The following is a 45,163-nucleotide window of genomic DNA, read 5'->3' as shown; positions in this document are numbered from 1 at the left end:
AAATCAATAAATTAAAAAGGGATTTGTGATCAAATCCCTAGAAAATGGAGTAAAAATGTGGTCGGGATGAGAGGATTCGAACCTCCGATCTCGCGCCCCCCAGACGCGCACTTTAACCGGACTAAGCTACATCCCGAAAATAAATGCAGAGTATATCGATTATCAAATCAAATAAACGCCGAATTGTTTTAACTTTGCAAAAATAAAATTCCATTCATTTCCTACAATGAAAAAAACCTTTTTATCACTTATCCTTTGCCTAGCGGTCTTTCATTTATCAGCTCAAGAGAAATATACCCTCAGCGGTTACGTCAAAGACAATGAAACCGGTGAGTATTTAATTGGTGCTACAGTTTATGTTAAAGAAAACCTAAAAGGCATTTCAACCAATCAGTACGGATTCTATTCGCTTACCATAGAAGAAGGCGAATATACTGTTGACTATGCTTTTCTAGGATTGAAAACACAGCAAAAAAAAATCAATCTAAATACAGACATTCGAATAAATGTGGCATTAGAAGCTAATGCCATCATCACTCAAGAAGTAGTTATTGAATCCGAAGGAGCCGATAAAAACGTAGAATCCTCGAGTATGAGTCAGGTAAAAATTGATGTCAAAAACATCAAAAAGCTACCTGCATTTATGGGTGAAGTAGATGTCCTCAAAACCATTCAACTTCTACCAGGTGTACAATCTTCTGGAGAAGGAAGTTCAGGTTTTTACGTGCGTGGTGGCGGACCAGACCAAAACCTTATTCTACTAGATGAAGCAACTGTATATAATGCCTCTCACCTATTTGGTTTTTTCTCCGTATTCAATGCCGATGCCATTAAAGACATTAATCTCATTAAAGGGGGTATGCCTGCCCAATACGGTGGTCGTTTGGCTTCAGTACTTGATATTTCAATGAAAGAAGGTAACAGTAAAAAGTTTGAAGTAGATGGTGGGTTAGGGCTTATATCCTCAAAACTTACCTTGCAAGGACCTATCAAAAAAGATACCAGTTCGTTTATTCTATCTGGTCGAAGAACATATATTGATATTCTCGTAAATCCTCTAATTAATGATACCTCAGCATTTAAAGGTACAGGCTACTACTTCTTTGACCTTACCTCAAAGGTAAACTATAGGATTTCTGATAAAGACAGAATCTTTTTAAGTGGGTATTTTGGTAGAGATGTGTTCAGCTTTAGAAATAAAGATAGAGGATTTAAATTTGATATTCCTTGGGGGAATGCAACAGCTTCCATGCGCTGGAATCACCTCTTTAACGATAAACTTTTCGTAAATACATCCGTCATCTTTAGCGATTATCAATTTTCGTTTGGTGCCGAACAAAACGATTTCGAATTCAAACTAAATTCAAGCATTACCGATTGGAATACCAAAGTCGATTTCTCATACCTTCCAAACTACAAACACAATATAAAATTTGGTGCACACTTTACCTACCACACCTTTGTTCCTGGTAGCGTAACGGGGCGTTCTGGAGAAGTAGTCTTTGAGCCGGAATCCATATTCAAACAATACTCAAATGAAGGAGCTTTATACGTCTCAGATGACATTGAGGTGAATGAAGAGTTAAAAATCCACGCTGGACTTAGATACAGTAGTTTTCAGTTTGGTGGACCAATTACTATTAGAGATTATTTTAAAAACGAGTTTACTGGTGACACTACAAAGCACCACAGACACATCGAGCCTAGATTGTCATTGAGGTATAAAATTGATAAAAACAGTTCATTCAAAGCATCGTATACTCAAAACTACCAGTACATCCATTTGGCATCACTATCTAGTGTATCGCTACCAACAGATTTATGGGTGCCAAGTACAGATATTGTAAAACCTCAGTACGGTCGTCAATTTGCAGTTGGTCTATTCAAGAATTTTTTCGATAACAAATGGGAAACTTCCATTGAAGCCTATCACAAAAAGATGAATAACCTCATTGAATACAGAGAAGGAGCTTTACCAGAAGACAACACCAATACGTCCTCTGACAATTCCTTCACATTTGGAGATGGAGAATCCAGAGGTTTAGAGTTTTTCATTAAAAGACGCTTAGGTAAAACTACGGGATGGCTAGGGTATACCATTTCCAAAACCACTCGTCAATTTGATGAACTTAACAATGGCGTTGAATTTTCTGCTAAATACGACAGAACACACGACATCTCACTGACTGCTACGCATGATTTAAACGATAAATGGGTGCTATCTGCCGTCTTTGTATATGCAACTGGAAATACCCTCACTCCTGTTTTAGACAGGTATGTACTAGACGGGCGAATTTATAGTGAATACGGCGACAGAAACAGTTACAGAATGCCTGCTTACCATAGAATGGATATATCTGCTACATACACCAAAAACAAGCCTAACAAGAGGTTCAACTCATCGTGGAATTTCTCAATATATAATCTATACAATCGAGCCAATCCATACTTCATTTATTTCGACGTAGAGGGTGAAGGAAATTTAGCAGATGGAGACTTACAGTCCAAAGCCTTGCAAGTCTCTCTATTTCCAATAATACCTTCAATAACCTGGAACTTTAATTTTTAAATCATGAGAACATTAATCCCATTAATACTGATTACGTTAGGCTTAGTGTCTTGCGAAAAGTTTTTCGAATTCGAACAAGAGGTAGATTTTAGTCAAGGCAATACCACTAAAAAAATTGTGGTTCAGGCAGTGATGCAGCCAGGCTATCCAGCCTATGCCCTCTTAACACAAAGTGAACCGTTTTTTGATCCTGTAACAGCTGAAACCATTAACTCCGTATTTGTAGAAGATGCTACAATAACAGTAAGAAATGAAGACGGTAACGAAGTGCCATTAGTGAACATTCTTGATTTAAATATTGCTGATTTTTCACAAGATGAAGATTTAATCAATTTGTTTGACTCTCTGCAAAATGCATTACCAGGTTTGTACATACAACCTACTCCTCCCTTTACATTTAGTGAGGCAAATAAATCGTATTCCCTAGAAATTATACGAAATGAAGACACCCTTACTGCCTTTACTACAATTCCCAGCGAGCACCCAATGGATAGCGTATGGTTTGTTGTAGACGAAAATGCTCCACGACCTAATCTTGGTAACTTTTGGTTTCATTACTCAGACCCTGATACATTAGGAAATACTATAATGATTGAACACAAAAGACTCTTTCATACCAAAGAAACACAATGGGGAGAAAACCCACAAAATGGAATTGAACCTTTTAGTGTATCGGTGAATAACATAGAAGACCCATTTTTCGTGAAAGCATTGTGGGGTTTTGTTAGAAACGATTTTGAAGGCCTCAACGGTACTTCCTTCGATACTTACTTGCAAAGGGGAACATCCAACAATATATTATTTGACACCAGTGATCATGACTTTGAACAAGAAGAAAACGGATACTTTAAGTCTGGTCAAAGTATACTATCACATGACAAAGACGTTTTTCCAGACACCGTTTTGTTACGCTTTAGCCAGATAGATTACGAATCGTATCTGTTTTGGCGTTCCGTTGACTACCAAAACAACAGTGGTGGCAATCCTTTTGCCGAACCCATTAATTTGCAATCCAACGTAAATAACGGTTATGGAATCTTCTACGGACAATCCGCCATCTACTACAAAGTCATTGCTAAAGAAGATACCATTTATACTGAAAGATTTTACCCTTCATTATTCGAAATATTTTAACTTTGCCGGAGATTAAAAAACCGTATAAAAAACACGCATTATGTCAGAAGAACTAGAAAATATTGAAGTCTTAATTATTGGCTCTGGACCTGCCGGATACACTGCTGCTATTTATGCTGCACGAGCAGATTTAAAACCTGTTGTGATTCAAGGTATGCAACCTGGTGGACAGCTAACAACTACAACTGAAGTTGATAATTATCCTGGCTACCCTAATGGTGTTGACGGTACTAAAATGATGGAAGACTTCAAAGCCCAAGCCGAGCGTTTTGATACTGATACGCGTTGGGGAATGGTAACTAAAGTTGATTTTTCTGAGCGTCCATTCAAAGTAGAGATAGATGGTACAAAGAATGTTTTAGCTCAAACCGTTATCATTAGTACTGGAGCTTCTGCAAAATGGTTGGGTATTCCTGACGAAGAACGATTAAATGGTTTTGGTGTTTCTGCTTGTGCCGTTTGCGACGGATTTTTCTATAAAGGTCAAGAGGTCGTTGTAGTAGGCGCTGGAGATACTGCTGCCGAAGAAGCTACTTATTTAGCTAAATTATGCACTAAGGTGACTATGTTGGTTAGAAGGGATGAAATGAGAGCTTCAAAAGCAATGCAAAAGCGTGTATTCAAGACGGATAATATAACCGTTCTATTTAATCACGAAACAAAAAGCATCAATGGCGAGAAAGGAGTGGAAAGCGTAACCGCTTTTAATAACCTAACTCAAGAGGAAATAGTCATTCCTGCTACTGGATTTTTTGTAGCTATTGGACACAAACCAAATACGGATATTTTTAAAGGTCAATTGGACATGGACGATAACGGTTATCTGATAGTAGAGCCAGGTACTTCAAAGACTCAAATTCCTGGTGTATTTGCTGCTGGTGATGTTGCCGACCACGTGTACCGACAGGCAGTTACTTCTGCAGGTACTGGATGTATGGCAGCCTTAGATGCTGAACGCTTCCTTGCTTCTCAAGAATAAGTTAGTCCGTAATCATAAAATCCGAATTCCATAGCTTGAAGTCAGCGACTTCAGGCTTACTAAAAGGTATATCCCAATACCCTTTATAGTGAATGAAAGAAGGAATAAGCTGGTCTTCAGCATAATCCATTTCTACGTCAACAGTAACGTTCAAATCAATTAGCCAATAGTCGTATTGCATGACGTATTTTCTGTATACCACATTGAAGGTATTTCTATCAAAGTAAGACACCAATTCTCGAATAAGCACTTCCTCCTCTTCTTTCTCAGATAAATCCGTTTTCATTCGACATACAAACTCATAACATTCTAAAGTATCTTTATAAGTTTTCTGTGAGATAATGTAATCATAATACTTTTGCATGGATACATCAAAAACAGCTAACTTTTCTTTCTTACTACCAGATTTCTCGACCTCTACCGAACCTGGATTAAAGACAATAACCTTAGCATCTTTTTCATTTTTCTCATTAGTACTTTCAGATTCACCTCCATTATCAGAAGAACTGAATTTACTTACTTTGATAGTATCTTCTGGAAAAAAGATGTAATCAAAAAACTCTGGTGTATAATACCTATACTTTCCTTTTCTATTGTAAATTTTACCATCATTGTAAGCCGAATCAACCTTTACTACTAAGCGGTTATTTGTGACTTCATAATGACCGTCTCTAGCTAAAAAACCAATGGATTTATTCTTAGTATTAAAAATTTCCAATTCGCTTTTATAAGTATGGGGGTAATACCTTAGGTTTTTAAACCCCTGATAGAATGAAGTGTCTGTCTTCACATAGTGTATAAATTCTTCCACACTGAAGCCTGAGCTTACTGCAGATACCATCACAGAGTCCAACATCACCGACTTTACTATACTTTCTTGGGCAGAAAGGACAAAGCCATTCAACAAAAAAAGGAAATAAAAAATTCTCTTCATAAAACAAAAATAAAAAAAAAGCTGCCCACAAGGGGCAGCAGGTAGTAATTCATAAGCCGGATTCTGTTCTCTTACGAGCTTCATCATTTATCTACGCTATACATTACTGAATAGCTTGAGCTGCCCACCCCCCGAGATTGAACGAGCAATCCCTGTTCTCGGTATACATGACATTGCACCGCATAGAGTTTACCTGGTTTCACTACAGCCGAACTGTACTTGCTTTCTGTTGCACTGGTCCTCACCTTACGATGGACGGATGTTATCCGCTATGCTGCTCTATGGTGTCCGGACTTTCCTCTTCCTTGCGAAAGCGATGAAGTCTATCACTACTTTGACAAAAGTAAAAAATACTATCTTAGTACAATGAAAAAAGTAATTTATACTTCTGACGCACCTGAAGCAATAGGTCCTTACAGCCAAGCGATATTATCCAATAATACCTTGTACACATCTGGACAGATTGCTATTGACCCTAAATCAGGAGAGTTAATTACTGATAATATATCCGATGAAACCCATCAGGTTATGAAAAATCTTGAGGCAGTTCTCTCTGCTGCCGAAATGGATTTTTCTCATGTTCTTAAATGCACCATATTTTTAAATGACATGAACCAATACGCTGAAATAAATGCGGTTTATGCCCAGTATTTTGGTGAGAAACCACCAGCTAGAGAAGCCGTTCAGGTCAGTGTATTACCAAAACACGTCAATATTGAAATTTCACTAATAGCCTCAAAAGAATGAAAAGAAGACAAGCCTTAAAATCGTTCATTAGCGCCTCCTTATTACCATTTATTCCTTTCAAAAATTTATTGGCTAAAGACGAATGCGTTACAACCGATGACATTTTAGGACCATACTTTATTGAAGGTGCTCCGAACATTAGCGTAATTGCTCCAGAAATTCCAGATGTTAACCGCCTATTCATTACAGGTACTGTATATGCAAAAGATTGTGTAACGCCAGTTCCTAATGCTCTAATAGATGTTTGGCAAGCCAATAATGAGGGTGCTTATGAAGATGTAGACTATAGAGGAAAAATATATACCGACGAGGTAGGAAATTATGCTTTTGAAAGTATTCAGCCAGGAAAATATTTAAACGGTAGCTACTACCGTCCTAGCCATATCCATTTCAAGATACAATACCTCAATAACCCTGAACTAGTTACTCAATTGTATTTTGAAGGCGATACTACTCTTGATATTGACCCTTGGGCATCTGATCCTTCTGCAGTAGATAGGATTATTCCGCTTACTACGGACGATAACAACAATGCAAATGGTGTTTTTGATATTTACCTAAATGTTGATGTAGATACTGTTAACTTAAATCAGTACGACAGAAACGATATTCCAAGCAAAATAGAATCTATATCTCCAAACCCTGTCAGTGAGCAATTTGAAATTCGATTTTACAACAACAAAAATGCTCTTGTCACATTAGATATATGCGATGTAATGGGTAGAGAAACTAAGGTATTGTTTGAACAAAACTGCACCAAAAAATTACACCACATTACACTCAACAAACCAGAGCTGAGAGCTGGTGTTTATGTGTTACGATTATCTGTAAATGATAGAAAGGTAGATGCTAAACGACTGTTGTTGAAATAATTTAGTATTCCACCCTGAGGTGATGAATACTCTGTAATTTCTTCTTGAACAATTTCTTAATTTTGGTAATAGATTTCAAGGTAATATCTGCATTAACGAATTGGTTTTGATCTATCTGATGATTTATAACATTCTCTACAAGTTTATCAATATTCTCTAAAGTAGGAGATTTTAAGCTTCTGGCGGCAGCCTCTACAGAATCGGACATCATCAATACAGCTGTTTCTTTAGAAAATGGCTTAGGACCAGGATATCTAAACTTATCTTCAGATTCCAATTCATCGGGAAAACTGCTGATATGGTGTTTGTAAAAATAACCCACCATAGTTGTCCCATGATGTGTGCGAATAAAGTCTATCAGCTCATCAGGTAAATTATATTCTTTGGCTATTTCTATTCCATTTTTCACATGTTCAATGATGATTCTTGCACTTTCCTCAAAGCTCATATCATCGTGAGGATTAATCCCTGATATCTGATTTTCAATAAAAAATTGAGGATTTTTCATCTTACCAATATCATGGTACAAAGCACCAGCCCTCACTAGCAGTGCATTTCCTCCAATTTCTAAAATTCCTTCTTCGGCAAGGTTAGCAACCTGAATTGAATGTTGAAATGTGCCAGGTGCATTCTGAGCCAGTGTTCTTAGTAATGGATTGTTGGTATCTGATAATTCTAAAAGTGAAACATCTGATACTAGTGAAAATGTTTTTTCAAAAGCAAAAATTAATGGATAGGCAAATAGTGTTAATGCTCCATTACCAGCAAACCACACAAAATTCATCCAGTCAATATTATCAATACTACCCTCTTGGGTTAAAGCCATTGCAAAATAAGTAAGGAAATAAACACCTATTATTTTAGCAGCAGACACGAAAAGCTGAGCACGCTTATACATCTGTAATACCGATAAAATTGAGACTATCCCTGCCATGAGCTGTAAGTAGATAAACTCGAAACTATTTGGCACTATAAAACCAATAATTATGATAGCAATGAGATGTGTAAACAAAGCTAATCGAGTATCAAAAAATGCCTTAATAATAATGGGCAATAAACAGAAAGGCATAAGGAATATGAGATTATTATTTGGTATTAAGGACAAGCTTGCCATTAAAACCATGATGATGATTAAGGTGAGAATAAAAGTCACCTTTTTGTTATCCATAAATACCTCAGGTCTAAACTGCTTGAGAAATAAATAAAGTATTAGAAATGCAATTAAAACCAGTAAAGACTGTCCCAAACTCAGTAAACGCTCTGAATTATCTTGCCAATTCTCACCCTCATAGCGCAGTCGGTACGACTCTAATTTCTGAAAATTACTTTCTGTTACTAATTCTCCTTGAGAGATAATAACCTCTCCCCTTTGCACCATACCCAAACCTTTAGATATTTCGTTCAACTCGCTATCAAGCATTTTGTTGGTGGCGTCCTCATCATAAAAGACGTTTTGCTTTAACGATTGTAGAATAAGAGGTGCTAAAAATTCTTTTTCATTCTCAGCTAAATTGGGGAGTTCATAGGCTTTTTTCGAAGCGGATTCTATGGTATAAAGTTTTCCCAAGCGTTTAACTTCACCCACATTGGAACGCATTACTATTATTTCAAAATCTTCCTCTTGATACTCAATGTCATCTATTAACTGTACAATCCCTTTTGAATAAAGGTTTTCAATTATGTTTAATCCATAAAAAGCCAATTTTTCCTTTTTGGTTTTTTGTTGCTTCTTTTTATTCAAATTAAAAAAGGTAAAGCGAGTATCTTTCTTTAAGTTTTTATCAATTGCCCATTTTTGCTCAAAATTGGAAATAAATTCTTCTGCTTTAATTTCATATACAGACTCATCTACTACAAAAGTAGGCTTCAGATTATTTCTAACCTGTAATTGTTCAATAGAAAGCTGTTCGTTGGATTTGTATACTGGAAAGTCATAAGGGGCAATTAAATTCTCATGCATCCAAGGTTTTCCTTTCTGAAATTCATACTTGAAAGATGCTCTGTTTGGAAACATCCATACAATCAGTACAGTAGCTAATAGAAACAAGGCAACTTTCTGAATTTTGTAGTAGTTGTTCCGAATATCAAAAGGGAAGTTAAATCGCATATCGCCGACTAAAATACCAATAAATAACAAGTTTGCAAAGCCACGATAATAGGTCTTTTTCATTAACTTCGCGTGCAGTATCCAATTATAAAAAAAGCAAAATGAAAGAAGTAGTAATCGTATCAGCTGTAAGAACCCCAATGGGAAGTTTTGGAGGAGCATTATCAAGTGTTTCTGCCACTCAACTTGGAAGCGTCGCTATTAAAGGAGCAGTTGAAAAAGCAGGAATTAATCCCGATGAAATAGATGAAGTTTATATGGGCAACGTCTTGCAAGCTAATTTAGGACAAGCCCCAGCCAAACAAGCTGCAATGGGTGCAGGACTAAATCAAGATGTTCCTTGCACAACCATCAATAAAGTATGTTCTTCTGGAATGAAGTCAATTATGTTAGCTGCACAAAGCATAATGTGTGGAGATAATGATGTAGTCGTTGCTGGAGGTATGGAAAATATGTCTGCTGTACCACATTATTTCACCAAAGGAAGAAACGGTCAGAAATTAGGCGATATGAAATTGGTCGATGGTTTGGTGAAAGACGGTCTTACTGACGTATACAACAAAGTACACATGGGAAACTGTGCCGAGCTATGTGCCAAAGAGATGAGATTCACTAGAGAACAACAAGACGCTTTTGCTATTGAATCGTACAACAGAAGTGCTAAAGCATGGTCAGAGGGAAAATTCAGCGATGAAGTAGTTCCTGTGTCCGTAGCGCAAAGGCGAGGCGACGATTTAATCATTTCAGAAGACGAAGAGTACAAAAATGTGAAGATGGAAAAAATACCTACTCTTCGCCCAGTATTTGACAAAGAAGGCACCGTAACAGCCGCCAACGCTTCTACTCTAAATGACGGTGCTGCTGCCTTAATTTTAATGAGTGCCGACAAAGCAAAGGAATTGAAATTACAACCTTTGGCTAAAATTAAAAGTTATGCAGATGCTGCTCACCAAGCAGAGTGGTTTACAACAGCACCTGCAAAGGCTTTGCCAATTGCATTAGAAAAAGCCAATATAAATACTGGCGATGTGGATTTCTTCGAACTAAACGAAGCCTTTTCAGTAGTTGGCTTAGCTAATATTGAAAAGTTAGGTCTAGATGCTTCAAAAGTAAATGTGCACGGTGGTGCGGTCTCTTTAGGTCATCCACTTGGATGTTCAGGTGCCCGAATTATTGTAACCCTATTACATGTTTTAAAGCACAACAATGGTAAGGTAGGTGCTGCCGGGATTTGCAACGGTGGTGGAGGTGCTTCAGCTATGGTAGTTGAATTATTTTAGTTGCCTTCGTTAATAAATTTAAAAGCTCACTTTAAAAGTGGGCTTTTTTTTTACTTTTGTTTACGATGAAATACGGAATTTCTGAATTAGCTATCGTTCCTATTCGAGCAGAGGCATCGGATAAAGCCGAAATGGTAAACCAAATACTCTTTGGTGAGCATTTCAAAGTTCTTGACCAACGCATTAAATGGAGTAAAATTCGTTTGGCTCACGACAAGTACGAGGGATGGGTGTGCAATAAACAGTGGACGGAAATTGATAAAAAAAGCTATGAAAATTTAGAACGTCAATCGCCTACTCTTACCACTGAACTATTGGATATTGTCACGAGTGAATCACATCAAACTATCGCTTTAGGAAGTTCCTTGCCACACTACGAAAATGGCTCATTTACAATCAAAGAAAACAGCTATACTCATGCTGGGGAAACCACTACTGGAAGCGAGGATAAAAGTATGCTTGTAAACAACGCTATGCTTTACCTAAATACACCATACCTCTGGGGCGGACGGACACCTTTCGGTATAGACTGCTCAGGCTTTTCGCAAATCGTTTACCGTTTACAAGGTAAAGAAATACCTAGAGACGCTTATCAACAAGCTGAAATTGGAAGTACACTTAGTTTCATTGAAGAGTCCGAACCAGGTGATTTAGCATTTTTCGATAATCATGAAGGTAAGATTATTCATGTGGGTATCATTTTAGAAAACAACTTCATCATACATGCTTCCGGCAAAGTACGTATCGACAGAGTCGACCAACAGGGTATATTTAATGCCGAAGAACGAAAACACACCCACAAACTTAGACTGATAAAAAGCATTCTCTAAATTCATGGGTGTGAAAAAAATGTAATTAGTACTGCTTCAGTACCTGAAATTCATCGTAATTCAATTTCCACTCTCCCTCTGTATTCACCCATTTCTCTTGGTATATTTTACCTTCTCCTATATTCATTGACCAGTTAGAAGATAATAGTATTGAATTAGGAGAAACATCACTTATTAATAAATTATGATACGTCAAATTTGTCGCTCCATCAGCAACTAACTTTTCCCAAAATGAAGTGATTTCATCTTTTGAATGTAAAGACGCAAATGGTACTGCATTCATAGATGCATTAGAAACATAACCTTCTCCACAAGATGCTGCATCACCAGAATTAAAAGAATTAGTCCAACCGATAGAGATTCATAAAACATTTTCTAATCTTTCATGACTAGCAATAGGATTAGTCTCATTTTTCATTGGTGATTCATACTGTAAAAGCACTTCAAAGTCATCATAAGATTAATGCCACTTGCCGTTATCTTTCACCCATTTTTCTTGGTAAATAATTCCTTCTCCGATGTTCATACTCCAATTGGCTGATAACATTACGGTTTGCTCATCAACCACTTCTACTGAAACATCAGTATACACTAAATTGTTAGCTCCTGATCCAATAAGTGACGTCCAAAATTCTAAAATTTCATCTTTTGATTTTTTAACACCAAAAGGCAAGGCTCTCATTACAGAACTTGATGTGTAAGCATTGGCACATTCTTTAGCATTGCCCTTATTGAAATTTTCAATCCACTGTTTGCTAGCGGAAAGAACTTCTAAAGCTACTTCCTGATGAGCCGTTGGGCTATGAGAAGTGTAATTTTGAGTTTCTTTAGAATGGCACTCCTCTTTCTTAAGAGAAGTGCAAGATATTACCAATAAAGGTAATAAAAGCATAATAATTTTTTTCATGATAGTATTTTAAGTTAAAAAGTGAAATACAAAATTAAAAAAACAAACAATAAGTAATGCTATCTTTGTGTTATAATAAAAAATCAAATAAGATGAAGAAATTAACCATTTTGGCTTATCTGGTTTTAGGAGGAATACTCTTCCAGATAGCAAAATCCTTAACAACCAAAGATGCTTTTGCTCATAAAACAGCCTTTGCAACTGCAACAAATGAAAATCATACGTCTAATGATTTCACCTACGCAGCTGAGAAATCTCTTGAAGCCGTAGTACATATCAAGTCCAAATTTATGGAGGATGAATACTACAGATACTACCATCCCTTTTTTGGTAATGGCTACTATAATCAACCCAAAGAAAAAGTAGCCAGTGGATCAGGCGTTATCATTTCTAAAGACGGCTATGTGGTGACTAACAAACATGTTATTAATGAGGCTGAAGAAATAGAAGTGGTGCTCAACAACAAACGTAGCTATACCGCCAAACTACTGGGGACTGACCCCAATACCGACTTAGCATTACTTAAAATTGAAGGTGAAGATTTAGAATACTTAGAGTTTAGTGATTCTGATGACATCAAAGTCGGTGAATGGGTTTTGGCGGTAGGTAATCCGTTTAATCTCAATTCCACTGTTACGGCAGGAATCGTTAGTGCCAAAGCTAGGAGTATTAATATTTTGAATAGGCGTAACGGCATAGAATCTTTTATACAAACTGATGCTGCGATTAACCCTGGTAATTCTGGTGGTGCATTAGTAACAACCAATGGCGATTTGGTAGGCATCAATACCGCTATTCAATCCAATACAGGTTCATATACCGGTTACGGATTTGCCATTCCTTCAAATATGGTTCAAAAGGTGGTTTCTGACCTTAAAAACTACGGTGAAGTACGTCGTGCATTTATTGGTATAAATATTGCCGACATCAATCAGAACATATCGGAAGAACTAAATCTTAAAGGAGTAGAAGGTGTACTTATAACCAATGTTTTAAATGATGGTGCTGCCAAAAAAGCAGGAATTAAACGCTACGATGTGTTAGTGAGTATTAACGGTACTAAAGTAAATTCTGTAAGCCAACTTCACGAGCAAATTATACAGTTTAACCCTGGTGAAAAAATTGTATGCCAAATCAAAAGAAATGGCAAAATACAAGACATCAATATTGAGTTGGAGAATTAAATTTACTTCCTAAACTCTTTCACACGCATATTAAAGAGTGTGAATGCCATCACATCTGCGGATTGCTCAATAAGTTTAGAAACAGGCGTTCCTGCACCATGTCCAGAGTTGGTTTCTATACGAATCAATACAGGCTTATCTCCTTGGTGTTTGTCTTGTAGCTCGGCAATGAATTTAAAAGAATGAGCCGGCACTACCCTATCGTCATGGTCGGCAGTAGTAACCAATGTAGCGGGGTAAGAAACGCCATCTTTTACATTATGAACGGGTGAATAGCCTTTCAAATACTCAAACATCTCTTTGGAATCATCGGAAGTACCATAGTCATAAGCCCATCCGGCACCTGCTGTAAAGGTATGGTAACGAAGCATATCCAATACGCCAACACCTGGCAAAGCCACTTTTACTAAATCAGGGCGTTGCGTCATAGTAGCACCAACCAATAGTCCACCGTTTGAGCGGCCATCAATGGCTAAAAAGTCTTTTGTCGTAATGTTTTCAGCCATTAGGTATTCTGCTGCTGCAATAAAATCGTCAAATACATTTTGTTTTTTCATCTGAGTACCGGCATCATGCCAAGCCTTTCCATACTCGCCACCACCTCTTAGGTTAGCTACGGCATACACACCGCCTTGCTCCATCCATACAGCTCTACTGATACTAAAAGAAGGCGTTAAACTCACATTAAAGCCACCGTATCCGTACAATATAGTGGGGTTATTACCATCATAATTTACTCCTTTTTTGTGCGTAATAATCATTGGCACTTGAGTTCCATCCTTAGAAGTATAGAACACTTGCTTGGATTCAAAATCCGAAGATTTGAAATCAATAGTCGGCTCCCAATACAATTCTGACTCTCGGCTATCGGTGTTGTATTTGTAAATAACCCCTGGAGTATGGTAATTGGTGAAACTGTAATACAACTCCTTCTCTTCTTTTTTGGAAGAAAAACCACCACTACTACCAATACCTGGTAATTGAATTTCGCCCAAACTGTTGCCATCAGCATCAAACTGATAGACTTTAGAAATAGCATCAATCATATAATTAGCGAAGAAATACCCACCTCCAAAACTAGGTCTTAACACATGTTCAGTTTCTGCAATAAAGTCTTGCCAAAATTCTTCTTGTGGCTGTTGAAAATTAGCCGTCACCACCTTTTTATTGGGAGCGTTTCTATTGGTCACGATGTAGAGTAAATCGCCCATATTATGAAGAATATAATTATCACTAGAGTAATCATCTACAATAGTTATAATCGGTGAATTTTCTTGAGTTATATCTTTAATGAATAGCTTGTTTCCACTAGTTGAAGTTGATGCAGAAATGATTAAAAAACGACCATCATCAGTTACTCCACCACCTACATAACGGTGTTTTTCTGAGGGCAAAGCTCCAAAAATTACCTTATCCTCTTGTTGCGGAGTCCCCAATTGGTGATAGTATAATTTGTGCTGATCCGTCATAGCCGATAATTCACTACCATCTGGTTTATCGTAGCTGGAATAGTAAAAGCCTTCGTTGCCTTTCCAACTCACACTACTAAACTTAATATCAACTAAAGTATCTTCTATGGCTTCTTTGCTGACAACATCAATTACAATAACTTTTCGCCAATCGCTTCCGCCCTCAGAAATAGAATAAGCTGCTAAACTACCATCATCTGAAAAACTGAGTGAAGTCAAAGAAACAGTACCGTCTTCTGAAAATGTATTGGGGTCTAAAAACAATTCCGTATTACCGCCTTTTTCTCTAAAGATGACATACTGATTTTGTAAACCGTCATTTTTATAAAAATAGGTATACTCTCCTCTTTTAAATGGCGCCGACAATTTTTCATAATTCCATACTTTTTCAAGCCTATTTTTTAGCTGTTCTCTCAAGGGAATTTGATTAAGAAAACCAAAAGTGACTTTATTTTGTTCCTCAACCCATTTAGCGGTTTCTTCACTCCTATCGTCTTCCAACCATCGGTAATTATCCACAACCTCAACATCAAAATAGGTGTCGATAACTTTCTTTTTTTCAGTAATAGGATATTCAATCGATGGCATTTTAGATTGGCATGAAATGATTAGTAGAAATAGGTGTAAAAAATAAGTCGTTTTCATATGTTGTAAGTATAATCCCAAAATTAATAATTATTGGTTGATGATTAGCCTCTCTTCTTCAAAAATTCAATGAGTTGCTTAACGGCTAGACCTCTATGACTGATTTCATTTTTTTGCTGAATAGACATCTGTGCAAAACTTTCTTCAAAACCATCGGCTAAAAAAATAGGATCGTAACCAAAGCCTTTCTCACCCCATTTTTCTGGGATTATTTGTCCATCAACCTGACCTTCAAATTGATATTCCTTACCATCAATAACCAGAGAAATAATCGTTCTGAAACAAGCATCTCTGTTCTCTATCCCACTCATTTCAGAAAGTACCTTTTGCATATTGTCTTCAGCAACACATTCCTCTCCAGCATAACGCGCCGAATAAACCCCAGGCCGTCCGTCTAAAGCCTCTATTTCAAGTCCAGTATCGTCTGCAAAGCAATTATAACCGTAGTTGTCATAAACAAAATAGGCCTTTTGAGCGGCATTATCCTCCAAAGTATCTGAAGTTTCTGGCAATTTCTCATGACAATTGATATCTTTTAAACTCAATATTTCAATACTAGAAGGTACAAGCATACGGATTTCTGCAAGTTTATTGGAGTTGTTGGTGGCAAATACAAGTTTCATTAGTCGTGGTGATAGGGTTCGTTATTTAAAATACTAAAAGCTCGGTAGAGTTGTTCGGCAAAAAATGGGCGTACCATCTGGTGAGAAAAGGTCATCTTGGACAAACTCATCTTTGAAGAAGCTTTAGAATACAAAGTCTCGCTAAAGCCATAAGGCCCACCAATTACAAAGACTAACCGTTTTATGCCTGAATTCATTTTTTGTTGTAAAAACAGAGAAAATTTTCTAGATGAATAGTCTTTTCCATTTTCGTCAAGCAATATCAGTTGATCAGTATTTTGAAGTTGTTTCAAAATAAGTTCGCCTTCTTGCTCTTTCTGCTGACTTTCAGAAAGGTTTTTTCTGTTTTTTAGGTCAGGAATGGTTGGGAAATCAACAGCTATGTAATGCTTCAATCGTTTGGAATACTTATCTATTCCCTCTTGAATCCAGCTCTCATCTGTCTTACCAATTGCTAATACTACAATTTTCACCGAAAAAGTTTTGTAATTTAACGCAATATTAGTCATTTTGCTTGATAGAAAATAGACCCATGCGAGAAGAATTAAATACATTCATCGAATTTGCCCTTAAAGAAGATATTAGAGACGGTGATCACACCTCTTTGGCTTGTATTCCTTCAACTGCTATTGGTAAAGCTCAGCTTCTAGTAAAAGAAAACGGTATTCTTGCTGGTATGGAAGTGGCAGAAGCTATTTTCAATAAAGTAAACCCTGAGATACAATTTTTCCCTCTTATGAAAGATGGTGAAGACATGTATATCGGAGATGTAGCTTTTATCGTTGAAGGCCCTTCAGCTTCATTACTTACTGCCGAACGCTTAGTGCTCAATTGTATGCAACGCATGAGTGGTATTGCCACCAAAACACGACATATTGTAAAACTATTAGAGGGTACAAAAGCTAAAGTATTAGACACTCGAAAAACGACGCCAGGCATTCGTCTATTAGAGAAGTGGGCTGTAAAAATTGGTGGTGGTGTCAATCACCGCTTTGGCTTGTACGATATGATGATGATAAAAGATAACCATATTGATTTTGCAGGAAGTATTGAAGCCGCTATTGAAAAAGCCAATAGCTATCAAATAAAAAAAGGACTGAATATACCTATCGAAGTAGAGGCTAGAAATTTAGATGAAGTGAAAAAAATCATGAGAGCAGGCAACATTCAACGCATCATGCTTGATAATTTCAGCTATGCTGATACTCGCATTGCTGTTGAGCATATCGGAGACCGTTTTGAAACTGAAGCTTCTGGCGGAATAACAGAAGAAACAATTAGAGAACATGCTCTTTGTGGGGTGGACTTTATTTCTGTAGGCGCTCTTACACATTCTGTTAATAGCCTAGACTTAAGTTTAAAAGCCATATAAAATGAGTTTAAAAGAAAAACTTTCTTTCCTGATTGACTGGAGTAAGCATATTGTCTTACCCGGTTTCAGAGGAATGAATTTGTTTGATGTAGCTAGTTTTTTCATCAAAGGTCTTGAGAAAGGTGCTATAACTACAAGAGCTTCCTCCATTGCTTTCAATTTTTTTTTAGCACTCTTCCCTGCTCTAATCTTCTTTTTTACACTTATTCCCTATATACCTATTGACAATTTTCAGGAAATACTTTTGCAACTTTTAGGCGAAGTACTGCCTCCTTCCACCAATGAAAGTGCTTTTAGTACGCTTAACGATATCATTAACCACCCTAGAGGAGGATTACTGTCTTTTGGTTTTGTTATGGCATTATATTTTTCGACTAATAGCATCAACTCTTTAATGGAGGCTTTTAACAGTTCGTACCATATTTCTGAAAGTAGAGGCATGTGGAAGCAACGGTTAATAGCTATTGGTCTAACACTGATGCTATCTATAATGTTAATTTTGGCTATAGCTATTATTGTTTTTACTCAAATATCTAGTGCTTATTTTGTAGACTTGGGCATTTTACAAGAAAGCTCCATATTACTTATTAAAATTGGAAAATGGGTCACCCTTTTAACCTTCTTATTCTTTGGGCTTTCCTTATTGTTTCAATTTGCACCCTCCAAAAAAACCTATTGGAGTTTCTTTTCTCCAGGGGCTATTTTGGCTACCCTTTTTATTGTGCTTACTTCAATAGGGTTTGGCTATTATATTGACCAGTTTGGGCAATACAATAAGCTCTATGGTTCTATTGGAACACTGATTGTTATTTTATTATGGATGTATTTTAACGCTATTGTTATGCTTATAGGTTTTGAACTCAATGCCAGTATCTTTAGTGCCAAAGAGCATAAACAATCATTGTCGTTTATCGATTTTTTCCAAAAAAAGCAATAGACCAATTAGAAGAGCTATTGCCACTACTCCCATCATTATTTTAGCGAATAGCATATTTAAAAGGTTACGGTTTTATCACAATCACGAATCAATTCGTACAAATCTTTCATGCTGGAAAGCGGACAAAGTTCAGTCCCTTCTTTATCTCTTAAATTAAGGCAAGTTCCACAAGCTAGAATCTGTCCACTACCATCTAAAAAGGATTGTGCTAAATCAAGGATAGGAAATTTTTCAGAATGCAAATCACCATACTCTACTCCACTCGCTAAAAGAAAAAGACGAACATCGTCTTTTTCTTTTAATGAGAAGTTAGCCAAACGGAAAGCGTTGAACACTACTTCCGCATCTGTGCTATAAATTATTATTCCTAATTTCATTAGTTAATTTTTAATCGTATTCCTGTATAAATCAGACGACCCATAACTGGTGCCCAAATGATGGATGCATCGAAATTACTACCAAAGGGGTCATTGCTTCCCAATATAGGGTTGTCTTGTTTATAATTCAACAAATTCTCTCCTCCAAGGTAAATATCAAAGGTGTTGAATTTCTTGGTTACCTGACTATTAATTACAAAAAATGGGTCAGATTGAGCACGACCATCGTCTATTAAAGGATGGTAAGGTATTCTACTGCTACCTATATGGTTCCAAGTAGCATCAAATAACCATTTGTTAATATGATCGGTTGAATAGGCTATATTAACCAACGCTCTATTTTCTGGTACTAATGGGGCTAATTTCGTCTCTCCATCAAAAGTAGAGTACACTTGGTTGATTTTATAGGCTAATTTAACATCAAATCTATTGAACAATTCATAATTGAAATCAAATTGAATGCTGTTTGAATAGGATTCGCCATCTAGGTTATAGAATCTCAATTTTGTGGGGTCTTCCACATCTACTACGACTTGATTTTCAAATTGTGTTCGGTAGGCATCCGCATTAAAAGTCGCTTCTCTATCAAAAAGTTTAAAGCAATGGGTGGCATTTATTCCATAATTCCAAGCTACTTCTATCCCCAAACTATCTTGAATCTCAAACTGTCTAGAGGAGGCAAAATAAGATACATTTTCAGCTATTGGATTAGCTATTCGCATAGCTTTGCCGGCAGAAAGTCTAAGTACAGTTTGTTCAGATGGGTTGTATTTAATGTTCAATCTTGGTAAAAATTCAAAACCATGAGTATTATGGTAATCTCCACGGACACCTGCTACTAATACAAAATCAGAAGCTGATGTGTAGCTATACTCTGCAAAAAGACCAGTAGTTAAATCTGTTCTGTTGAAGTTTAAACCTTGATAATTTTCAGTATATCTATCAGCGTAATAGCTCATTCCATACTTAAGAGTATTGTCGGTTGTAGAAATAAAGGTTTGGGCTATAAGGTTTAAGTAGGCACTTTCTTGTAAACTGTTATAGTCAGTTAATCCAAACTTAATATCTTGGTCATGCCTTCTAAAGGCTGTTTGAAGACCTACACTTTTACCTGGTTTATCGGGCATTTTCAAGCCTGTTTTCGTGCTAAATTCTAATAAGGTATTATCTAAAACAACCTTATATGGATTCGTAAAGGTGCGTATTTGCCCCCCTACACGTTCATCTGCTAAAACACGACCAACTAAATTTATTCTATATCTATCTGTATCTCTAAGCCAACGATTAAGAACATTTAATGATTTAATGTGTGGCATATCTAAGAAACCATTTTTATCGTGATCAACATCTTTAGAATGATAATTTATACTCGTAAATAAATTAGTAGTCCATTTGCCTGTTTTCTTAGCAAATTGGAGGTTGTTTTCAAACTTACTTTCCGTATTAGTATAGAAATTCCAATAGATTTTATCGGCATTTTCAGGCTTGAAATACTCTAGGTTTATTTGGCCAGCGAAAGACTCAAATCCATTAATGACCGATCCTGCTCCCTTAATTACCTGTATGGATTCAATCCAAGTTCCTGGCACATAAGTCAATCCATACGAAGAAGATAAACCTCGAATAAGAGGTGCATTTTCTTGTGTAATTTGGGTATAAATTCCATCTAATCCTAGCATTTGAATTTGCTTGGCTCCTGAAACGGCATCAGAAAAGGTAACATCTACAGTCGCATTGGTTTCGAAACTTTCTGATAAATTACAACAAGCCGCTTTTTGCAATTCCTTTGAGGAAATCTTTTGTACTTGTAGAGGGTTTACCATAGAAAGCTCGGTAGTTTTTACTTTTGCTTCTACCGTAACTTCTTTCAACTCAACAGATTCACTAAGAGCTACACTTAAAAAGGTTTCGTCTTTTACATTTACACTTTTAGGCTGAAAACCAATGTAAGTGATTTTTAATTTCACGGGAAGTTGAGTAGTTAAGTCCAGGTGAAATTTACCATCTAAACCTGTTGTTGTAACCTGTGTCGTATTTTCTACTACAACATTAGCACCAATTAAAGTGTTACCGCTTTCATCTACTACTTTTCCCATTATATGTGCCTGTGCAAAGGTCATTAACGCACTTAATTGCAAGGCAATTATTAATATATATTTCATTTTAATTTTGTTTAACTGTTTATATTTAGTCCTAACTTGTTAAGTGTTAAGGAAACAGCTAAATCAAATACGAAAGACTTGGAATAAAGAAAGTTGTTGAGAGTAGGGTTTAGGAGGCGGCAACTCAAGACTTTTAATTGAAAAAGATGAGTTACTTAATAGATTTGAGATGCTATTTAATTCTGTTGAGTAAGCTTCTACAAAAGATGGAGCTAAAACCGGCACACTTACTGGTATCTCAAAGGAAAAAGCGACTAGCTCTACTTCTAAAAAGCAACAGCAACATGAAGCCAACAAATTACAATCACAAGATTTAAGAGATTCTGTAGGTAAAGGCTTTTCTTCGGAACTGCAACACATTACAGCATCATCACAAAACACCTCTTGAGTTTCATCTATTTGTTCAGATAAAACTGTAGGGTTGTGGATATGATTAAGAACAACAGGAATACCAATACTACTGATAAGCACTAAAAAGCATATCGAAAAATAAAAGGTATTTGTTAAAATTTTCATTATGTAAATCTACAAAATTATTTTTCAAACGTTTTGAGGGTGTTTACAATAATATCAATACACTCTAGCAATTCTTCTTTCGTTATTACTAATGGGGGTGCAAAGCGAATAATATTTCCATGTGTTGGCTTTGCCAAAAGTCCATTATCTCTCAAAGCCATGCACATATCCCAAGCCGTTGAGCTTTCCTCAGAATCATTTATCACAATAGCATTTAGAAGGCCTTTGCCTCTAATTAAGGAAATGATATTCAAATGTCCTAAGCGTCTGTTTAATTCAGTTCTAAAGACTTCTCCTAACTCAGTTGCATTCTCAGAAAGATTTTCTTCTAATACGACTTCCAAAGCAGCTTGAGCAACCTTACATGCTAGAGGATTACCGCCAAAAGTAGAACCGTGTTCTCCTGGCTTTATACACAACATTACCTCATCATCAGCTAATACAGCAGACACTGGTAATACTCCACCAGAAAGGGCTTTTCCTAAAATTAAAATATCAGGACGTGCATCTTCAAAATCACAAGCAATCATTTTACCAGTTCGTGCAATTCCAGTTTGTACTTCATCGGCAATAAATAAAACGTTGTACTTGCTACATAAAGCTCTTACTCCTGCCAAAAAACCTTCATCAGGAACAACAACTCCAGCCTCACCTTGAATAGGCTCAACCATAAATGCACATACATTTGGATCCCTCAATTCAGTTTCTAAAGCTTCTAAATTGTTGTAAGGAATTAAATCATAGCCAGGCATATAAGGACCAAAACCCTCATAAGATGTAGGGTCATCTGAACTCGAAATAGCTGCTAATGTACGCCCCCAAAAATTACCTTTAGCAAAAATAATACGAGCTTTATTTTCGGCAATACCTTTTTTCATATAGCCCCACTTACGAGCTAATTTGTTAGCCGTTTCACCACCTTCAACACCAGTGTTCATTGGTAAAACCTTATCGTAACCGAACAGGTCTGTGATAAACTTCTCATACTGACCTAAAATGTTGTTATGAAAGGCCCTGGAGGTTAATGTCAAGGTGGAGGCTTGATCATTTAATGCCTTTATAATTTTGGGATGGCAGTGTCCTTGATTGACAGCAGAATACGCCGAAAGAAAATCAAAATACTTCTTCCCTTCTACATCCCACACATGAACGCCTTCTCCTTTTGAAAGGACAACAGGTAGCGGGTGGTAATTGTGAGCTCCGTATTTCTCTTCTATTTCTATCAGTTCTTGTGAAGTGTACATATCTTATATTTTGAGCTACAAATTTAGAAAAATGTATTTGCTTGCAGAATAAATCACTGTTTTAATATTCTATATTTGTGCCATGGGAAGAAAAAAGAAAAAGATACTCTTAGAAAATGTACTTATTGCAGATGCAGGAGCTAAAGGAAAATCCATAAGCCGACTTGAAAACGGACTTGTTTTGTTTGTTGAAGGTGCTGTACCTGGAGATGTTTGCGATGTACTTGTACATAAAAAGCGTAGGTCTTTTTTAGAAGGAAAACCTATAAAATTCCATACTTATTCAGAAAAAAGAAGAGAGCCTAAATGCGAGCACTTCGGGCTCTGTGGTGGGTGTAAGTGGCAATTTATGGATTACGAGCATCAAGTGGATTACAAACAAAAAGAAGTGGTTGATGCACTTAGTCGAATTGGTGGCATCGAATTGCCAGAAGTTTCTCCAATATTAAAGTGCGAAAACGAGTTTCGCTACCGCAACAAAATGGATTTTGCCTTTACTAACAGACGTTGGATAACTGAGGAAGAAAGTGCTGAAGGTAAAGAAATAACAGACCGTAATGGAGCAGGATTTAGAGTAGCAGGTTTTTGGGATAAAGTTATAAACCTAAACGAATGCCATTTACAAGCAGAACCGTCAAATACTATTCGTAAAGCCGCTAGAGATTATGCCATCGAACACGAATTAGACTTTTTTGATATTGCTGAAAAGGAAGGTTTTTTAAGAGCCTTAACTCTCAGAATGAGTAGTACTGGCGAAATTATGGCTCTCTTTCAGTTTTTCTATGAAGATAAAGAGAAAAGAGAAGGTCTTTTAGAGTACATACACAAGCTGTTTCCTGAAATTACATCCTTACTTTACACCATCAATGACAAAGGCAATGAGAGTATTTTCGACTTAAATATCATAACATACTCTGGAGAAGATTGCATTTATGAAGAAATGGAAGGTCTGAAATTCAAGATTGGCCCTAAATCCTTTTACCAAACCAATTCTAAACAAGCCTACGAACTCTACAAAGTAGCTAGAGATTTTGCAGACATTCAAAAAGACGATATCGTTTATGATTTGTACACAGGAACGGGTACAATAGCACAATTTGTTTCCAACAACGCTATGAAAGTTATTGGTGTGGAATCTGTCCCAGAAGCCATTGAGGCAGCCAAGGAAAATGCCAAAAATAATCAGATAAACAATTGTAAGTTTTACGTTGGAGATATGAAAGAGGTATTTACTGAAGATTTCATTCGTAAAAATGGTCGTCCAGATGTCGTAATTACCGACCCACCTAGAGACGGTATGCATAAAAAAGTAATTGGTCAACTCTTAGATGTTGGAGCAAAAAAAATCGTTTACGTCAGTTGTAATCCTGCCACCCAAGCTAGAGATTTGGCTCTTATGACCGAACACTATACTGTAACTAAAGTTCAGCCTGTTGATATGTTTCCTCAAACCTATCACGTTGAAAACGTTGTGCTTTTAGAAAAAAGATAAATGCTAGACAAAGAATTTTGGGATAACCGTTATAAATATGAACAGACTAGTTGGGACATCGGCTATCCGTCTACCCCACTAAAAGAATTTATTGATAGCTTAGAGAATAAAGGTTTGCATATTTTAATTCCTGGTTGCGGGAGAGCTTATGAAGCGGAATATTTATACAACAAAGGCTTTAAAAATATCAGTGTTATTGATTTATCTCCAACTGCCTTAGACCAGTTTTCAAAGCGTATGCCTTCTTTTCCAAAGGAAAGCCTTACTAATGCCAATTTTTTCAACCACAAGAGTAAGTATGATATTATTTTAGAACAAACATTCTTTTGTGCAATTGACAGAGGTTTAAGAGAAAATTATGTGAAGCATTCTTATGAGTTACTGAATGATGGCGGCAAAATTGTAGGTCTTCTTTTTAATGAAGAATTTGGCAATGAACACCCACCTTTTGGGGGAACTAAAGATGAATATCTGAATTTATTTTCTGGCTTATTTGATATAGAAATCATGAAAACAGCCACAAACTCTATTGAACAAAGGAAAGGAAGAGAATTATTTATATCATTTAAAAAGAAGAAGTTGTAAATTAGCAGAATGGGAACGAGAACACTTGTGCTTGATGCTCAACAAATGGAGCAAAAAATTTGCCGAATGGCATGGGAGATTTATGAGAAAAACCATCTCGAAAAAGAAATAGTAATTGCTGGAATTAGTCCTCAAGGGGCATTATTATCTCAACGCCTTGCCGAACACCTTAGTAAAATTTCAGAAATTCTAGTTGAAGTTATTGTTGTAGAATTGAACAAAGACAACCCCTTGTCAGATCCTGTTCAAGTAAGTGCACACAGTGAGCTAAAGAATAAAGCAGTCATTTTAGTGGATGATGTGCTTAAATCTGGTAAAACTCTAATGTATGGGTCTCAATACTTTCTGAATAAACCCATTAAAAAACTGATGACTGCTATTCTTATCGATAGAAACTACAAAAATTATCCTATCAAAGCCGATGTTGTTGGCTTGTCGCTTTCAACAACTTTGCAAGAGCATGTAACGGTTGAATTTGGAGAAGAAGAAGCTGTTCACCTAACCTAAACCCTCAACATCTCTGTATGTGGAATATCGTCTTCAAGATATTCTTTTCCTGTTGACTTAAACTCAAAGGCTTCATAAAAAGGAACTAGATGAGATTGAGCAGAAATACGAATTTGAGGTTTACCATATAAATTATTCGCTTGTCGAATACCTTCTTCCATTAAATCTTTACCTATACCTTTGCCTCTAACAGACAAATGTGTGGCAATTCTTCCAAAAGAAATCTCATCGTAACTAACTCCTTCTTTTACTAGTCTTAAGTAAGCTACTAACTGCTGGCTTTCATCAAAACCTAAAAGGTGATAAGAATCTTTGTCTTTCTCGTCAGCATCTTGGTAAGGACAGTCTTGCTCAACAATAAAAATAGCTTGTCGAAACTTCATTATTTCATGAAGTTGGAATTTACTTAAGTCGTGAAAATCGAAGAACTGCCAGTTAATTATCATTCGCTAAAAATATAAAATTACAGTTTATACGAAAACCCTAACAAAAAACGACGGCTCTGTAATGGACCATAAGCGTATGAGGTGTCAAAATTATCTCCGAAAGGGTTTTTCCAATCTACTAGAGGTGATGGCTGTGTATAGTTAAAGACATTCTTTACGCCCACATAAACGTTAAATGATTCACTAAATATTTTTTTGAGTTGTAGATGATTTTGAGAAAACCAAGGAGATTTTTCTGCACGATTAAACGGTTCAGGATAAGTAGGCAGCTCCATTGGACCTACAATTTTTGCTGTCTAGCTAAGGTCAAATTCATGTTGAAATTGATAGCTTAAAGATGTATTTCCAGAAAAAGAAGGCGCAAACAATTCTTTTTCTTTTATACCATTTGACTCAGAATACACATCCAAAAATGTACCACCAAGAGTTAAACTGAGGGGGAAATCAAAATTTTGCTGAATATTAAACGCAAAACCCCTTGACACTGAAAAACCGTCAAGATTAGCATAAACAATGAGATTAGGGTCAATATCATAATCGGGTACAATTTTATTGTTAAAATGAGTGTAAAAGACATCAATATCAATAGCACCCGTACTGCGTGGCAACAGTAACAAATGGTTGAAATTTAGGTTAACATTGTAGGATTCTTCAGGCTCCAACTCCTCAACAATTTGAACATCTCTTGAACCCGTTAAAAAGGCATGATCTTCAGTAAATAAGTTTACTAATCTAAAGCCTGTACCACTATTGAATCTAAAAGTGGATTGCTCTCCAACATTCCATTTTATATTTAGTCGTGGCGAATATACCAAACGGTGTTCCTTATGGTAATCGCTTCTTAACCCTAATAATACCGACCACTTTTTATTTAGTGTGATTTCATCTTGCAAAAAAATTGCTGGAATATATTGTTTGTCATCAATCATTGCTAAGGTGCTATCCTTATACATTTGATAGCGTTGTGAAGTACCTACTAATACATCATGAGTATAGCCTATTTTTTTATTCCACAAGAGGTTTGAAAAATAAATCTGCTGCCAAGCTTCATATTTAGTATCTCCATAAAAAGCATCTTGATGGTGGTGATTATAAGAAACATCTAGTCGTATATCTTCTTTAGTTGGGAACTGATAGCTTCCTACTAGCTCAAACCTATCCGTAAATATTGATTCACCATAAACAGAATCACTTCCTCTATAATCTCGATTCCATTCTTCAACCCCTCCACTCCTATCTTCGTTATAATATTTAGCTGAAAAAGATAATTTTTTATTGCTCTTTCTTTTCATGGACCATTTATTAAATAATGATATACGATTAGAAAAAGGCACATCAGAAAAGTTATCTTCATTATCATCCAAAAAATGATTCATAAAAAACACATTCCCGCTAAAAAGCATATCTACTTTTTTAAATTTTGGAGCAATAGAAAAATCAAGTTTTTTTTCAAAGTGTGAAGTCCCAAAAAGATCAATTTCTATAGTGGAAATATCTTTAGATTCCTTAGTAATAATATTTATTACACCTGCAACAGCTTCAGTGCCATAAAGTGTCGAAGAAGGACCTTTAATGATTTCAATTTGTTTAATAAGAGATGTTGAAATGCCATTTAACCCATAAACAGTGGATAGAGAACTCATGATGGGCATACCGTCAATTAACACCAAGGTATAAGGACCTTCCATACCATTGATATGTATATCGTTAGTGCCACAAACACCGCAGTTGATTTGTTTTTGAACACCATTTACATTTTCAATGACCTCCATTACATTGGCCGTAGCAATTTTTTTAAGAAATTTATGGCTAATAACATCCACTTTCACAGGAGAAGCACTGAGAAACGTCTCACGCATTGTCCCTGTTACAACTACTTGGTCTAAATCATATGCCAAAGAAGTTAATACTATTTGTAAAGGTTCAGAATTTATTAAACTTACATCAATAGTTTTTCGGTAGGTTTTATAGCCAACCGAAGAAACCTGCAAATCAACTTTCTTATTATTTACATCCAATGTAAATACCCCATTCTCATCTGCAGAAGTACCATCAGTAGTTCCTTTTATACTTACAGAAGCAAATGGTAAAACTTTATTGTTTGTTGTCTTAACAATTCCTGAAAATGTATAGTTCTGTGAATAAACTGCAAGCTGACAACAGCAAACTATTAGAAGTGTAAATATTTTCATAGCACAATGGTTTTTTAAGAATTTATGCGACAAATTTAAATCTTTATTTATAATTAGTCTAAATAAAATATAAATATTTTAAAAATTTAGGGAAAACTAAAATTAATTTCAATTAAATTTTATAATTTTGTAAAATGACCACTTTGGCAGAAGAAAATTATCTTAAGGCGATACTAAAATTATCCAATTATTCATTGGAAATGGTGTCTACTAATGCCATTGCAAAAGAGCTAAAAACTAAAGCATCATCGGTTACTGAAATGAATAAAAAATTAACTGAAAAAAAATTAGTTAAATATCAGAAATATAAAGGTGTATCATTAAGTACATCGGGTTATAAAATAGCTATTTATATTGTAAGAAAACATCGACTCTGGGAATGCTTTTTAGTAAGTAAATTACAATTTGATTGGGACGAAGTTCATCACGTAGCCGAACAGCTCGAACACATTAAATCATCTAAACTTATTGATTCTCTCGATATTTTTTTAGGCAAACCTAAAAAAGACCCTCATGGAGAGCCCATTCCTAATATAAATGGTGAATTTCCAAAGTCAAATGCATTAGCATTAAACAAATTTCCAAATGACGTTAAAGGAGAGGTAATTGGCTTAACTAATGATATGCCTTCTCTACTCAAATATTTGGACTCTCTTTCAATTACCATTGGCAGTAAAGTAGTTATCAAAAAACAGATAGATTTTGACAACTCTTTTGAAATAATAATAAATAACACAGAACGTCACATTAGCAATGAAGTGGCAAAAACACTTTTAATCAGAGAATTATGATAAACGATTTATATTCTTGGTTTGTAATACAAAATCCTGTTCTTCAAGCTCTACTGGCTGGACTTTTTACTTGGGGGCTAACTGCATCTGGTGCAGCATTAGTTGTATTCTTTAATAAAACCAACAGAAAATTATTAGATGCTTCACTAGGTTTTACTGGTGGCGTAATGATTGCGGCTAGTTTTTGGTCACTACTATCCCCTGCTATCAGTTATGTAGAAATGCAAAATGAGATGGGTACATCCAACCTACCATCTTGGTTTCCTCCTGCAGTAGGTTTTTTTATGGGCGCCTTATTTTTATATTGGCTAGATAAAATCATCCCACACTTGCATCTCTTCAAAAAAGTCGAAGAAGCAGAGGGCTACCCTACCAAATGGAAAAAGACCATTCTTTTAGTACTAGCAATCGCTCTGCACAACATCCCTGAAGGATTAGCTGTAGGGGTCGCCTTCGGCGCTATATCTCACGGTATTCCTGGATTCGAAATTGGAGCTGCCATAGCCTTAGCTATTGGAATAGGTATTCAGAATTTTCCTGAAGGCTTTGCCGTATCTATGCCCTTAAGACGACAAGGTGTTAGTAAATGGAAAAGTTGGAAATGGGGACAGTTATCAGCGATTGTAGAGCCTATTTTCGCTATGATAGGTGCTGCAGCAGTAATATATGCACTACCAATACTTCCATACGCCCTAGCCTTTGCTGCTGGTGCTATGATATTTATTGTAGTAGAGGAAGTTATTCCTGAGAGCCAAAGTGGCGGAAATACAGACCTTGCTACTATGGGGCTTATTGCCGGATTTATCATCATGATGATTCTTGATGTCTCACTAGGATAAAATCCGTAACTTCGCCACATCATGAAATCGGTGAATATCCAAAATAAAAAAGCACGTTTTGAGTATCAAATACTCGATAATTTCGTGGCTGGTATACAGCTTACAGGAACGGAGATAAAATCCATTCGTGAAAGCAAAGCTGCTATCACCGATTCATTTTGTACTTTCAAAAAAGACGAACTTTTTATAGTTGGTATGCATATCGAGGAATATGCTTTTGGAAATTATGCTAACCACTTACCAAAACGGGAAAGAAAACTTCTTCTTAATAGACAAGAGTTGAACAAAATTCAAAAGAAAATGAAAGATGTGGGACTAACTATTGTCCCTCTCCGATTATTCTTGAGTGAAAAAGGCTGGGCAAAAATAGAAATTGCAGTGGCTAAGGGTAAAAAGCTACACGACAAGCGAAATACTCTTAAAGACAGAGATGTTCAGCGAGATATAGACAGGGCTAGCAAATAGCTATTACATCATCAAAAACAAGAATAAGCCAGAGAAAATTAAAGCCGCAAGACCATACCAAGATGACCTTCTTAACTGATAATTTTTAGACACAAGGTATGCAATCCCAATCCCAACAAAATTTAACATAAAGCCTAACACAAAACCAATCCAACAAAAAGTTACATTTCTTTCATAGGTTGGGCTGGACATAAAAGCATCTTCTTCAATAGACAACTCTATTAAGTCATTGGTCTTTTGTACCGGAAATGAAGCAAGAGATAGAAGAGGTATTACACAAAGGGAAAGTAATATTACAAGTGTTTTTTTCATGTTTATTTAAGTTGGTTTTAAAATCGGCGCGAATTAAATAAAAATATTTAATCGAACAATTAGTTTACAACAAAAAATTCTAATCTTAATGAAGAAAATATTACACCTTCAAAATAAGTTTTTGACATAAAAAAAAAGCCCCTCTTTTCGAGGGGCTTTTCTACTAACTAAAAGAAGAAAATTATGCTACTTATCTTCCTTTACTTCTTCAAAATCTACATCGGTAACATCATCGGCTCCGCCTTCTGGGCTTGCTTGAGCATCACTATCAGCAGCTTGCTGATCTTGAGTAGCTTTGTACATTTCTTCGGAAGCCGCAGTCCAAGCTGTATTGATGGTTTCCATAGCTGTATCAATTGCAGCTAAGTCTTTGCTTTCGTGTGCTTTTTTCAATCCTTCTAAAGCGTCTTCAATAGGCTTTTTCTTATCATCAGATAATTTATCGCCATACTCTTTGAGTTGCTTTTCGGTTTGGAAAATCATTGCATCTGCAGCATTTACCTTTTCAACTTGTTCTTTTGCTTGTTTGTCGGCATCGGCATTAGCTTCAGCTTCTTTCTTCATTCTTTCGATTTCTTCTTCAGAAAGTCCAGAAGAGGCTTCAATCTTAATGTTTTGCTCTTTACCAGTGGCTTTATCCTTTGCCGATACATTCAATATTCCGTTTGCATCGATATCGAAAGTCACTTCAATTTGAGGCACTCCTCTAGGTGCTGGGGGAATGTCAGATAACTGAAAACGTCCGATAGTTTTGTTATCAGCAGACATTGGTCTTTCACCTTGTAAAACGTGAATATCTACAGCAGGCTGATTATCAGCAGCAGTAGAGAATACTTCCGATTTCTTAGTTGGGATAGTCGTGTTTGACTCTATAAGCTTAGTCATTACGCCACCCATAGTTTCAATACCTAATGATAGTGGTGTAACGTCTAATAAAAGAACGTCTTTTACATCTCCAGTAAGTACACCACCTTGAATAGCTGCTCCAATAGCCACAACTTCATCAGGGTTTACTCCTTTCGAAGGCTCTTTACCAAAGAATTCTTTTACTATGTTTTGAATAGCAGGTATACGCGTTGAACCTCCTACCAAAATAACTTCGTCAATGTCACTTGCAGACATTCCAGCATCTTTTAATGCTTGTTTGCAAGGCTCTATTGTTGCTTGAATAAGCTTATCGGCTAATTTCTCGAACTGAGCTTTAGTTAAGGTTCTTACCAAGTGCTTGGGCCCTGAAGCTGTTGCAGTAATATATGGTAAGTTAATTTCAGTCTGAGCGCTAGAAGATAATTCTACTTTAGCTTTTTCAGCAGCTTCTTTCAAACGCTGTAAAGCCATTGGGTCCTGTCTTAAATCAATGTTTTCTTCAGACTTAAACTCTTCAGCCATCCAGTCAATTAATACTTGGTCAAAGTCATCTCCACCAAGGTGAGTATCACCATTAGTTGATTTTACTTCGAATACTCCATCGCCTAGCTCTAGTACTGATATATCAAAAGTACCCCCACCTAAATCAAATACAGCAATAGTTCTGTCCTTATCAGATTTATCAAGTCCATAAGCTAATGCGGCAGCAGTTGGCTCGTTAATAATTCGACTCACTTTAAGTCCTGCAACTTCACCAGCCTCTTTTGTAGCCTGACGTTGTGCATCGTTAAAGTAAGCAGGAACAGTTACTACTGCTTCCTTGACTTCATGTCCTAAATAATCTTCAGCAGTTTTCTTCATTTTTTGAAGAATCATAGCCGAAATTTCTTGTGGCGTGTATTTTCTATCGTCAATTAATACTCTAGGGGTATCATTATCTCCTTTCACTACTTTGTAAGGAACACGTCCTGCTTCTTTCTGCACTTTAGAAAAAGATTCTCCCATAAATCGCTTAATAGAAGCAATTGTTTTTTCTGGATTAGTAATCGCCTGTCTTTTGGCAGGGTCTCCTACTTTTCTTTCGCCACCTTCTACGAAAGCAACGATTGAAGGTGTTGTTCTTTTACCTTCGCTATTAGGTATTACTACTGGCTCATTTCCTTCCATTACGGAAACGCATGAGTTGGTAGTTCCTAAATCAATTCCAATAATTTTGCTCATTGTATATAAATTTAATGTTTTAGCGTGTTTCGCTTTTACTTATATACAAAGTCTGTGCCAACATCTAGAGCGATGACATAAGTTCAGGAAATAAAGACAAATTGACAGATTTATGGCTCTATGAAATTTAACTGATCAGTAAGATCTCCATTGGATAGCTCAGTTAAAGAAGGTATGCTTAAGTACTTACCTGTTTGCTGAGCATTGAGCCTTGAAGAGAAAACTCCCCTCCCATTTTCAATATTAGTAAAAGCTGGTGGATCTTGAAATATTAGAGTTGGTAAATTATTAATCTCTACGTATTGAGCTATATCTACACCTCCAACTAGAAATAGAAAATCTACTCCTCCTACCCAGTAATCGTATTCTTCAAAACCATCTTCTAGTTGTTTTGCATTGATGCGTTGTATATTTATATTTTCCGAAATACTATTGGCAACGAAAAAATAAAAACTTTCACCTGTAATATAAAGCTCCATATCACTTCCTCCCGACGAATTACTTGAATACATTTGAGAGTATGACTTATCAATGAATTTACGCACAACCTCTCCGGAAGAAACATTTCTCTCATAGTAATAAAACCTCAAAAACGGTCTATATATTTTTCCATTTCTGGAAGACGACCATTGTAGCCTGTGATTTCGATATTCGTTATCCTTAAAAAACCTAATTTCATCAGTAAACCCTTGATTAATATCCAAAGGCTCTATTAAAGCTGTTGATGAACGAGCCTCATAACCACTTTCTAAGTTATGAACGTACAAGTGATAGACTAAAGATTCATCAAGACTTTCGGTTGTAATATATTCGACTGAGTATTCAGTAGAAAAAATAGTATCAAAACCAGTAGAAAATCTGTTATTTGAGAGATTATAATCTAAAGTTATGGCCTGTACTGTATCATCATTTGAATTCACGCCATATAAAAAGACTTCCAACTGATCTTCAGCATAATAAAAAGAATCTGGCTCTTGGGCCATAGTGTAAGCGCTTTCTTGACCTAAAAATGATTTGTAAATAATAACCTTTTGAGTATCTACAGTTTGGTCTAACAAACCATAAATAATTGCAGTTTCTTTCCAAGGTGCATTGACCTCAAAGTCAGTTTCACAGGCTGTTAAAATGGCAATTACTAAAAAAAATAGTAAATAACTTTTTTTCATAAGTGCAAATTTATACTTTTAATTCCAAATAACACTTAGTACATTTGTGCTCAAACATAATAATTTACCATGAAAAAATATATTAGCTTATTCTTAAGTTTGGTCGTGTCTATTGTGGGCTATTCCCAAACAACTTCTCTATCTTCTTTTGAAGATGAATTTTTCTCTGAAAGCTTTAATTCCGAAAGCGAATTTTTGCCTTCAATTGTCGAAAAAGAGAACTATATAGTCATTGACGATGGCGATTTATATTTAAATAGAAGTAATCCAGATACAGACTTCATCACTCTTTCTAAAAAGAATGATTTACCTGACACCTACAGACTTAAAGCTGCCATAAAGATTGGACCATCTATTAAAAGAACCTTCTTCTCAGGCATTATAATGAATATGTCTGAAGATAATTCGGAGTGCCTTGGCATTGAAGTAAATGGTAAAAGAGAGTATCGAATAAGGAAGATTATGTCTAACTCTTCAAAATATTTGAGTGGAACAGAATCTAATTTGGGATGGGTAAAAAATAAGTATGTTAAGGATAACTCTGAGTATAATTACATAGATATCATTTACACGAACTCAACGTATAACGTATTCATCAATAATAATTTTGCTGCCGCATATGAAGTGCCTGAGCTTAAAACTGGACAATTTGGCTTTATCATTGGACCAAACTCACAGGCAAGAGTCGACTTTGTTTCAATTCTAAAAAAGAGTAAAGATAAGTCAGTAGATAATTTCAAAAAGCTCGAAAGTAAAATTGATAAGTTAAATACCAATTCAGAAAAACTGGTTAAACTAGAAAAGGAATACAAACTTGAAAAGGAAAACAATTCCTCAATTATTGCTGAGAAAACAAAAAAGATATCCGATTTAGAGCAAAAGAACAAAGACCTCATTCAAAATAGAGATAGAGTAATTAATGAACAGTCGAAGAAAATTTATAGTTTAGAAACTGAGAATAAATTTTTAAAAGAAAATCAAAGTAAAGACATAGCTGAAAAGGCAAAAACCATCATAGACCTAAAGAAAAAGAATTTACTACTCACTCAAGAAAACAAGAAGATTAAAGAACTTGAAACACAAAATGCTACTCTAAGAAATAAACTGGACAATTATTCAGATTTACAAAAAGAAAACACCTCTCTGAACCAAAAATTAGTTCAGTTTAAAAGCCTAACTGAGCAAAACAATACCCTTAAAGAAAATTTAAAGAAAAAAACACAAAGTTCTTTAACATCAAAAACTGAAATAAGTAATTTAACAAAATCTCTTAACGATGTAAATAGTGAATTAGCAAGTACAAAGGCAGCCAAGGAGGAACTATTGAAAAGTAAAAATGCTGTGCAAACAGAATTGAATGAGGTTAAAAACAAAAACAACAAATTGAATCAGAAAATTAAGCAACTCGATTCTGCAAACAAAAACTTCAACGATAAGCAGACATTATCCGCTAATAAGATTAACGAATTGACACAAAAATTAAGTCAACTCAATTCAGATTTTTCCTCAACTAAAAATGAATTGACTGAGCAGAACAAAACTGTACTAAAACTACAAGCTGAAAATAAAAAATTAAGTAATTCTCTAGAAATAGCTAATAACAAAATCAATGAAAGTTCTCAAATGAAAAGTGACTTTAATGATTTTAAAAATGGGTTTATGGAAATGGAAATTGCCAATTCAAAATTGAGTGAAAAAATAAAGACTCTGAACTCTGATCTTGATAAATATAGAAACATTGAAAAGGAATTCGAACAAAATCAAATTTTACTAGAAAAAACAAATTCTGCTTTAGCTCAAAAAACAAGTGAACTAAAGTCGCTTAAAAAACAATCAGCATCTATACAAGAACTTAACAGGGAGATAGCAACACTAAATCAAAAAGTAAATCAACAAAACGCACAAATTGAGTCTAAAACTAAGTCGCTGGAAAACCTAACGAATAAATATCAAGCCCTTGAAAAGAAAAACGAAAACGATATTATCACTCTTACACAAAAAGTGCAGACTGCAGAAGTAGAAAAGAAAAAGGCATTGCTTGAAAGTGAAACTGTTAAATTACAAGTCGAACGCCAAAAGTTGATTGCCTCTCAGTTTGCAGAATCGTATCAAATTGAAAAAGAAAAAAACAAACAATTCCAAAATGAAATTTTAAACTTCAATTTGGGAGAAAATAAGTCGGAAAGTAATGGAGGTGTGGTTTATAGAGTACAATTAGGTATATTTGACGACGTAATTGATATTGAAGGATTAGAAGACTTAACCACCATTTACACTAAAAACCAACAGATTATTTACATCTCTGGCAAGTTCGATAGTTTTAATTCAGCAAGAACTTATCTAGTTAAAATGCGTGAAAAAGGATTCCAAGATTCCTTCATCGTAAAATTTTAACAATGTCCGTTCATAAGAAAGTTTATAAAAAAATAACGACACATTCTCTTCTTGAAATGAAACAAAACAAGGAGAAGATTTCTATGCTAACAGCTTACGATTATACACTTGCAAAAATTGTAGATTCTGGAGGGGTTGATGTAATTTTAGTAGGTGATTCTGCCTCTAACGTAATGGCTGGACACGAAACTACTCTGCCAATTACCCTTGACCAAATGATATACCATACAGCATCTGTAGTTAGAGCTGTTGACAGAGCATTAATTGTGGCTGATATGCCTTTTGGTTCTTACCAAGGAAACTCAAAAGAAGCTTTGAATTCTGCCATTAAAATAATGAAGGAATCTGGTGCTCATTCTGTAAAACTGGAAGGTGGAAAGGAAATTATTGAATCTATTGAACGTGTTTTAACTGCTGGAATACCAGTTATGGGGCACTTGGGTCTTACACCCCAATCCATTTATAAGTTTGGCACTTATACTGTAAGAGCAAAAGAAGAAGAGGAAGCAAGAAAACTTATTGAAGACGCATTACTTTTAGAACAAGCAGGTTGCTTTGCTCTAGTCCTTGAAAAAATACCTTCTAAACTAGCCTCGGAGGTTGCTAAAAAACTAACTATACCGGTTATTGGAATTGGTGCTGGAAGTCAAGTAGACGGACAAGTGTTAGTTCTTCATGACATGATTGGAATGACTCATGAATTTAGCCCTCGCTTTCTTAGACGTTATCTTAACTTATACCAAGATATTCAATCTGCTGTTGGACAGTACGTTTCTGATGTCAAATCAATAGATTTTCCTAACGAAAAAGAACAATATTGATGATTGAAGTCCTTTACGAGGATAATCACATTATTGCAGTCAATAAAAAACCTTCGGATATTGTTCAAGGTGATAAGACTGGAGACAGACCTCTTGCTGAGTTTGTAAAAGATTTTTTGAAGAAAAAATACAATAAGCCTGGAGATGTTTTTCTAGGTGTAGTCCACCGACTGGATAGACCAGTAAGCGGCGTGGTCTTATTCGCTAAAACCAGTAAATCACTAAGTAGATTGAATAAGATGTTTAGAGAAAAAGACATTCAAAAAACCTACTGGGCAATTGTAAAAAATAAACCTCAAAAATCATCTGATACACTTAAACACTACCTCAAAAAAAACCATATCAAAAATAAATCTACTGCCTTTAATCGTGAAGAAAATGGCAGTCTTCTTTCTGAGTTAAGCTATACGTTTTTGAAGTCTCTAGATAATTATCATTTGATTGAAGTATATCCAAAAACAGGAAGGCATCATCAAATTAGAGTTCAACTTTCTAAAATCGGATCACCTATAAAAGGGGATATCAAATACGGATTTAATAGAACAAATAAAGATGCTAGCATACACTTACATGCACGGAAAATTGAATTCATTCACCCTGTTAAAAACGAAGCCTTGAGCATTACAGCTCCAACTCCTAAAGATAGTATTTGGAAAGAGTGCGAAAAAAATTAGTTTGGATCAACATCAATTGTAAATCTAACTGATAAGTAATTCGGATGTTTATTCAATGTATTTACTAATTCTAAGAGGTGTTTTTTTGATTTTTTTAAAGATAAGTTATCTCCTATTTTTAGAATTATATTTTTTAAATATCGATTTTTTACTCTAGAAACTACAGGGTATTCAGGTCCTAATACACATTTATCAAAGGCAGCTCGTAAATGAATGGCCAATTCTCTTGCCGCAAAATTTGTTAACTCATAGTCTTTGTGAGAAACTGTTATTGAGATAAGCTTACAAAAAGGCGGATAGTTAAACAGTTCACGCTCACTAATTTCGGATGTATACATGGACAAGTAATCATTTCTCTTAACTGATTTTATAATATCGTGTTCTGCCGAGTAGGTTTGAATGATAACCATACCTTGCTTATTCTTTCGACCTGAACGCCCCGCAACTTGTGCCATTAGTTGATAAGAACGCTCGTAAGACCTAAAATCAGGATAATTTAACAGGCTATCGGCATTTATAATTCCAACTAAAGAGACGTTATTAAAATCAAGCCCCTTTGTAATCATTTGAGTACCAATTAGAATATCAATATTTCTGTTTTCAAAATCGTGAATAATACTATCATAGGCGTATTTTTTTTTGGTAGTATCTAAATCCAATCGTTTTATTACTGCGTCCTTAAAAAAGGGTTGTAACTCCTCTTCAAGTTTTTCAGTTCCATATCCTTTAATAATTAATTCAGAACTTCCACATACTTTACATCTTTTAACAAGTTGGTCAGAATAACCACAGTAGTGACATTTAAGTACTTCTTGGTGTTTATGATAGGTCAGACTCACATCACATGAAACACATTTGGCTGTCCAGCCACAAGATTTACATTCACTTACTGGTGCAAAACCCCTTCTATTTTGAAATAAAATAACCTGCTCATTTTTAGATAAGGCACTTTCAATAGCATCCAATAATTTTGGTGAAAAAGCACCCTTCATTTGTTTTCTGTGGGTCAAATACTTAATGTCTTCAATATCAATTTCAGGCATTTTTACACCCCCATATCGCTCATTCAATTCTACTAAAGCATATTTATCCAACAATGCATTATGATAGCTTTCTATTGAAGGTGTAGCCGAAGCTAAAAGCACTTTAGCATTTAATAATTGAGCATATTTAATTACAGTATCCCTAGCATTGTATCTTGGTGAAGGTTGTTGTTGTTTAAAGGTATTTTCATGCTCTTCATCCACAATGATAAGTCCCAAATTATTAAAAGGCAAAAAGATAGATGATCGTGTTCCTATAATAATAGGAAAGCGACCACTATTTTGTACTTCGTTCCAAATTTCAGCACGTTCATTATTATTGAATTTGGAGTGATAGACCCCTACTAAATCGCCAAAATGCTGTCTTAATCTATTAATTATTTGGGTAGTTAGGGCAATTTCTGGCAAAAGATATAAAACTTGATATCCTTTTTCAACTGCTTCTCTTATGAGTTTTATAAAAATCTCTGTTTTACCACTAGATGTAACACCGTGTAACAAGGCTACGTCTTTTTTTTCAAAAGCAGATTTGACTTGAGAAAAAGCATGATGTTGAGGTGGACTCAAATCAAAAGATATTAAATCTTCATTTTCAAAGCGTTCAAGTCTAGAAACTTCATCTTCAAAGGCGCTAAAAACCCCCTTTTCTATGAGTGCATTTAGACTTTGATGAGAGGCTGAAGCAGATTTTAACAGCTGACTTATAGCTATAGAATCCGTATTTAATTCATTCCTTAAATTAGTAAAGTGCTCAACAATCAATCTCTGTTTTTTGGCATTTTTAAGAACAGAATCGTCAATGAATTCGCTAACTAACTTTACCTTACGAATAGTTTTTGGTCTGTACTTTTCATTAATCTCTTCTAAAAGTGAAATGATATTCCGTTTCAATAATGAATTGATAACTGGAAAAATAGTTTTCTGATTTAAAATTGCTGAGACTTCCTTCAGTGATAGTTCTTTACTCTGTTCAAGTGCTTCAACTACCAAAAACTCCTTGTCTGTCAATTCAGATTTTTCAACCTCACCCGTGTCTAATACTAATTTTGTTCCACTACTTAGTTTTAGTGCTGATGGTAATGCAGAATTCATTATTTCGCCTAGACCACAACAATAGTATTCAGACATCCAATCCCACAGTTTAAACTGTGATTCAGAAACAACCGCTTTGGAGTCTAAAACTTCTTGAATATGTTTGGCTATATAATTTGAAGGCGGGGTTTTATGGACAGCGTATACAAGGGCTGTATAAAACTTTTTTTGCCCAAACTGAACTATCACCCTCATTCCTACTTTTAAGTCGAGGAAATCTTCAGGAACCTCATATGTAAACACATTTTTAAGAGGTAATGGTAGTATGACATCAGCAAAAATCACGCATTACAAAGATGTGAATTTTTACTTTAATACATTTACGGTTCCATTCTGAAATTTATACTTAGCATCCTTACCATAAATTTTAGCAACATAACTATAAGTTCCTGGTGGCACTACCCTATTTTTATATCTTCCATCCCAAAACTCTGAAAGGCTATTAGTATGAAACATCAACTCTCCCCATCGATTAAAGATTGAAAATTCAAAATCAATAATATTATTACCTCTATAAACCAATAATTCATTATCGTAATCCCAATTAGGAGTAAAGGAGTTTGGTATATATAAACTAACATCACATCCTATCTCAATAGCAATAGAGTCTGTTTCATTACAGTTCTGAGGAAAACTATAATACACCCAATTCACTCCTTTATAAGCATGTATTGGGTTAAAATAATTACTAAAATCTGTTCCCTTTCCATGCCAAACTCCATCCTCTGGAGTAGCTAACAACTCAACTAGTGAATCAACTGGACACAACACAGAGTCAACAGATGTAATAATTTGAGGGGATATTAATTCCTTGTATAAAACTGATGCAATACCAGAATTACTAATAGATTCACACCCTTTTGCATCAACAATTTTCTCAACAGAATACACATAATCGCCTTCGGAATAAATCGAAAAAGGAATTTTATCTATGGAAATATAGCTTTTTGTATTACTGCCGTCATTCAAAAAAACACTGTAAGGAAAAAAGTTTACATCTGAGTAAATGACAACTTCTGAAGTGTCTCCTTTACAAATTGGACCTCCACCTGATAAAACTGAATTGAAATCATTTCGTCGAATCAATGAAGATCCAATAACGCTTCCTACACAATTACTATCCTTTACTGATATCAGTGAATATTCTCCTGCTACTGTTCCTAAAATTTTATAGTTCGTAATTTCTGTAGAAACATGATAAACTTGAGTTCCATTAGTATAACTGATAGAAAATGGGGGGCGACCTTCTAAAGTAACTTCTATTTCAGGCAAGTCTCTTCCCTTGCAAATAATACCAGCTTCACTGCTTACAGTAGCAAGTGGTCTTTCTATTCTATGAACTTCAATACTGTCTATGCCTATACAATTATTTGCATCTGTAACTGTCAATATATAAATACCAACAGGCACATTTATTTCAGCACTAGTCTGCCCTGAACTCCATAGATAAGCATATGGTGCCTCTCCAGTCAGAAGTTTCACATCAAGGGTAATACTATCTCCAGAACATACTGATAGGTCCTCTCCGAGACTTACACCTAAAGATTTTTCCTCAACCGTTATCGTATCTGAAAGCAAATCACATCCATCATTCGAAGCTGTAAACCAATACGTGCCAGGGCCTACACTTATGGATTGAGTGGTTTCATTGGTACTCCACAAATACGTATAATCATCGGGTGAATTAACTTGTGCGGATAATATAACCTCTTCTCCACAATTTATTAATATGTGAAGACTATCTTGATCAAGGTTATTAGCAATATTTGTTTGTGTTGAAGAAAAACTTTTTTCCTCAAGGAAAACGAAAGATGACAAGCCTGTATCACTACCATCAGCAATCGCCAAACGAATATGATAGGTTTCTCCACACTGAACAACTAACTCTGCTCTCATAGAAACAGTAAAACCATCTATTTTGGCAACTGTAGAATCAGATTGGTTATTTACAAAGAACTGAGGGTTATATGATATTTGCGATGTGCTACAAATAGATGAAACTGTAATGGGTAAATCTACTCCTAATGAATTAGATTCTTGGCTTTCAAAAACAGCAACATTTATACTTCCATCTGGAAAACCTGTTGGACTACTATAAGGGCCTGATATTCCCGGCCCAGAAATAAAAAAGCCAAATACATCATTAAATGAAGTGTTTTCGTAGGCAAAATACTCTTCAGAACCAAATACATAGTTAAATGAGACCGTGTCACTATTTGGTACAAAATCAAATTCTAAAATCGCAACATCATTGATGGAACTTACTGTAAAACTCTGACCAATCAATCCAGGAACACTATTTGCAACACTAAGTAAATCAGGGTCAGTTATTGGAGGTGTTTGAGAAACAGCAGCAACAGTTCCTGAAAACGAAGGTTCTAAAATGGAAATATCTCCAGTCGATAGAACAATACCACCACTTAATCCTATATTTGAATCTGAGCCATCGAAATAACCCATTTGTTTTGGATGCCCTTGAAAGGAAAAATTCGAGGCTTGAACTCCCGATGAAAGCAACACATTGTTAACCAAATGACCAGGTGTATCAAATGGAGGATTAGTACTCACAGAAATTTGACAAAAAGCAAATAAATGAAAAACGATAGAAAATAGACAAAAGAAAACTTTTTTCATCAGGCGATAAGGATTAAAAATGATGACTATTTGTAAAAATACAATTTTCTATCTAAAAAGATTGATTGTTCCTGTTTTATTTAAAATTTGAGCATCTTTTCCATAAGCTGATATGCTGTATGAGTAAGTTCCTTTTTGAAGTAAACTACCTTTAAACTTTCCGTCCCAAAATTTATAAATATCGTTTGTGTTGAATACTACTTCTCCCCATCTGTTATAAATAGACATTTCAAAAGATAAAACATTATTACCCTTTATGACCAGTTCTTCATTTTCATCATCACCATTGGGTGTAAATGAATTCGGAATAAAAATGCTTAAATCGCAACCAACCTCAATAGCAATAGAGTCAGTTTCATTACAATTTTGAGGGAAGCTATAATAAACCCAATTAGTTCCCATAAAGGCATTGGCAGGGTTAAAATAATTACCAACGCCCATTCCTTTACCACTCCAAACTCCTCCTTGATTCATTGCTTCAATTTGAATTGGCTCATTAACTGGGCAGACTACTGTGTCTAGAGTAAAATTGATTTCAGGGTTCATATATTCTTTGACAGAAATAACAGCTTCTCCTTGATTATCAATGGATATACAACCGTTAGAATCAATCACTTTATCAACAACATAAACAGCTGGTTCATTCATATAAAAAGTGAAAGTAGGCTCTGTTATGGCACTAAAAACTTGATTATAATCTCCGTTATGAATGAATAAATTATAAGGGATAGCGTCTGCTTCTACAGTTACTGTAATTTCAGCGCTATCAACATCACATATTACTCCACCACCTACCATTGAAGTTTTTGGTAATGAAAAGTTTGAAATTATTGCAGAACCATCTACTGAGCCCGAACAATTGTTATCAATTATTGATAATAAACTATAATCTCCTGATGTAGTTGCCATTATGGAATGGTTAAGAAACATAGCCGTATCAGTGAAGAAATTTTGTCCATCAGTGTAATTTATATAAAAAGGAGCCTGACCACTTAATGCTAAGTTTAATGGTAATTGAAAGGATTGCCCCTCACATATCGTTCCACCACCACTAAGTGTAGCTGTTGGTCTATCAATAGAATTTATATTAATTTCATCCTGTCCTATACAACCATTTCCATCAGTCACTATTAATGAATAAATACCAGCTGGAACTGTTATTTCTTCAGATGACTGCCCTGAACTCCAATCAAATAAAACTGGAGGTGCTGCATTTAACGTTTCTATTTGAATAGTTACAACGTCTTCTCCACACACCGAAATATCATCTCCAATTTCTAGTTCAATAGTATTCAGTTCTTCAACATAAAAAGTGTCTGATAATGTTGAGCAATTATTATCACTCGTTGCTTCTACAATATACTCTCCTTCTCCTACGTCAATAGTCTGAGAATTTTGACCATTACTCCATGAATAAGAATAGCTACCTGTCTGAGACATCTGCGCCGTTAATTCGACGGTTGTTCCACAATCAATTACAATATGACTGGAATCTTGTCCTAAACTGTTTAAAACATCTAAAAATGGAGATGAAAAACTGTTTTCTTCTAAAAATACATATGAAGAGAGTCCACCATCAGTTCCATCAGCAATTGCCAATCGAATGTGGTAGGTTTCACCACATTGTACAGCTGCTTCTGCTGTCATTACAACCGTAAAACCGTCAGCATCATCGACTGTTTCTAAAGACTGATTATTGATAAATAATTGAGGATTATATACCGATGGACCTCCAAAATCATCTGGAAAGTTACATATTGAAGAAATTGTAATGGGTAATTCAACACCTAAAGAATTAGCTTCTTGACTTTCAAATGTTGCAATATTAATACTACCATTTGGGAAAGCTGCAGGACTTGCATATGGACCAACTATTCCTGGTCCTGAAATAAAAAATCCAAATACATCATTATATACAGAGTTTTCAAAGCCGAAGTATTCTTGTGAACCAAAAACATATTTAAATGAAACCGAATCACTACTAGGCACAAAATCAAATTCTAAAACAGCTATATCATTTACGCTGGAAACGTTAAAAGCTTGACCTATCAGAGGCGGAACACTGTTTGCCACATCCAATAAATCCGGATCTTCTACTGGCGGGACAACATTAACAAAATCTCCAAAACCTTCAAAAGTCGGATCCAATATATCAATGTCACCTGTACTCATAACAATTCCACTGTTTAAACCAAGGTTTGAGGAAAACCCATTGAAATACCCTAATTGAATAGAATCTCCTTGAAAAGTGAAATTAGAGGCTTCTACACCCGTACCCAATAGTATGTCATTTACTAAATACTCTGGACTATCATAAGGTGGTGTTCGATCTGTTGTCAACTGTGCAAAGGCAGTCGTTGACACAAACAAAAATAAAACAGATAATTTATTTATCATCATATATTATTGTTAAGGTTAAGTAGTAAAATCTAATTAATCAGTTTTAATTTCAATCATTTATCAATAATTTTTGTTGATATTCAAACCCATCAGATTTTATCAATATAAAATATATTCCAGAAGCTAAATCACCTCTTTCTATTACTATAGAATTAGTGATGGTAGACTCTCGTAATACTCGTGCTCTGGAATCCATTAGTTTAAAGGTATACTCATTATCATTACTATTTCCCAATAGATCCACTGTAAAGTAATCTCTCGCAGGATTTGGATAAATCAATACATCCATACTGCTAAACTCATCTAATCCAACCTTTGTGAAGTCTCTAGTCAC

Annotated in this window: 39 protein-coding genes, 1 tRNA gene, 1 other RNA gene and 1 pseudogene; 19 read left to right on the top strand and 23 right to left on the bottom strand. The window is 35.4% G+C overall.

All coding sequences use genetic code 11. The features are described 5' to 3' along the window. Positions 1–58: 58 nt before the first annotated feature. Positions 59–136 (bottom strand) — tRNA-Pro (locus tag ISP73_07190). A 90-nt stretch (positions 137–226) separates the two neighbouring features. Here ISP73_07190 and ISP73_07185 point away from each other — a divergent pair. From ISP73_07185 to trxB, 3 genes are read left to right on the top strand one after another with little or no spacing between them, the layout of a single operon-like run. Next, a complete protein-coding gene (locus tag ISP73_07185; GenBank protein MBL6658364.1) occupies positions 227–2,569 on the top strand; it encodes a TonB-dependent receptor in 2,343 nt (780 codons plus the stop codon). A 3-nt stretch (positions 2,570–2,572) separates the two neighbouring features. Continuing rightward, positions 2,573–3,703, top strand: coding sequence for a DUF4249 family protein (locus ISP73_07180; protein MBL6658363.1), 1,131 nt, complete (start codon positions 2,573–2,575; stop codon positions 3,701–3,703). Positions 3,704–3,743: 40 nt separating this feature from the next. After that, a complete protein-coding gene (trxB, locus tag ISP73_07175) occupies positions 3,744–4,682 on the top strand; it encodes a thioredoxin-disulfide reductase (GenBank protein MBL6658362.1) in 939 nt (312 codons plus the stop codon). Between the two features lies 1 nt (position 4,683). Here the strand turns inward: trxB and ISP73_07170 are convergent, their stop codons facing one another. Then, positions 4,684–5,616 carry a hypothetical protein gene (locus tag ISP73_07170; GenBank protein ID MBL6658361.1) on the bottom strand — a complete coding sequence of 311 codons (933 nt, stop codon included), beginning with the start codon at positions 5,614–5,616 and terminating at the stop codon, positions 4,684–4,686. Positions 5,617–5,653: 37 nt separating this feature from the next. Then, positions 5,654–5,949, bottom strand: an RNA gene (rnpB, locus tag ISP73_07165) — RNase P RNA component class A. Positions 5,950–5,982: 33 nt separating this feature from the next. Between rnpB and ISP73_07160 the strand changes: the two genes are divergently transcribed. Together ISP73_07160 and ISP73_07155 are read left to right on the top strand one after the other, a co-directional pair. Further along, the gene (locus ISP73_07160) at positions 5,983–6,363 is read left to right on the top strand and encodes a RidA family protein (protein MBL6658360.1); all 381 of its coding nucleotides are present in this window, start codon (positions 5,983–5,985) and stop codon (positions 6,361–6,363) included. Then, positions 6,360–7,235, top strand: coding sequence for a T9SS type A sorting domain-containing protein (locus tag ISP73_07155; protein ID MBL6658359.1), 876 nt, complete (start codon positions 6,360–6,362; stop codon positions 7,233–7,235). Before ISP73_07160 ends, ISP73_07155 begins: the two co-directional genes overlap by 4 nt. A 1-nt stretch (position 7,236) precedes the next feature. Here ISP73_07155 and ISP73_07150 read toward each other — a convergent pair whose 3' ends face one another. Continuing rightward, positions 7,237–9,405: an HDIG domain-containing protein gene (locus ISP73_07150; GenBank protein MBL6658358.1), complete on the bottom strand. Its 2,169-nt coding sequence runs from the start codon at positions 9,403–9,405 to the stop codon at positions 7,237–7,239. A 38-nt stretch (positions 9,406–9,443) separates the two neighbouring features. Here ISP73_07150 and ISP73_07145 point away from each other — a divergent pair, with 38 nt between their 5' ends. Both ISP73_07145 and ISP73_07140 read left to right on the top strand, forming a co-directional pair. Then, a complete protein-coding gene (locus tag ISP73_07145; GenBank protein ID MBL6658357.1) occupies positions 9,444–10,622 on the top strand; it encodes an acetyl-CoA C-acyltransferase in 1,179 nt (392 codons plus the stop codon). 65 nt (positions 10,623–10,687) lie between these two features. Next, a complete protein-coding gene (locus tag ISP73_07140) occupies positions 10,688–11,452 on the top strand; it encodes a C40 family peptidase (GenBank protein MBL6658356.1) in 765 nt (254 codons plus the stop codon). A gap of 25 nt (positions 11,453–11,477) precedes the next feature. Here ISP73_07140 and ISP73_07135 read toward each other — a convergent pair whose 3' ends face one another. Together ISP73_07135 and ISP73_07130 are read right to left on the bottom strand one after the other, a co-directional pair. After that, positions 11,478–11,735, bottom strand: coding sequence for a hypothetical protein (locus ISP73_07135; GenBank protein ID MBL6658355.1), 258 nt, complete (start codon positions 11,733–11,735; stop codon positions 11,478–11,480). Positions 11,736–11,912: 177 nt separating this feature from the next. After that, complete coding sequence (locus ISP73_07130) at positions 11,913–12,359, bottom strand: nuclear transport factor 2 family protein (GenBank protein ID MBL6658354.1); 447 nt, start codon at positions 12,357–12,359, stop codon at positions 11,913–11,915. A gap of 92 nt (positions 12,360–12,451) precedes the next feature. Between ISP73_07130 and ISP73_07125 the strand changes: the two genes are divergently transcribed. Continuing rightward, positions 12,452–13,543 (top strand): trypsin-like peptidase domain-containing protein, encoded by a 1,092-nt coding sequence (locus ISP73_07125; GenBank protein MBL6658353.1) that lies wholly within the window; start codon positions 12,452–12,454, stop codon positions 13,541–13,543. A gap of 2 nt (positions 13,544–13,545) precedes the next feature. Here the strand turns inward: ISP73_07125 and ISP73_07120 are convergent, their stop codons facing one another. From ISP73_07120 to rlmH, 3 genes are read right to left on the bottom strand one after another with little or no spacing between them, the layout of a single operon-like run. Next, positions 13,546–15,657, bottom strand: coding sequence for a S9 family peptidase (locus ISP73_07120; protein MBL6658352.1), 2,112 nt, complete (start codon positions 15,655–15,657; stop codon positions 13,546–13,548). A gap of 44 nt (positions 15,658–15,701) precedes the next feature. Further along, positions 15,702–16,280, bottom strand: a complete 579-nt coding sequence (locus ISP73_07115) for a non-canonical purine NTP diphosphatase (protein ID MBL6658351.1) — start codon at positions 16,278–16,280, stop codon at positions 15,702–15,704. Then, on the bottom strand, positions 16,280–16,753 hold the full coding sequence (gene rlmH, locus ISP73_07110; protein ID MBL6658350.1) for a 23S rRNA (pseudouridine(1915)-N(3))-methyltransferase RlmH: 474 nt from the start codon (positions 16,751–16,753) through the stop codon (positions 16,280–16,282). The genes ISP73_07115 and rlmH overlap by 1 nt, the downstream gene beginning before the upstream one ends. A gap of 59 nt (positions 16,754–16,812) precedes the next feature. On the opposite strand from rlmH, the gene nadC reads away from it, so the two are divergent. Together nadC and ISP73_07100 are read left to right on the top strand one after the other, a co-directional pair. Then, positions 16,813–17,652, top strand: coding sequence for a carboxylating nicotinate-nucleotide diphosphorylase (gene nadC / locus ISP73_07105; GenBank protein MBL6658349.1), 840 nt, complete (start codon positions 16,813–16,815; stop codon positions 17,650–17,652). Between the two features lies 1 nt (position 17,653). Continuing rightward, the gene (locus ISP73_07100; protein MBL6658348.1) at positions 17,654–18,589 is read left to right on the top strand and encodes a YihY/virulence factor BrkB family protein; all 936 of its coding nucleotides are present in this window, start codon (positions 17,654–17,656) and stop codon (positions 18,587–18,589) included. Positions 18,590–18,645: 56 nt separating this feature from the next. On the opposite strand, the gene ISP73_07095 is transcribed toward ISP73_07100, so the two are convergent. From ISP73_07095 to rocD, 4 genes are all read right to left on the bottom strand, one after another. Then, positions 18,646–18,966 (bottom strand): DsrE family protein, encoded by a 321-nt coding sequence (locus ISP73_07095; GenBank protein ID MBL6658347.1) that lies wholly within the window; start codon positions 18,964–18,966, stop codon positions 18,646–18,648. Beyond that, positions 18,966–21,062 (bottom strand): TonB-dependent receptor, encoded by a 2,097-nt coding sequence (locus ISP73_07090; GenBank protein ID MBL6658346.1) that lies wholly within the window; start codon positions 21,060–21,062, stop codon positions 18,966–18,968. Before ISP73_07090 ends, ISP73_07095 begins: the two co-directional genes overlap by 1 nt. A 129-nt stretch (positions 21,063–21,191) precedes the next feature. Beyond that, a complete protein-coding gene (locus ISP73_07085) occupies positions 21,192–21,644 on the bottom strand; it encodes a hypothetical protein (GenBank protein ID MBL6658345.1) in 453 nt (150 codons plus the stop codon). Positions 21,645–21,661: 17 nt separating this feature from the next. Continuing rightward, the gene (gene rocD / locus ISP73_07080) at positions 21,662–22,888 is read right to left on the bottom strand and encodes an ornithine--oxo-acid transaminase (protein ID MBL6658344.1); all 1,227 of its coding nucleotides are present in this window, start codon (positions 22,886–22,888) and stop codon (positions 21,662–21,664) included. Positions 22,889–22,970: 82 nt separating this feature from the next. On the opposite strand from rocD, the gene rlmD reads away from it, so the two are divergent. From rlmD to ISP73_07065, 3 genes are read left to right on the top strand one after another with little or no spacing between them, the layout of a single operon-like run. Beyond that, entirely contained in the window at positions 22,971–24,380 is a 1,410-nt protein-coding gene (gene rlmD / locus ISP73_07075; GenBank protein MBL6658343.1) for a 23S rRNA (uracil(1939)-C(5))-methyltransferase RlmD, read from the top strand. Next, positions 24,381–24,965, top strand: coding sequence for a methyltransferase domain-containing protein (locus ISP73_07070; GenBank protein MBL6658342.1), 585 nt, complete (start codon positions 24,381–24,383; stop codon positions 24,963–24,965). 9 nt (positions 24,966–24,974) lie between these two features. Next, a complete protein-coding gene (locus ISP73_07065; protein ID MBL6658341.1) occupies positions 24,975–25,472 on the top strand; it encodes a phosphoribosyltransferase in 498 nt (165 codons plus the stop codon). Here ISP73_07065 and ISP73_07060 read toward each other — a convergent pair. Genes ISP73_07060 through ISP73_07050 form a run of 3 tightly spaced genes read right to left on the bottom strand, consistent with a single transcriptional unit; the run spans position 25,469 to position 28,110 of the window. Next, complete coding sequence (locus ISP73_07060) at positions 25,469–25,915, bottom strand: GNAT family N-acetyltransferase (GenBank protein ID MBL6658340.1); 447 nt, start codon at positions 25,913–25,915, stop codon at positions 25,469–25,471. The two genes, ISP73_07065 and ISP73_07060, sit on opposite strands and share 4 nt — an antisense overlap. A gap of 20 nt (positions 25,916–25,935) precedes the next feature. Further along, positions 25,936–26,193 (bottom strand): TonB-dependent receptor, encoded by a 258-nt coding sequence (locus ISP73_07055; protein MBL6658339.1) that lies wholly within the window; start codon positions 26,191–26,193, stop codon positions 25,936–25,938. 21 nt (positions 26,194–26,214) lie between these two features. After that, the gene (locus ISP73_07050; GenBank protein MBL6658338.1) at positions 26,215–28,110 is read right to left on the bottom strand and encodes a TonB-dependent receptor; all 1,896 of its coding nucleotides are present in this window, start codon (positions 28,108–28,110) and stop codon (positions 26,215–26,217) included. 134 nt (positions 28,111–28,244) lie between these two features. Here ISP73_07050 and ISP73_07045 point away from each other — a divergent pair, with 134 nt between their 5' ends. The 3 genes from ISP73_07045 to smpB are packed head-to-tail and all read left to right on the top strand — an operon-like array spanning position 28,245 to position 30,205. Continuing rightward, positions 28,245–28,901 (top strand): metal-dependent transcriptional regulator, encoded by a 657-nt coding sequence (locus ISP73_07045; protein MBL6658337.1) that lies wholly within the window; start codon positions 28,245–28,247, stop codon positions 28,899–28,901. Continuing rightward, the gene (locus ISP73_07040) at positions 28,898–29,740 is read left to right on the top strand and encodes a ZIP family metal transporter (GenBank protein MBL6658336.1); all 843 of its coding nucleotides are present in this window, start codon (positions 28,898–28,900) and stop codon (positions 29,738–29,740) included. Before ISP73_07045 ends, ISP73_07040 begins: the two co-directional genes overlap by 4 nt. A gap of 18 nt (positions 29,741–29,758) precedes the next feature. Further along, a complete protein-coding gene (gene smpB / locus ISP73_07035) occupies positions 29,759–30,205 on the top strand; it encodes an SsrA-binding protein SmpB (GenBank protein MBL6658335.1) in 447 nt (148 codons plus the stop codon). Positions 30,206–30,208: 3 nt separating this feature from the next. Here smpB and ISP73_07030 read toward each other — a convergent pair whose 3' ends face one another. The 3 genes from ISP73_07030 to ISP73_07020 form a co-directional block, all read right to left on the bottom strand. After that, positions 30,209–30,517 (bottom strand): hypothetical protein, encoded by a 309-nt coding sequence (locus ISP73_07030; GenBank protein ID MBL6658334.1) that lies wholly within the window; start codon positions 30,515–30,517, stop codon positions 30,209–30,211. A 186-nt stretch (positions 30,518–30,703) separates the two neighbouring features. Further along, on the bottom strand, positions 30,704–32,605 hold the full coding sequence (dnaK, locus tag ISP73_07025) for a molecular chaperone DnaK (GenBank protein ID MBL6658333.1): 1,902 nt from the start codon (positions 32,603–32,605) through the stop codon (positions 30,704–30,706). Positions 32,606–32,715: 110 nt separating this feature from the next. Further along, a complete protein-coding gene (locus ISP73_07020; GenBank protein ID MBL6658332.1) occupies positions 32,716–33,771 on the bottom strand; it encodes a hypothetical protein in 1,056 nt (351 codons plus the stop codon). Between the two features lie 69 nt (positions 33,772–33,840). On the opposite strand from ISP73_07020, the gene ISP73_07015 reads away from it, so the two are divergent. From ISP73_07015 to ISP73_07005, 3 genes are read left to right on the top strand one after another with little or no spacing between them, the layout of a single operon-like run. Beyond that, the gene (locus tag ISP73_07015) at positions 33,841–36,165 is read left to right on the top strand and encodes a hypothetical protein (GenBank protein ID MBL6658331.1); all 2,325 of its coding nucleotides are present in this window, start codon (positions 33,841–33,843) and stop codon (positions 36,163–36,165) included. A gap of 2 nt (positions 36,166–36,167) precedes the next feature. After that, on the top strand, positions 36,168–36,986 hold the full coding sequence (gene panB / locus ISP73_07010) for a 3-methyl-2-oxobutanoate hydroxymethyltransferase (GenBank protein ID MBL6658330.1): 819 nt from the start codon (positions 36,168–36,170) through the stop codon (positions 36,984–36,986). Continuing rightward, positions 36,986–37,660, top strand: coding sequence for an RNA pseudouridine synthase (locus ISP73_07005; GenBank protein ID MBL6658329.1), 675 nt, complete (start codon positions 36,986–36,988; stop codon positions 37,658–37,660). Before panB ends, ISP73_07005 begins: the two co-directional genes overlap by 1 nt. Here the strand turns inward: ISP73_07005 and priA are convergent. The 4 genes and pseudogenes from priA to ISP73_06985 all read right to left on the bottom strand — a co-directional run. Next, positions 37,657–40,074 (bottom strand): annotated as a pseudogene (gene priA, locus ISP73_07000) (primosomal protein N'). The gene ISP73_07005 and the pseudogene priA sit on opposite strands and share 4 nt — an antisense overlap. A 27-nt stretch (positions 40,075–40,101) precedes the next feature. Beyond that, on the bottom strand, positions 40,102–42,429 hold the full coding sequence (locus ISP73_06995; GenBank protein MBL6658328.1) for a choice-of-anchor L domain-containing protein: 2,328 nt from the start codon (positions 42,427–42,429) through the stop codon (positions 40,102–40,104). Between the two features lie 48 nt (positions 42,430–42,477). Further along, the gene (locus tag ISP73_06990) at positions 42,478–44,826 is read right to left on the bottom strand and encodes a gliding motility-associated C-terminal domain-containing protein (GenBank protein ID MBL6658327.1); all 2,349 of its coding nucleotides are present in this window, start codon (positions 44,824–44,826) and stop codon (positions 42,478–42,480) included. A gap of 52 nt (positions 44,827–44,878) precedes the next feature. Next, positions 44,879–45,163, bottom strand: a 285-nt coding sequence (locus tag ISP73_06985; protein ID MBL6658326.1) for a T9SS type A sorting domain-containing protein, incomplete at its 5' end; no start/stop codon positions are given.

It is taken from the genome of Flavobacteriales bacterium (genome assembly GCA_016779935.1).
Taxonomy (GTDB): domain Bacteria; phylum Bacteroidota; class Bacteroidia; order Flavobacteriales; family UBA7312.
The sequence above is the reverse complement of the archived record's forward strand: the minus strand, read 5'-3'. Positions and strand labels throughout refer to the sequence as shown.

Coding starts and splice junctions, on each gene's coding strand:
- ISP73_07185 (MBL6658364.1), top strand. CDS start 227: ATGAAAAAAACCTTTTTATCACTTATCCTTTGCCTAGCGGTCTTTCAT.
- ISP73_07180 (MBL6658363.1), top strand. CDS start 2,573: ATGAGAACATTAATCCCATTAATACTGATTACGTTAGGCTTAGTGTCT.
- trxB (MBL6658362.1), top strand. CDS start 3,744: ATGTCAGAAGAACTAGAAAATATTGAAGTCTTAATTATTGGCTCTGGA.
- ISP73_07170 (MBL6658361.1), bottom strand. CDS start 5,616: ATGAAGAGAATTTTTTATTTCCTTTTTTTGTTGAATGGCTTTGTCCTT.
- ISP73_07160 (MBL6658360.1), top strand. CDS start 5,983: ATGAAAAAAGTAATTTATACTTCTGACGCACCTGAAGCAATAGGTCCT.
- ISP73_07155 (MBL6658359.1), top strand. CDS start 6,360: ATGAAAAGAAGACAAGCCTTAAAATCGTTCATTAGCGCCTCCTTATTA.
- ISP73_07150 (MBL6658358.1), bottom strand. CDS start 9,405: ATGAAAAAGACCTATTATCGTGGCTTTGCAAACTTGTTATTTATTGGT.
- ISP73_07145 (MBL6658357.1), top strand. CDS start 9,444: ATGAAAGAAGTAGTAATCGTATCAGCTGTAAGAACCCCAATGGGAAGT.
- ISP73_07140 (MBL6658356.1), top strand. CDS start 10,688: ATGAAATACGGAATTTCTGAATTAGCTATCGTTCCTATTCGAGCAGAG.
- ISP73_07135 (MBL6658355.1), bottom strand. CDS start 11,735: ATGAATGCAGTACCATTTGCGTCTTTACATTCAAAAGATGAAATCACT.
- ISP73_07130 (MBL6658354.1), bottom strand. CDS start 12,359: ATGAAAAAAATTATTATGCTTTTATTACCTTTATTGGTAATATCTTGC.
- ISP73_07125 (MBL6658353.1), top strand. CDS start 12,452: ATGAAGAAATTAACCATTTTGGCTTATCTGGTTTTAGGAGGAATACTC.
- ISP73_07120 (MBL6658352.1), bottom strand. CDS start 15,657: ATGAAAACGACTTATTTTTTACACCTATTTCTACTAATCATTTCATGC.
- ISP73_07115 (MBL6658351.1), bottom strand. CDS start 16,280: ATGAAACTTGTATTTGCCACCAACAACTCCAATAAACTTGCAGAAATC.
- nadC (MBL6658349.1), top strand. CDS start 16,813: ATGCGAGAAGAATTAAATACATTCATCGAATTTGCCCTTAAAGAAGAT.
- ISP73_07100 (MBL6658348.1), top strand. CDS start 17,654: ATGAGTTTAAAAGAAAAACTTTCTTTCCTGATTGACTGGAGTAAGCAT.
- ISP73_07095 (MBL6658347.1), bottom strand. CDS start 18,966: ATGAAATTAGGAATAATAATTTATAGCACAGATGCGGAAGTAGTGTTC.
- ISP73_07090 (MBL6658346.1), bottom strand. CDS start 21,062: ATGGGAAAAGTAGTAGATGAAAGCGGTAACACTTTAATTGGTGCTAAT.
- ISP73_07085 (MBL6658345.1), bottom strand. CDS start 21,644: ATGAAAATTTTAACAAATACCTTTTATTTTTCGATATGCTTTTTAGTG.
- rocD (MBL6658344.1), bottom strand. CDS start 22,888: ATGTACACTTCACAAGAACTGATAGAAATAGAAGAGAAATACGGAGCT.
- rlmD (MBL6658343.1), top strand. CDS start 22,971: ATGGGAAGAAAAAAGAAAAAGATACTCTTAGAAAATGTACTTATTGCA.
- ISP73_07070 (MBL6658342.1), top strand. CDS start 24,381: ATGCTAGACAAAGAATTTTGGGATAACCGTTATAAATATGAACAGACT.
- ISP73_07065 (MBL6658341.1), top strand. CDS start 24,975: ATGGGAACGAGAACACTTGTGCTTGATGCTCAACAAATGGAGCAAAAA.
- ISP73_07055 (MBL6658339.1), bottom strand. CDS start 26,193: ATGGAGCTGCCTACTTATCCTGAACCGTTTAATCGTGCAGAAAAATCT.
- ISP73_07050 (MBL6658338.1), bottom strand. CDS start 28,110: ATGAAAATATTTACACTTCTAATAGTTTGCTGTTGTCAGCTTGCAGTT.
- ISP73_07045 (MBL6658337.1), top strand. CDS start 28,245: ATGACCACTTTGGCAGAAGAAAATTATCTTAAGGCGATACTAAAATTA.
- ISP73_07040 (MBL6658336.1), top strand. CDS start 28,898: ATGATAAACGATTTATATTCTTGGTTTGTAATACAAAATCCTGTTCTT.
- ISP73_07030 (MBL6658334.1), bottom strand. CDS start 30,517: ATGAAAAAAACACTTGTAATATTACTTTCCCTTTGTGTAATACCTCTT.
- dnaK (MBL6658333.1), bottom strand. CDS start 32,605: ATGAGCAAAATTATTGGAATTGATTTAGGAACTACCAACTCATGCGTT.
- ISP73_07020 (MBL6658332.1), bottom strand. CDS start 33,771: ATGAAAAAAAGTTATTTACTATTTTTTTTAGTAATTGCCATTTTAACA.
- ISP73_07015 (MBL6658331.1), top strand. CDS start 33,841: ATGAAAAAATATATTAGCTTATTCTTAAGTTTGGTCGTGTCTATTGTG.
- panB (MBL6658330.1), top strand. CDS start 36,168: ATGTCCGTTCATAAGAAAGTTTATAAAAAAATAACGACACATTCTCTT.
- ISP73_07005 (MBL6658329.1), top strand. CDS start 36,986: ATGATTGAAGTCCTTTACGAGGATAATCACATTATTGCAGTCAATAAA.
- ISP73_06995 (MBL6658328.1), bottom strand. CDS start 42,429: ATGAAAAAAGTTTTCTTTTGTCTATTTTCTATCGTTTTTCATTTATTT.
- ISP73_06990 (MBL6658327.1), bottom strand. CDS start 44,826: ATGATAAATAAATTATCTGTTTTATTTTTGTTTGTGTCAACGACTGCC.